Origin of the sequence: Actinophytocola sp. (assembly GCF_035634895.1) — a bacterium.
Taxonomy (GTDB): Bacteria; Actinomycetota; Actinomycetes; order Mycobacteriales; family Pseudonocardiaceae; genus Actinophytocola.
Window position 1 is genome coordinate 1 of the sequence record NZ_DASQCC010000216.1, and the last position, 57671, is coordinate 57671.

Sequence of the window (57671 nt, forward strand, 5' to 3'; positions counted from 1 at the left end):
CGTTCAAACACACCGAGTTGCGGTTTCGTGCACATGCCCGACCAACGTCCGGCACCGGCACCCGGCATCGGCCTGCAGCGGCAGCGGCAGGGGTCCGCAGCGGCCGGCAGAGGGGGCGGCGGTGGGAGCGGCATCCGGCACCGGCCGGACGAGGCAGCGGGAGCAGGAGTGGGAGCGGCGGGAGCGGCAGCGGCAGGGCCCGCAGCGGCCGACAGCGGGAGCGGCAGCGGGAGCCGGCAGCGGCAGCGGCCGGCAGCGGCAGCGGCAGCGGCAGCGGCAGCGGCAGCGGCCGGCAGCCGGAGCAGGGAGCAGGGAGCGGCAGGGCCCGGCCCGCAGCGGCCGGCAGCAGGAGCAGGAGCGGCCGGGGGCGGGGGGCCTTCTCCTGCTCCTGCTGCCGAGCGGCTCGAACGGGTGACGACGGACTAGGCGCATCACGTCGGGTAGCGCCACCGTCACCCGTCGTGTCAGACCTTGGTGGTCACCGTCAAAATGGCCAGGCACATCTCGTCGCTGGTGCCGTCGCCCCAGACCACATAGCGCGGCTTCAACCGCTTGAGCTGTGGCAGCTTCGACCGCAGGGTGGCGTCGTGGGTGCAGGTGACCCGTACCGTATCGCCCGGGTTCAGGCGGACCGGTTGGGGCAGGACCTGTTCCGACTGGTCGTCGAAGTTGTACGCGGGCTGGTCCAGCAGCGTCCGCGCGTTGGGCGTGCCCGGGTTCAGCTCGACCGTCATCGACCGGCCGAGCAGGTGCATGTGCGGCGTGATCGCGTACAGCAGCGCCGGCTGGGGGATCTGGTGGTCGCAGTGCTGCGTGTTCCCGGGTACCGGCTTCCTCCCCTGGTTGCAGTACTGGTTGAGCCCGTCGACCTCGTCCCGCGCGCCGGCGCCGGTCCGCTTCGCCAGGTCCGCGATCGCCGCGTCGCGGTCGCACAGGGGGCCGGACTCCGCCGGCGCGCATGGCAGCTCGATCGGGCCCGGCAGCAACGTCCCCAGCAACGGTGTCGCGTCCGCCGTCCCGGGCAGCAGGCGCAGCCGGATCGACGACCGGTCGGTCGCCCCCGGTTTCCCGTTGGTGGCCAACAGGTTGTAGTGCACCTGAAGCACGATCCGGCTGCCCGGCGTCAACCGGTACCCGGTGCGCTCGCCGATCAGCTTCTCGTCGTGTCCGGGAGCCCACGCGCCGATGTAGCTCGACCGGTCCTCCTCCAGCCCGCTGTCGCCGAAGCACTGCCAGCCGTCGCCTTTCGTGCTGTCGTCCAGGCGCTTGGCCTCGTCGACCTCGTCGGCGGGGATCTCGTAGAAGATCCCGTGGTGCACGATGTCGCGGTTCTGCGGGAGGAACTGAGTGCCGGTCAGGTAGGCGGGCTCCTTGATCTTGGGGTCGATCAGGAAACACCGGTACTCGTCGGTGCCCCCGGCGGGCGGGACCGGCTGGTACGGCCGCGCGAGCCCCACCTCCTCGAACCGCTCCCCGGCCCGCAACGCCGCCGCCTTCGGCGGTGGCCCGGCATGTGGATGCCCGCTGCCCTCGTTGGCGACCGAAGGAGTAATGGTCCCGCAGGCCGCGAGCACGACCAGCGCCGGAAAAGCGACGACGAACTTCCTGATCCCCATGACCATCCCCCTGATATGCCCCGGTTGTCATCGACGCTATCGCTCACGTCGATGACAGGGATCCGGGAAAATCCCTGATATCAGGGTAGGGGGAATAGCCAGGTCAGGCCAGGCGAGCCGGTAGCCGGGTCACGCAGCGGGTTTCGATTATGTCGCTCCAGGTCGGCGTTTCGGCCGCGGTCAGCGTCGGGAAACGGGATTTCAGGCCGGTCAGGGTGATCGCCATTTCCGCGCGGCCCAGGGCCGCGCCGCTGCAGTGGAACATTCCATAACCCATGTTCAGCATGCGGTGGGTGTTGCGGGTCGGGTCGAAACGGTCCGGGTCCGGGAACACCTGTGGGTCGCGGTTCGCCGATGCCAGCAGCATCCGGACGGACGAACCCGCCGGGATCGTCGTGTCGGACATGTCCACGTCGTCCAGGGCTATCCGGGGAATCGGCGTGTACAGCACCACGCCGTCGTGCCGAAGGGTCTCCTCCACGAAGGACTGGACGCGGGGTTCGTCGCCGTCCAGCCAGTCCCGGTACTCGGCATGGTCCAGATAGGACTGCATTCCCCTGTCGATCCCGGCGATCGTGCTCTCGTAGCCGGTCATCCACATGATCCACAGGATCGCGATCAGCAACCGGTCGTCGTCCGGCGCGTAGCTGTCGTGGACCTTGACCAGCCGGGAGATCATGTCGTCCCTCGGCGCCTGCCGGCGTTCCGCCACGCGCTCCCGGAAGTACTCCTCCACCTGATCGCTCGCCTCGTCGGCGGCCAGCATGACCTCCTCGGAGGACGTCACCAGTGCCTGCATCATCAGGGCGATCGTGTCCGCGATCCACGTCTTGTCCTCCGCCGGCACGCCCACCCGCTCGGCGAACACGAACTGTGTCAGCGGCATCGACACCTCGGTGTGCAGGTCCACCACCTCGCCCGCGGCCAGCCGCTCCCCCAGCCCGGCCAGGATGCGGTCCAGGTGCTCCTCGATCCGCGGCCTCAGGTGCCGTACCCGCGCCGCGGTCATGTCGCGTGCCATCACCGACCGCAGCCGGGTGTAGTGCGGCATGTTCTTCGCCGCGAACGCGGCCAGCTGCTTGGTGATCGACGGGTGGTCACGCTTCGACGGCGGCAGGTCCGCCGCCATCGCGTCCTGCTCCGGCACGGTGAACGCCGTCCCGGTGTGCTGCATCGTGTAGAACACGTCGTCGTAGTTGCTGATCAGGTAGAACCCGGCCCGCGTCCGGTGCACCGGGTCGTTCTCCCGCAGCCAGTGCAGGAACGGGTACGGGTTGCCACGATGTTCCGGTCGCGCCAGCTCTTCCAGCGCGTCGACGGCGGCAGTCACGGGATTCTCCTTCTATGCGAACGGGCAGGCGGACCGCGGCGAGTGCGCCAGGAAGTAGGCGACGGGGAAGCCGAACCGCACGCGCCCGTCGGCGTCCGCCGCGGCGGTCGCGTCGGCGACCAGCTCCCGTTCGACGGCCGCCCTGTTCTCCTCGGGCACGAAGTCCCACACGGCACGCATGCCGTGCTGCTGCGTCCAGCGCACGACGCTCTCCGGTGACTCGGCGACCACCGCCACCTCCTCGCGGTGCTCCACCACGTCGACGAACCCCGCCCCCGCCAGCACCTCGGGCATGGCCGACAGGTCCAGCAGGTTGCCCTCGACCAGCCTGGCCAGCATGGGGTTCGCGGCCATCACCTCGGCCGGGATCGCGGCCGCCAGCTTGCCGATGTCGACCGGCCCGGACTGCCACGCGCCCTCCTGGTTGCGGGTGTCGGGGGCGGTGAACGCCAGCGTCCCGCCGGGCTTGAGCAGCTGGACGTAGTTGCCCAACGCCGTGGGCAGGTCCCGCAGCAGGATGATGCTCATGCTCCCGGTGATCGCGTCGAAGTCACCGGGCGCGAACGTCGGGTCCACGCCGTCCATCTGCCGCACGAGGATGTTGTCGCGGCCCGCGGCTGCGGCGGACACGGCCTCGACCATTTCCCGTGACAGGTCGATCGCGTACACCTCCCCCGCCGGCCCGACCGCCTCGGCAAGCGGAAACGTCACGGCGCCACGGCCGCATCCGACGTCGAGCACGCGGGCCCCCGGGGAGATCCCGAGATGTGAGACCAGCCGCTCGGCCAGCGGCTTGAAGAAGACCACGCCTGCCGTGTCGTACTCGCCGGCGACCTTGTCGAAGACGCCGTCGAAAACTCCTTGCTGTGTCATGGAGAACTCCTGGATCGATGGGTCACCACTCGACGGGGATCGTCTTGGGGGAACGCAGCAGGCCGCCCTCCTGCCACTCGAGGTCCTCCCACGGCACGGCCAACCGCAGCGTGGGAAAGCGGTTCACCAGCCCAGCAAGGGCTTCCTGCATCATCACGCGGGCGAGCGGCGCCCCGGTGCAGTAGTGCGCGCCGCCGCCGAAGCCGAGGTGCCGGGCCGCCTCCCGGCGGGTCAGGTCGAGCGTGTCCGGCTCGGCGAACACGCTCGCGTCGCGATGTGCGAGGTGGTGCAGGGGAATCACGCCCTCGCCCGTGCGTATCCGCTGGCCGCCGATCTCGACGTCCTCCTGCGCGATGCGGATCGGCAGGCCGCTGCGGGACAGCCGGGAGAACCGGACCAGCTCCTCGACCGCGGTCCGCACGGCGTCCGGATGCGCCACCAGCCACGTGTAGTGCTTGGGGCGCTTGAGAAGCGCGGTGAAGCAGACCGCCATCTCCTTCAGCGAGGCGTCGTTCGCGGCGACCAGGATCATCAGCAGGTTCTGCACGATCTCGGCGTCGGACAGGCCGGCGTCCCCGTCGCGCACCCGGATCAGGTCGGTGGTGAAGTCCTCGCCCGGCCGCTCACGCTTGAGCTTGACCAGGTCATAGCCGTACTTCTCCAGCTCGGCCGCCGACTCCATGATCTCGACGGCGGTGAACGACGTGGTCCGCTGGATGTGCTCGGCCCACTGCGCGAACCTGTCCCAGTCCTGCTCGGGCGCCCCGTACAGCTGGCAGATCACGGTCACCGGCAACGGCGTCAGGAAGCTCGCCAGCAGGTCGAGCGGCTTGTCGGTGAACCCGTCGAGCAGCTTGCCGACCAGCTGACGGATCGCGGGTCGCTGACGTTCCTGTGCCGCGGGCGACAACGCCTTCACCATCAGCCGCCGGACCCTGGCGTGCTCCGCCCCGTCCAGGCTCGGCAGCATCTCCGGCGCGGCCTGGGCGGGCGTGGTCCTCGGCGCCCGCGGCGCGAAGGCCGCCGGCCGGCTCATGCGTGGGTCGGTGATCACCTGCCGGGCGGTCTCGTAGGTCAGCGCGACCCACGCCTCGGTGCCCTCCTCGGTGACGGCACGCACCAGCGGCGCCTGGTCGCGGAACCCGAGCGCGACGGGATCGTCCTCGTCCGCCTCGCGCAGCACGAACGGGAAGAGCGGCAAGTCGGCCATGTTGTTCCTCCTGTGTTGGACGGGTCGCGCCGCTCCCGGTCACCACTCGACGGGCAGCGCCCGCGGCCCACGCTGCAGGCCACCCTCTTTCCACGGCACCTCGGCGGCGGGCACCGCGAGCCGCAGCCCGGGCAGCCGCTCCGTGAGCTGTGTCAGCGCGGTCGTCAGCTCCAGCCGCGCCAGCGGGGCACCGAGACAGAAGTGCGGCCCCGCGCCGAACGACAGGTGCTTGTTCGCCTCGGGGCGCGTGAGGTCCAGCTCGTTCGGACACGCGAACACGGCCGGGTCGCGGTTGGCGACGTGGTGCAGCACGGCGACGGTCTCACCGGCGCGGATCCACTCACCGCCCAGCTCGACGTCCTCGACCGCGACCCGCACGAGCAATCCCGTCGGCGACAGGAGCAGGTAACGCAGCAGCTCCTCGACCGCCCCCGGGACCAGGCCGGGATCCTCGACCAGCCACACGTACTCGTGCCGGCGCGACAGCAGGAGCAGCAGCGAGTTGGACAGCTGCTTGAGCGTCGTGTCGTGACCGGCGCCCAGCATCAGGAACAGGTTGTTGACCAGCTGGTCCTCGGTGATCCCGCCCACCGCGATCAGCTCGGTGGTGAGGTCGTCGCCGGGCTCGCGGCGCTTCCGCTCGACGAGCTTCGCCATGTACCGCTGGAGGTTGCCGATGCCCTCGGCGATCTCGTCGGGTGTGAAGCCGGTGTCGCCCAACATCCGGTCGGTCCACGCCATGAACTGGTCCCGGTCCGCGTACGGCACGCCGAGCAGCTGGCAGATCACCGTCACCGGCAGGGGCGCGGTGAAGTGCTCGACCAGGTCCAGCGGGGGTCCCTTGCGCTCGACCGCGTCGAGCAGGTCACTGACGAGGCCGGTGATCCAGGGCCGCATCCGCGCCACCATGCGCGGGGTGAACGCCTTGGCGAACAGGCGCCGGGCGTGCGCGTGCTCCTCGCCGTCCATGCTGATCAGCAGGTCCGGCACGGCGTTGCCGACCTTCGGGCCCGCCGGCTCCACCGCCGCCCGCCGGGAGAACCGGGGGTCGGTCACGACCTGGCGTGCGGCGTGGCTGGACAGCGCGACCCAGATCTCGGCGCCGCGGTAGCTGGCCCGCGTGACGGGGGCGTGTTCGGCCAGCTCGACGCCGAGCGTGTCGGTGTCCGGCGCGCTCGACCGCACGAACGGGAACTCCGGCAGCATGCTCGTTCTCCTCACAGGAACAGCGCCGACTCGGCGTTGGTGACCCAGGCCGGCGCGCCGCGTTCGGTGTTGAGTCCCTTCTCGACGAACGCGATGTTGTGGTGCACGCAGACGCCGGAGACCGTCCGGTCGGTGAGCGTCGGCTCGTACTCGCCGTCCCGGACGAGCTGCTGGTGGTTCAGCCCGTCCAGCAGGGTCTTCACGAACCCGACCGTGGTGGCCGGCGAGCCGAGGTCGGTGCTGCTGCCACCCCACCCGGGCCAGTAGGAGGCGCCGATGTCCTCGATCACGTAGCGACCGCCGGGCCGCACGTGCGGGAACAACGCGGCGAACGACGCGATGACATGGTGGTTGAGGTGGCTGCCGTCGTCGATGACGACGTCGAACGGGCCGAGGTCCGCGAGCGAGGCGAGGAACCCGGTGTCGTCCTGGGCGCCGTGGACGGCACGCACCCGTGGGGGCGTGACCAGCGACTTGTCCTTCGAGTCGACGCGCACCAGCTGTCCGCGGCGGAAGTAGTGCGTCCACATGCGCAGCGACTCGCCGCGGTCGCAGCCGATCTCGAGCACGCGGACCGGGCGGTCGCGGAAGCCGCCGAGGTAGCGCTCGTAGATCGCCGTGTAGTAGTGCCGGCCCCACTTGTCCGCGCCGCTGGCGATCGCCAGCTCGGTGAGGTCGGCCGGGTTCTGGGTCGCGGCGTGGCTCGCCGCCCTGGCCGCCGCGATCGCCTGCGCCCGCCGGCGCGCGCCGGTGCCGTCCGGGTCCGCGCCCGGCGGCCCGTCCGAGGCGTTGAGGACGATCTCCCTTGTGGTGTCATGCTTTCCCGGCTCGCCGTACACCGCGCCGAGCAGCTCGGTGAGGTCCTGGCGGATCACCACGTCGGCGCCGTCGTACCAGCCGGGTTCGACGGTCGCGTCCGTCATGACGTACCCGAGCCGGTCCGCGCCGAAGCCGAGGTCCCACTGGACCGGCACCTTCTCCTCCGGCCCGGGCAGCAGCTGGGCCAGCGCGGCCACCTCGGTCAGCACGAGCTCGGCGACCGTGGCGGGGCCGAGGCCGGCGACGGCGGCATGATCCGGCCGCGCCGCGACGGCGAGCACCTCCTCGATCCTGACGGCACCGGGATCTCGGTGACTCGTTCCGGTAGCTCCGCTCATCGGTCGTACCTTTCGTCATCGAGCACGACGGGAAGCACGCTGATGCGGCGGGTCATCCACTCGGACTCCCAGCGCACCTCGGTGGTCCCGCTCAGCCGGGCGTGCGGGAAACGCGGCAGGAACGCGGACAGCGCGACCCTGGCCTCCAGGCGGGCCAGCGGTGCGCCGAGGCAGTAGTGGTGGCCGAGCCCGAAGCTGATGTGGTCGCGGGCCGCGTCCGGGTCGAAGTCGTCCGCGTGTGGACACCGGTTCGCCGCGGCCACGTTGATCTGCACGGGTGCGCCCCTGGGGATGAGGTAGCCGCCGAGGTCGACGTCCTCGGTGGCGAACCGCCAGGTCGCGTGCGGGAACGGCGGGTGCACCCGCAGCGTCTCCTCGATCCACCGGTCGATCTCCGCCTCGGTGCGTGGCCGCCGGTCCGGTGGCCGGCGCAGTGCCTCCAGGATCGCCGCGGCGATGAGACTCGCGGTGGACTCGTAGCCGGCCATGACGAGGCCGACCGTCCAGGTGACGACCTCGTCGAGGGTGATCGACTCGTCCGCGATCAGCCCCGTGATCAGGCCGTCGCGCAACGGGCCGGGGTCGGCGGCCCAGCCGGCGACCGCGCCGGCCAGTGCGCCGACGCCGGCGGTCCGCACGGCCTGGTCGGGTGAGTAGATGATGTCGTCGGTGGCCCGCCGCATCACCGGGTGCAGCTCCGCCGGCAGGCCGAGCATCTCGCAGATGAACCCCAGCGGGAGCGGGTAGGTGTAGTGCTCGACCAGGTTCACCTCGCCGGTCAGCTCGGCCAGCAACGTCTCGGCGAGCGTGACCAGCCGCGCGCCCCACTCCTCGGTGTTGCGGGGCGTGAAGATCCGCGCGTGCAGCCGCCGGATCCGGGCGTGCGCCGGCCCTTCGCTCATCACCATCGTGCGGGCGACGTCCGCGCGGGGCTGGGAGCCGAGCATGACGCCGGGCACCCGCATCCACTCCGGGGTCAGCTCGATGTCCTTGGACAGCCGCCGGTCCGTGAGGGCCGTGCGCACGAGGTCCATGTCGCAGACGGCCCATGCGGTGCCGCCGTAGTAGTCGACCTTGACGACCGGGGCCGTGCGGCCCGCCGCGACGAGGCTGGGCATGCAGTCGACCGGCGCGGGCACGGTCGGGACGTCGACGTGCGGCGCGTCCAGCAGCTCCTCGGCCCTCACCGCCGGACCATGCCCTCGACCAGGTCCGCGGCGTGGCGCGGACCGTCCTGCGCGAGGTACTCCTTCTGCAGCCGGGTGGCGGCGTCGCGGTACCTGGCGTCGTCGAGCACGCCGCCGACCGCGCGCCGGACGCGTTGCGGGGTAACGCCTCTGAGCGCGACTCCCGCACCGGTCCACGTCACGCGCCTGGCCACGTCGGCCTTCTCCTCGGTGGCACCCGCGACCACGAGCGGCACGCCGTGGGCAAGCGCCGCGTTGACGCCGTTGAACCCGCCGTTGGTCACCATCACGTCCACGTGCGGAAGAAGCTGGTGGTACGGCACGAATCCCTCGACGCGGGCGTTCGCCGGCACCGGCGTCTCGAGTGGACGGTTGCCCGTGGTCACCACGACGAGCACCGGCAGGTCCGCGAGCGCTTCGAGGGCCGGTAGGAGCAGGCGGTGTGTGTCGTCGGCGACCGTGCCCTGGGTCACGAGCACGACCTTCCGTCCGCCGTGGAGCTCGGGCCACCAATCGGGCGGGGTGGCGTCCGTGCCGGGTTGGTCCAGCAGGCCGACGAAGTGCGTGCCCGCGAAGAGGTCGGAACGGGGGAACTCGAACGACTCGACGGTGCCCATCAGGTACAGGTCCGGCCTGCGGGCGATGTTCTCCAGCACGCTCGCCGGCAGCCGGGGCAGCCCGGCCGCGGCCCGCACCTCGTCCGCGCGGTGGCGCAGGGCACGCAGGGCGAGGTGGTCGCCCGCCAGGGTCAGCAGGCGGTTGCGCAGGCGGCCGGGCCACGACGCGGACGGCCCGAGCCCGTAGCCGAGCGGCGCGGTGTCCCTGCTGCCGAGCAGGTAGACGGAGTTGCCGACCCACGCCTGCGGGATTCCGGTGTGCTCACTGAGAAAGCAGGCGCCGTAGCACATGTCGTCGGAGACGATGACGTCCGCGGGGAACCGCGCGAGGACGCCACGCAGGTCCGCCAGCTGGTCGACCGCGGTGCCGTAGAAGATGTCCGCCATGCCCGCGCGGAAGCTGGCCAGACCGGTCAGGTTCGCGTGGTCCGGGAACGCCTCCCGCTTGCTCATCCCGCCGAAGTCCCGGGCGGCGCACATGGGTTCGGGGGTCGCACCGGCCGCGCGGATCCTGTCGTGATAGGCCTTGCCCGTGTACCAGCGCACGTCGTGCCCGCGCCGGACGAGCTGCCGCACGACCGGAAGCACCGGGTTGACGTGGCCGTCCGCCGGGGTCGTCGCGACCAGCACTCGTGCTCCTGCCATGCCCGCCACGCTGCCCGCCCACCGCCTCAAGGGAAACGGTGCGCGGGCAACACCGTCAGCCTGGGGGATACGGGACACCGGACGGGGCCACCGGAGCCGTCAAGCGCTACCCACTCTGGGGATGCGCTGTGGGATGTGGGGGCCGGGCCCGAGCAGTTGATGATGAGACATGCGAGTGCCCAAGACGATCACCGTGCTGGGGGCGGGCGCCGCGGGGCTGGTCGCCGCGTACGAGCTGGAGCGGCGCGGGCACCGCGTGGAGGTCATCGAAGCGAGTGACCGGGTCGGCGGGCGCGTGTACACGCACCGCTTCGGCGCCGGCAAGCGGGCGCCGTTCGCCGAGCTCGGCGCGATGCGGGTCCGCACCGACCACACCCGCACCCTGCACTACATCGCCAAGCTGGGCCTGCTGAGCGAGATCCGCGAGTTCCGGACCCTGTTCTCCGACGACAACAACCTGCTGCACACCGGGAATGGCGGGCACGTGCGGGTACGCGAGGCGCCCGACGTCCTGGTGTCGCGGCTCGACGCGATGCTGGGCAGCCATCGCTACCGGCACGGCACCCTGCTGTTCGGCGCCTGGCTGAGCGCCTGCGTCAACGCCATCGCGCCGCGGGAGTTCCGGGACTGGCCCGGCATGAGCACCGAGCTGCTCGACCTGGTCGACCGGATCGACATGGAGCCGTACTCCTACGGGTCCACAGTGGACCTGCACGCGGTCATCGCCGACCACCCGCACCTCCAGCCGATGATCTCCCACGGCCACGACCGTCTCCTCGACGACGTGCTCGGCGAGACGACGGCCGCGCTCGTCCGGCTGCGTGGCGGCATGGACGCGCTGACCGCCGCGCTGGCGGCGCGGGTCCGCGGGCCGATCGCGCTCGGCCACGAGGTGACCGGGCTGTCGGTGCGGGACGACGGCGTGCTCGTCGGGGTGCGCCACGCCGGCAGCACCACCTACCGGCACGCCGACCACGTGCTGTGCACCATCCCGTTCCCGGTCCTGCGGACCATGCACCTGGACGGATTCGACGACGACAAGCTGAGCGTGATCCACGAGACCCGGTACTGGCCGGCGACGAAGATCGCCTTCCACTGCCGCGAGCCGTTCTGGGCCGCGGACGGGATCACCGGCGGCGCCTCGTTCACCGGCGGCCTGACGCGGCAGACCTACTACCCACCCGTGGACGGCGACCCGTCGCTGGGCGCGGTGTTGCTCGTCAGCTACACGATCGGGCCCGACGCCGACGAGATCGACCGGCTCGCGCCGGCGACCCGGTACCAACTCATCCAGCGGGAGGTCGGCCAGATGCATCCGAGGCTGCGGGAGCCGGGCATGATCCTCGGCTCGGCGAGCCAGGCGTGGGGCGACCACCCGTGGAACCGCGGCGCGGCGGCGATCCGCTGGAGCCAGGACGCGGCCACCTGCCAGGAACAGCAGGCCGCGGCGGCCCGGCCGCAGGGCCGGCTGTTCTTCGCCGGCGAGCACTGCTCGTCGAAGCCGGCGTGGATCGAGGGCGCGATCGAGTCGGCCATCGACGCCGTGCACGACATCGAGTGGTACCGGCCGGCGCTGAGCAAGCAGGCACAGTGAGCGTCTTCCACCTGCCCCGCCTGCACTTCACGGGCACGGCGACGACCTGGCGGCCCGTCGGGCCCGGCAACGGCCACTTCGCGATCGACGCGGCGGTGTCCGGTGTGGAGCGCCGGCCCGGCGAGGCCGACGCGACCGATCCCGCGGTGGGCCGGCGCGTGGACATGTGGGGGCACTACAACGAGTACCTGCAGACGACCGCGAACCGCGCCCGCGTCTTCGACCTCGACCCGTCGTCGGACCGGACCACCACACTGATGGTGGGCCAGTTCGGCCTCGGCCGGGGCGACCGCTCGCACGACACGGACTACCTGCTCACCGGTGCCGTGCACGGCTTCTCGCCGCCGCGGTGGCACGACGCCCGCCGGGGCACGGTCGTGCACCAGTTCGTGGTGGCGCGGGAGGACGTGACGTGGCTGGTGGCCGGGTCCGTCGCGGCGGAGATGCTCTCGGACGGCATCGTCGTGCAGTTCGCGCTCCTCACCCCGGCGACGCCGCAGGTTCCCGACGCGCCCCGGCGGTGGGACCTGCGGGGCACGGTCGCGCCGTGGCACCGCGGCGAGTCGCGGACCTACCCGGCCGGCCGGCTGCTGGTGCCGGTGGACGAGGAGTCGTACCCGCTCACGGTCGAGGTGGCGGACGGGCACGTCATGTTCAACCTGCCGCCGCCGCGGGACGCGGAGCTGCGGACCGCCGGAGAGGCACTGCTCCTGGCGTCCACACGCGACGGTCGCATCCTGTCCCGGGAGCGGGAGATCAACCTCCACGTCGACGACGCCTGCGTGTTCCTGGAGCATCCCCGCCATCCCGGCGACCACGAGCACGACGTCGAGGTCGGGTTCCGCGCCTTCGTCCGGGGCAGGCCCGCGCCCGTCGCGAACGTGGCGCTGCGCCACGACCCGGCCGGGATCGTGCACGGTGTGGTCACGTGCCCGGGAGCCGACGGGGCCGGGCGAATCGTCCTGCGGGGCATCCGGGCGGGCACGACCCGGGTCGTGCTCACGGTCGACGGCCACGAGGCCGGCGACCTGTTCGTCCGCGTGCTGCCCGACGACTGGTGGCTGGCGGACCTGCCACCGGAGGAGATCACCTTCGAGCTGGTGCACCGCGAGGTCCTCGCCCCCTACGAGCGGCGCTCCTCGTTCATGCGGCAGGAGGTCTTCAGCCTCGCCGACCGGTGCAAGGTCGATACGTACGCGAAGCTGATCTGGCAGATGTGCGATCCCCGCAACAAGGGCAAGACCTACTACATGCCACCCACCCGGGACCTGACGCTGCCCAAGGCGGGGCTGCTGCTGCGTTACCTGCGGTCACGGCAGCGACCCGAGCACGTGCTCCGCACCGTGCCCGCCGCTCCTGTCCACAGAGGACTCCGGACCCGCGAGGAGCTCGTGTCCGCGCTACGGGACGGCGTCACGCTGGAGCTGGCCGTGATGCTCCAGTACCTGTACGCGGCGTACTCGGTGCCGGCACACGGCGCGGGCCTGGAGTACGTCCGCACGGGCGACTGGACCGCCGAGCAGCTCCGGACCGCCTGTGGCGACGGCGGCGAGACGCTCGACGGCGGGATCCGTGGCGTGCTGGTCAGGATCGCCCGCGAGGAGATGATCCACTTCCTGGCGGTCAACAACATCCTCACGGCCATCGGCGAGCCGTTCCACGTCCCGGACGTGGATTTCGGCACCGTCAACGCGAACCTGCCCGTCCCGCTGGACCTCTGCCTGGAACGACTGAACCCGGCCAGCGTCGAGCGGTTCGCCGAGATCGAGCGGCCGGCGGGCCGGACCGACGTGCTGCTGGGTGACCGGGCGGGGCGGGCCGATCTCGACGAGCACACCTACTCGTCGATCAGCGAGCTGTACCGGGACATCCGGCAGGGCCTGCGGGACATTCCGGACCTGTTCCTGACCGAACGCGGCCGCACCGGCGGCGAGCACCACCTCTTCCTGCGTGCGGCCCTCAACGACCGCCACCCCGACTACCAGGTGCGGGTCGACGACCTCACCAGTGCCCTGTTCGCGATCGACGTCGTCACCGAGCAGGGCGAGGGTGGGGAGCTGGCCGACGGCGACGAGCCAGCCGAGGAGTCGCACTACGAGGCGTTCCGGGGCCTCGCCGCGGTCCTGCGTCATGGCTGGGTGCCGTCCTACCCCACCGTCCGGAACCCGACCGTGCGCCGGGGCGACCGGACCAGGCAGTACGTGCCGGACCCCGACGCGCGGGAGGTCATGCGGCTGTTCAACGAGAGCTACTCGGTGATGCTGCGGCTGATGGTCCAGCACTTCGGCGGCGGGCCGGACACCAGCCTGCGCCGGTCGCGGCTGATGAACACCGCCATCGACGTGATGACCGGTGTCATGCGCCCGCTCGGCGAGCTGCTCGTGACCATGCCGTCGGGACTGCCCGGCCGGACGGCGGGCCCGTCGTTCGAGCTGGACGACCCACCCGCCTTCGTCGCACGGCAGGACGTGGCGGTGCGGCGGATCGCCCAGCGCCTGGCGGCCATGGCCGTCCAGGCCGTGAAATGCCCGCTCGTGCCGGCCGGGGTGGCCGAGCTCTGCACGGTGCTGGCCGACCAGATCCGAGGAGGCTGACATGCACGAGACCGACGTGCTGATCGTGGGCGGCGGCCCGGTGGGTCTGGCGCTGGCGCTGAACCTCACCCATCGGGGCATCGACCACCTGGTGATCGACGAGGGCGACGGCGTGGTCCGGCACCCCAAGGTCAGCACGGTCGGGCCGCGGTCGATGGAGTACTTCCGGCGCTGGGGGGTCGCGGACCGGATCCGCGAGGCGGGCTGGCCACCCGACCACCCGCTGGACATCGCGTGGGTCACCCGGGTCGGCGAGTACGAGCTCCACCGCTTCGAACGCGGCACCACGGCCGACCGTCCCGCCTTCGCGCACACGCCGGAGCCCGACCAGGTCTGCCCGGCCCACCTGCTGAACCCGGTGCTGGCCAAGGCCGTCGGCTCGCTGCGGTACCGGTGCCGGCTCCAGGGCTTCACGCAGGAGCCCGACGGTGTCCGCGCGGAGGTCACCCACGACGGGACGACGACGGCGGTGTCCGCCCGGTTCCTGGTCGCGTGTGACGGCAGCGCCTCCCCCGTCCGCGGGTCGGTCGGCATCGACGCCCCGTCCCTGCACGAGACCAGGGTGTTCCGCAACATCCTGTTCCACGCGCCGGAGCTGGCCGCACGGCTGGGTCACCGGACCGCGCTGGTGTACTTCCTGATGCGGTCGTCGGCGCTGCGCTATCCCATGCGTTCACTCGACGGCCGCGGCCTGTACAACCTGGTCGTGTCGGCCGACACCGACGAGGACGCGCTGTCCCTGGTGCGGGACGCGATCGCGGTCGAGACACCGGTCGAGCTGGTGTCGGACGGGGTGTGGCACCTGACGCAGCGGGTCGCCGACCACTACCGGTCGGGGCGGGTGTTCCTGGCCGGGGACGCGGCGCACACGCTGTCCCCGTCGGGCGGTTTCGGCATGAACACGGGGATCGGCGACGCCGCGGACCTGGGTTGGAAGCTCGCGGCCACACTCGACGGCTGGGCCGGACCGGGTCTGCTGGACACCTACGAGACCGAACGGCGGCCGGTCGCGCTGGACAGCCTGGCCGCCGCCAACACGAACCTGACGCGCACCACGGACCGGACGATCCCGGCCGACCTGTCGCTCGACACGCCGCGGGGCGCCTCGGCGCGGGCGGCGATGGCCGAGCGGCTGGCCAGCGGTGGCGCATGGCGTGAGTTCGACGCGCCGGAGGTCCACTTCGGATTCCACTACCGCTCGCCGATCGTCGTCGCCGACGGTCCGGCCGAGGTCACCCCGGACTGGCGGCCGGGCAGTGACCCGGGCAGCCGTGCCGCGCACGCGTGGGTCCGCCCCGGTCTGTCCACACTGGACCTGTTCGGCCGCGGCCACACGTTGCTGCGGTTCGCGGACGCCGGTCCGCTCGACGGGTTCCGGCGCGCGTTCGCCGACCGGGGCATGCCGCTGGCGGTCGTCCGGTGCGAGGACCCGGAGATCGCCCGGTTGTACCGCTTCGGGTTCGTGCTCGTGCGCCCGGACGGCCACGTGGCGTGGCGCGGGGACGAGCCGCCGGCCCCTGACCTCGCCGATGTCGTCCGAGGGGCCCGGTGATGGAGCCGTTCTCGCCGCGGGACTGGCCGGCGGCGGACATCGCGAACCCGTACCCGGTGTACCGGCGCTACCGGGCGGCGGATCCGGTGCACCAGGCCGAGCCGGGCACGTGGTACGTCTTCGGCTACGACGACGTCGCCGACGTGCTGTCGAGCAAGGCCTTCGGGCGCAACATGCCGGCGCACATTCCGGGGCGGAACGACGCGCTGCGCCGGAGCGTGGAGAACTGGCTGGTCTTCCTGGACCCGCCCCGGCACACCCGCCTGCGCCGCCTGCTGTCCGCCGAGCTCTCCACCCGGGTGGTGGCCGACCTGCGCCCGCGGATCGCCGCCGTGGCGCGCGGCCTGCTGCGTCCGTTGGCCGGGCCGCACGACTTCGTGAAGGAGTTCGCGGCACCGTTGCCGGTGCTGGTGATCTCCGAGTTGCTGGGGGTGCCGGGGAGCCTGCACCCGTGGTTCCGCGAGCGCGCGGAATGGTTGCAGCAGGCCAGTTCCGCCCGCGCGGCCCGGGACGGGTTCACGAAGGCCGAGACCGCCGCCCGCGAGCTGACCGAGTACTTCGCCGGCCAGGCACGGCTCCGCCGCCGTTCGCCGCGGCGAGACCTGGTGTCCCTGCTGGCGAACGCGCCCGGTCTCACCGACGACGAGATCACCGGCACCTGCGTGCACCTGCTGACCGCCGGCCACGAGACCACGACGAACCTGCTCGGCAAGTCGGTACTCGCGCTGGCCGCCCGGCCGGCGCTCGCCGACCGGTTGCGGGCCAGGCCGTCCGCCGCGGTCGACGAGCTGGTCCGGTACGACGCACCGGTGCAGATGGTGACCCGCTGGGCCACCGAGCCACGGGCGCTGGGCGGGCGGCGGATCGACAGCGGCGACAAGGTGGTGCTCGTGCTCGGCTCGGCCAACCGCGACCCCACCAGGTTCCCCGAGCCGGATCGGCTGTACCTGGACCGGGACACCTCGCGGCACTGCGGCTTCGGGCTGGGCATCCACTACTGCCTCGGCGCCCAGCTCGCCAGGGCAGAGGCCGAGATCGCCCTCCCCCTGCTGCTCGACTTCCTGCCCGGCCGCACGGTGGACGGTGTCCACTTCGGACACGACATGGTGTTCCACGGTCCGACGAGGCTGCTGCTCAGTCGTTGGGCTGGATGAGGCGGGCCAGCTCGATCCGTGAGCCGATGTCGAGCTTGCGGAACACCTTGCGCAGGTGGAAGGCGACGGTGTGGGGCGAGATGAACATCCGGGCGGCGACCTGCTTGTTCGTCAGTCCGGTCGCGACCAGTGCGGCGACCGAGCGCTCGGTCTCGGTCAACGCCGCGAGGCCGGTCCCGGACCGGGTTCGGACACGCCAGTGCCGCCTGACGACCCCGAGCTCCCGTAGCCGCCTGCGGACCCGGGCACCGTCCCGCTCCGCCCCGACCGAGTCGTAGCGCGCCGCCGCGACCTCCAGCCGGGACACCGCGGCGTCCCGGTCCCGCCCGGCCAGCATCGCACCCAGGTCCTCGGACGCCGACGCGCTCGCCCACGCGTCCACATGCCGCTCCGCCGCCTCCGCCAACGCGCCGGCGTCACCGTGCAGGACCCCTCGCGCGTGCAGTGCGGACATCACCAGCGACCGGACCTCCCGGCTGTCCCCCGCCAGTCGTTCCACTGTGGACAGCGCCGCCGCGGCCCAGTCACGTTCCCCCATCGCCAACGCGGTGCGCACGATCCACGCGGCGGCGGCGGGCTCCTCGACGAACAGCAGCTCACGCCCGGCGGAGTCGCGGCAGACCGCCTGCAGTACCGGATCCTCGCCGTCCCCGGCGAACTCCAGCTGGGCCTGCGCCCATTCCAGCGTCACCGAACGCCGTCCGGTGATCTCCCGGAACGCCCACGCCGCCAGCGCGTGCTCCGCCACCTTCGCCGCGAGATCGGCCCGTCGCAACGACACCGTGGTCAGCACCGCCAGCGCGGCCGGCAGGTACACGTGCGCGCCCGTCTCCTTGGCGAGCGCCAGCGTCTCGCTCGCCTTGGTCAGCGCGTTCGCCAGCCGGCCGAGGCAGAGGTCGATCCGCGCGCTCAGCAGTGTCGGCAGCACGCTCAGCGCGGGGTCGACGCGTGGACCCACCGCCGCGATCGCCGCACGGGCGCCGTCGACGTCCCGCAGCCCGGTCAGGATCGCCGCCCGGACGAGCAGAGGGTGCCCGAGCCAGGTCACCGGCTCGCGTGCCTCCGCCGACCGCGCCGCCGCGTCGGACAGCCGCAGCGCGGCGGCGATCCGCCCTGCTTGCCAGGCCTGCATCGCACACGACGGCAGGCTGGCCACGTCGGCGTGTCCGCCATGGACGACCGCCGCCATCGCCGCGTCGAGCCCCAGCCTCGCGGAGTCCGGCGTCACCCGGTTCCCTTGCAGGACAAGGGCTGCCGAGAGCCAGTGGCGCAACGCGCGGTCCGCTTCCGGTGGCAGCTCCCGATCGAGGGCGCCGGTGGCCAGCTCCACCGCAGTACACAGGGGCCCGGCCCTGGTGCACGACTCGACCGCGAGCCGCGTCAACGGCAGCCACTCCGCACTGTCGTCGCGGACGAGCTCCAGGCCACGCAGCGACAGGTTCACCGCCGCCCGCGGCGACGGTCCCAGCGCCCGCTCCGCCGCCGTCCGCAGCATCTCCAGCGTCAGCGGGTCCCGCAGCGTCGCGCCGAGCAGGAGGTGCTCGGTCATGTCGGCGACGGGACCGCCGCGCGTGAACAGCAGCCGCGCGGCCTGATGATGCAGGGCACTGCGGATCGGCACCGGAATCCGTTGCAGCACAACCTGCCATGCCGGGTCCCGGCGAAACCGCATCCGCTCCGCCACGGAGTCCAGCAGCTCGGCCGAGACGGCCTCCCGGAACGCGGGCGCCAGCGCCGCCAGCGGCTGCCGCAGCATCTTGGCCACGTCACCCGGGGTGAAGGTCCGGCCGAGCACCGCCGCGACGTCCAGCAGCTGCCGAGCCTGCGCCGACAGCGGGTCGAGTCTTCGCTGGACCAGTGCGGCCAGGCTCTCCGGCACCGCACCGCCGAGCTCACCTGACAGGAACGCGTTGTCGTGCTCCCGGCTGACCAGGCCGTCGCGCACCAGCCCGTCGACCAGTGAGATCAGCTCGCCCGGGTTGCCCTCGGCACACGCGGCGAGCTCGGTCAACGCCTCGTTGGGCGCGGCGCCGAGCAGGTCCTCGACGACCATCGCCACCGCCTCCGCGGACATGCGCCGCAACCGCATGTGCACCATGGCATCCCGGTCCTCGACGTAGCGCACCAGCTGGTCGAGGTGGGCCGTGCACTCACCCGGACGCCGCGCGAGCACACACACCAGCGGCCTCGTGGTCAGCAGTGAGAACACGGTCTCCAGCGTGGGTGCCGTCGGTTCGCTCCACCGGAGGTTGTCGAGGGTGACGAGCAGCGGGGTGCGGGCGAGCCGGCTCTCCAACACCACCCGCAGATCGGACGGGACGACGTCGGTGTCGCGGAGCCTGCGCACCAGGACGTCCGGCCGGAACTCCTCGTCCATCGCCAGCCTGGTCACCCGGAAACCCTGTGCCTGCGCCAGGTTCGCCAGCTCCGCGAGCAACGCGGTCTTGCCGGCGCCCGCCCCGGCCACGATCGACACCGCAACGCCGTGGCCACGCGTGACGGCCGTCCGCAGCAGCTCGGCGAAGCAGGACAGCTCCAGGTCGCGCCCGCGTAGCGGAAGTCGCTTGGCGCCAGACCGAACCGGACGGTGCCGAAACGTCGGGGGAACCTCGGCGCTGTCCACGATCACCGTGAGTACTCCTATGAGGACGCAGAGTCAATACTGGTGGACCGAACGACTCGACTCTCGTGAACGAAGGGGCACGGGCGTGATCACGAGAAAACTCTTGACCAACTCGACGCGCGCAGTAACGTGAGAATCACCGGAAAACCGAACCATTTTCGAACCTGGATCGTAATGGTGGTGCCGTGTTCGCCGTGATCGCAGTCGTGGTCCATACCGCTCGCCGCGAGCTCTTCGAGGAGGCGGCGAGCACCCTGGCCGGCGTCGATCTCAGGTGGGTCGGCTACGACCACGAGGACGACATCCGCCGCCAGGTCGCCGATCTCCTTGCCGAGAGCCACATCGACGGGCTCCTCCTCGGCCCGGTCCCCTACACCGCCTGCCGCGACCTGCTGCCGGCCGACCTGTCGGTGGCGGTGACCAGGTCCTCGGCGCTGGACCTGGCGATGACCCTCTACCGCGCCCTGGCCAAAGGCTGGCCCCCCACACCGGTCAGCATCGACACCTTCGACAACGCCACCGTCGACGAGGTCGCCCGCGCGCTGGACCTCGACCGGGACCGGATCGCCTGCCTTCCGTACTGCCACGAGCAGACCAGTGCGGAGATCGCCGAGTTCCACCTCGACCACCACCGCCGGCACGACAGCTACGTCATCAGCGCACGAAGTGCCGTCGTGGCACGGCTTCACGGGACGGTGCCGCTGCTCAACGGCATGCCCGTGCCCTCGACGATCCGCGTACAGCTGCACGAGCTGGCCCTGCGCATCGAGTCCACCCGGGCGAGTGCCCTGCGGTTCGCGGCCGGCATCTTCCAACTGTCCAAACAGGACGGTCGGACCGATCCCGACCGGGCGCGGGTCGGGATGACGAACCTGTTGGTCAACACCCCGGAGTTCGCCGAGGCCTGGATCGAGAACCGGGACCGGCGCGGCGTCCTCCTGTTCGCCCACAAGGCACTGTTCGAACGCGTCACGCACAGCTGGGTCACCGTGCCCGCCCTCGACGAGGCGGCGAGCACCCTCGGCATCCGGGTCGCCGCGGGGTTCGGCGTCGGGGCGTCGGCACGCAACTGCGTGCTGCTGGCCGAACGCGCCGCCGAACGCGCCGACCGGGAAGCCTCGCCGGCCGGTTACCTCATCGAGGACAGCGGGCTGATCATCGGTCCGATGACGCCGACGCGTATCCCGCTGGAGTTCTCCTACCGGGGTCACCGCGAGGGACTCGAGGACCTCGCGGGCAGCGCCGGCCTGAGCGCGACCACGCTGTCCCGGCTCGCCGCGCTGGAACACAGCCTGGCCGGCAGGCCGATCTCACCGGGCGACCTCGCGGAGTCGCTCGGCATCACCGATCCCAGTGGGCGCCGGCTCATCCGGAAGCTCAGCGCGTGCGGCCTGGTCACCGTCGCGGGCAGCGCGCAGAACCACGCCAAGGGCCGCCCATCGCGGCTCTACCACCTGCACATCGACGACGCCCTCAAGGAACAGACATGAACGCGTTCACCCGCAGGGAAGCGCTCAAACTCGCCGGCCTCGGAGTCTCGGCCTCGTTCCTCGCCGCCTGCGGCGAGGGCGGTGGCGGCAGCGGCGACGGCACGGTCCGGTTCGAGGGCTGGGACTACGAGGCCCAGCTGGTACAGCAGAACCTCGACCGGTTCGCCAGGCTGAACAAGGACATCAGGGTCTCCTACACCCCGATCACCAGCGCCCAGTACGTCCAGAAGGTGGTCGCGGAGTTCACCGGCGACGCCGGCCCCGACGCGCTGTACGTCTACGACGACTCGCTGGCGGGCTGGGTCGAGGCCGGCTACCTGCAACCGCTCGACGGGCTCGCCGGCGTGGCCGACGTCTACGACTCGATCTACCCGTCGAACGCGGAGACCATGACGTACAAGGGAAAGCGCTACGGCCTGCCGTACTACACGGACTCCCAGTGCCTGATCTACAACGCGGAGATCCTCGGCAAGGCGGGCTTCACCACCCCGCCCAAGAGCCTCGACGAGCTGACGCGGCAGGCGCTGAAGATCAAGAACGACGGGCTCCTGGAGTACCCGATCGGGATGACCGCGCAGCTGTCGGACACCTGGTGGGCATGGGTGTGGGGCCTGGTCTTCGCCAGCGGCGGCGAGATGTTCGCCGACGACCACACGCCGGTGCTGAAGTCGAAGGACCCCACGACGAAGAACGTCTTCGCCTGGCTGCGGGACGCCGCCAACAAGTCCAAGGTGCTCGACCCCGCGTCGCTGCAGCTCCTGCCCGTGCCGCTGGACAACGCGATGATGGCCGGCCAGTACGCGTTCACCATCGGTGCGCGCTACGCCCTGCGGACCTACAACGATCCGGCGAAGTCGAAGGTCGCCGGCAGGATGAAGCTCGCGCTCGTCCCCGGTCTCGAGGACGAGTCGAAGGGCACGGTCAGCAACACCCGTATGTACGGCCTGTCCGCGAACACCCAGGTCAAGGACAAGGCGGTCAAGCTGCTGACCTACCTCGGCGGCTACGACCGCGACAAGGTGCCCTACACCGCCAAGTTCTGGTTCATGCAGCGCGGACTCGGATTCACCTTCACCGACCTCGCCAAGGACCCGGACGTCGTCGCGGCCCTGAAGAAGTTCGCGGACCCCGTCGTCTACCAGGAGCTGGCCGAGACCGCACACGCCCGCAACGTGCTGGACGTCCCGTGGTACACCGAGTTCGAGACGGAGATGCACAAGGTGGTCCAGCAGGTGCTGACCGACCAGGCGACCCCGGAGGCGGCCGTCGCGAGCCTCGACAAGACCGCCGGCGACCTCAAGAAGAAGTACTCCTGAGGCATGCCAAGGAAACCGTGGAGCGACAACGTCCGCGCCTACGCGCTCAACGCTCCCGCGATCATCGTCATCTCGCTGCTCGTCGCCTATCCCATCGGCTACTCGTTCTGGGTGAGCCTGCACCGGGACAACCTCAAGCAGCCGCTGGCGAAGCGGTTCATCGGCCTGGACAACTACCTGTCGCTGTTCCATGACGACGCGTTCCTCGCGTCGTTGCGGGTGTCCGCGTTGTTCGTGCTGGTGGTCCTCGCGTTCACCGTGGTGCTCGCGATGACGCTCGCGCTGGTGCTCAACGAGACCTTCCGCGGCCGGGGCCTGCTGCTGAGCCTCGCGCTGCTGCCGTGGGCGATGCCGGGCGTGGTCAACGGCCTCATGTGGCGGACCGTCTTCGACGCGAAGACCGGCGCGCTCAACGGGTTGCTCACGCAGCTCGGTCTCGTCGACGGCTACCAGGCCTGGCTGACCTCCGGGACCGGCGCGTTCTTCTTCACGGCGATGGCACAGGTGTGGAACACGCTCCCGTTCTCGGTGATCATCCTGCTGGCCGGGCTGGCGACGATCCCCTCGGAGCTGTACGACGCCGCCAAGGTCGACCGCGCCGGTGTCCTGCGCCGCTTCGGGCAGGTCACGATGCCGTGGCTGACGCATCCGCTGCTGATCGTGCTGATCCTGGAGACCATGAACGCGTTCCGCGCGTTCGACACGATCTACGTCCTGACCGGCGGTGGTCCCGGCAGCGCGACGACCACGATCGCGCTGCTGGACGTGCGGACCGTGCTCACCTACACCGACTTCGGGCTGGGCAGCGCGTACGCCTGGGTGATCACCCTGATCACGCTGGTGGTCTCGATCGGCTACATCGCTCTGCTCTACCGGAGGGGGAACTTCGAGGTATGACCACCGTTCCCCTGCGGTACCGGGTGCCGTGGAAGAAGATCGTCGTCTACGTGCTCGCCGTGCTGTTCGCGCTCTACCTGGTGCTGCCGTTCTACTGGATCGTGGCGATGAGCTTCATGCCGGAGGCCGACGCCGTCTCCGTCCCTCCACAGTGGATCCCGGAGCACCCGACGCTCGCGAACTACCTCGGCTTCGTCGACCCGAGCGACGCCCAGGCGCTCGTCGGTTCGCGGGCGATCGAGGAGACGCCGTACTCGCTGCTCAACAGCCTGGTCGTGGCGGCGTCCACCGCGCTGCTGAACCTGGTGCTCGCGACCTTCGCGGCGTACTCGTTCTCCCGCATCAGGTTCCGCGGCAGCCAGCTGCTGCTGGTCCTGTACCTGATCACCAGGATGGTGCCCGGCATCGCCATCATCATCCCGTTCTACCTGCTGATGCGAGAGTTCCACCTGCTGGACACCTACCTCGCGCTGATCCTGTCCTACACGACCTTCGCGCTGCCGATCACGATCTGGATCCTCAAGGACTTCTTCCGGTCGGTGCCGAGAGAGCTGGAGGACGCGGCGCGGGTCGACCGCTGCGGGTGGTTCCGCACGATGTGGTCGGTGTTCCTGCCGGTCGCCGCGCCGGGCCTGGTCGCCGCGGCGGTCTTCTCGTTCATGACGGCGTGGAACGAGTTCATGTTCGCGTTGTTCCTGACCAGCACCAGAGCGGCGAAGACGATCCCGGTGGTGGCGGCGAACTTCGCCACCGACTTCAACACGCAGTACACCGTGATGGCCGCGGCCGGCGTGCTCGCTGTGCTGCCGCCGCTGTTGCTGGCGTTGGTCTTCCAGCGCAAGCTCGTGGCCGGCATGGCGGCCGGCTCGGTGAAAGGCTAGGTATGGCAGAGGTACGGCTCGACGGCGTCACGAAGTCCTTCGGCGGCAAGACGGTCGTCGACGACCTGTCCCTGACCGTGCGCGACCGGGAGTTCCTCACGCTGGTCGGCCCGTCCGGCTGCGGGAAGTCGACGACGCTGCGGATGATCTGCGGGCTGGAGCGCGCGAGCGCGGGGCAGATCTACTTCGACGACCAGCCGGTCGGCTGGCTGCCCGCGAACAAGCGGGACGTGTCGATGGTGTTCCAGAGCTACGCGCTCTACCCGCACAAGACCGTCGAGCAGAACATCGGTTTCGCGCTGAAGATGCTGCGGGTGCCCAAGGACGAGATCGCCCGGCAGGTCCGCGAGGCCGCCGGCACGCTCGACATCCTGGACCTGCTCGACCGCAGGCCCAGAGAGCTGTCCGGCGGGCAGCGGCAACGGGTGGCGCTCGGCCGCGCCATCGTCCGGGAGGCCGGCGCCTACCTCCTCGACGAGCCGCTGTCCAACCTGGACGCGCAGCTGCGGGTGCTGATGCGTGCGGAGATCAAGCGCCTGCACGTGGACCTGGCACGGACGTTCATCTACGTGACGCACGATCAGGTCGAGGCGATGACCATGTCCGACCGGATCGCGGTGATGAAGGACGGGGTGGTCCACCAGTGCGCGACGCCGGACGAGATCTACGCCCGCCCCGCGAACCGTTTCGTGGCCTCGTTCATGGGCAGCCCGCCAATGAACTTCCTGACCAGGGAACGGGTCGTGCTCGGTATCCGGCCCGAGAACGTGTCGCTGTCGGTGACGCCACGGGAAGGCCACGAGCCGGGCGAGGTCTTCATCACCGAACCGTTGGGCGCGGACGTCCTGGTGACCGTGCGGCTCGACGGCGACCTGATCAAGGCCCGCGTGGCGGCGCCCTTCCACCTCGGGCACGACAGAACCATCCACATCGGACTGGACCGGACGAAGCTGCACTACTTCTCGGTCGAGGACGGCCGGGCGCTCGAGGAGGGGAAGGCGAGTTGAGGGATCCTGAGGCGGCCACGATCGAGGTGCCGCGACCGGCCGACTTCGACGAGTTCTGGGCCGAGAGCGTGGCGGCGTGCACGGCGCTGCCGTTGCGGCCGTCGTTCGAGTACGCGCCGGGCTTGTCTACGGACACGGTCGCGGTGTACGACGTCCGGTACACGAGCTACCAGGGCGTGCGTGTCGCGGCGTGGTACACGACGCCCCGCGACGGTCCGGCGCCCTACCCGGGGCTGGTGACCATCCCAGGGTACATCTCCGAGCCGGACGTGCCCCGGCGCTGGTCGGAGCTGGGGTACGCCGCGCTCGCGGTGGCACCGCGGGGAAAGCTGCGGTCCAACGCCGTGTTCGACCCCGGCTACCCCGGCCTGCTGACGCACAACATCGTGGACCACCACACCTACGGCTACCGCGGGTTCTACCTCGACGTCGTGCGTGCGGTCGACGTGCTGGCCGGCCGGTCCGAAGTGGACACGAGCCGGATAGGGCTGCAGGGGTCGAGCCAGGGCGGCGGGTTGGGCATCACGACGGCCGCGTTGCGCCCCGAGGCGATCGCCTGCGTGAGTGCCGGTGCGCCGTACCTGTGCGGGATCATGGCGGCGACCCGGCTCACGCGTTCCTATCCCTACGAGGAGATCACCGAGTACCTGCGGGTGCACCCGGACCACGCGCCGCTCGTGGCCGAGACGGTGTCCTACTACGACGGCATCAACTTCGCGCCGAAGGTGCGCGCGCCGGTCATGATCTACCTGGGGCTGGAGGACGACGTGTGCCCGCCGGAGACCGGCTTCGCCGTGCACCGGGCGCTGCCCGGTGAGCACCCGCTGCACACCTATCCCCGCTGTGCGCACCATGCCGGTCTGCCCCGGGTCATGACGGTGGTGGAGGAGTTCCTTGCCGAGCACCTGGCGCCGGAGGTGGGGGCATGAGTTTCGACGACTACTGGGACGCGGTCGACGACGAGCTGGCGCGGCTGCCCGCCCGGCCCGTGCTGGAGCCGGTGCCGTCCCGCACGACCGAGGACTACACGTCCTACGACGTATGGCTGACCAGCGCCGGGCCGTACCGGATCTTCGGCAACCTGAGTGTCCCGACTGGACCGGGTCCGTTCCCCGCGCTGCTGGAGACCCCGCGGTACGGCAGCGTCAACCAGGTTTCCCACCACAACGAGAAGCTCCGGTACGTGGTGTTCGCGGTGACGCACCGGGGGCAGCGCAACGCCGACACACCGTTCGCGGCGGCGTATCCGGGGTTGTTCACGCACGGCATCGAGTCGCCGGAGTCCTATGTGTACCGTGGGATCGTCGCGGACTGCCTGCGTGGCGCGGAGTTCCTGCTCGCGCGGCCCGACACGGACCGGGCGGGCGTCGTCGGCGACGACCTCGCGCTGATCACGGCCGCCCGGCGGACAGGCTTCACGGCACTGCGGGTGGCCGAACCCCTGTTCTACCGGGTGTCCGACCGGCCGCCGGAGGAGCTTGCCGACCACCTGCGGGCGCACCCGTCGGCGCAGGTGTGGGAGACGCTGTCCTACTTCGATCCCGTCCGGCACGCACCCGGGGTCGGCGCCACCACGCTGCTCGCGACCGACGACGGGTCCTGGTACGAGCCGCTCGCCGACGCGCTGCCGGACGCCGAGATCTACCCGCTGACCCACGAGGACGCCGCGGACAACGACGGTCTGGACGCGTGGCTGGCCGGCAGGCTGGGCGTCGAACCGATGAGCCGTTTCGTGCGGTGAGCCCTCCGTTGGACGTGCGGCCGGTCATCAACGCGGCCGCGACGCTGACCACGCTCGGCGGCTCCCTGCTGGCCCCACCGGTGGTGGCGGCGATGGCCGAGGCCGCCGGCCGGTTCGTGCACGTTCCCGAGCTCCAGGCACGGGTCGGCGAGCGGATCGCGACCCTCACCGGCAACGAGGCGGCGTACGTGTCCTCCGGGGCGGCGGCCGGGATCACCCTGGCCGTCGCGGCCTGCATGGCGGGCACCGAGGGCCTGACGGCGTTCCCCGCCCTGGACGGCATCACCCGGACCGAGGTGGTGGTCTTTCGCGGCCAGCGCAACGGCTACGACTACGCGGCCAGGATGACCGGGGCCCGGATCGTGGCGGCCGACTCGGTGCGCGCGGCGCTGGGCCCCCGCACGGCGTGTGTGCTGTGGTTCGCCGGGGCGCACTACGCCGGCGGCGCGCCCCCGGTCGAGGAGATCGTGCCGGTCGCGCGGGAGGCAGGCGTGCCGGTGCTGGTGGACGCGGCGGCGCAGGTCCCGCCGATCTCGTCACTGTGGCACTTCACCCGGGAGGTCGGCGCGGACGCCGCGATCTTCAGCGGCGGCAAGGGGCTGCGGGGGCCGCAGTCGAGCGGCCTGGTGCTCGGCAGCCGGTCGATCGTGGACGGCTGCAGGGCCCACGGCTCGCCCAACCACGCGATCGGGCGGGGAATGAAGGTCGGCAAGGAGGAGCTGGCGGGCCTGCTGGCCGCGGTGGAGTGGTCCCTGGCCCGGGACGAGCCGGCGGTGCTGGCCGCGTACGAGGCGATCGTGGCCGGCTGGGTCGCGGGGCTCACCGGCCTGCCGGGTGTCCGCGCGGAGCGCGGTTATCCCAGCGAGGCTGGCCAACCACACGGCCGGGCCATCGTCACCCTGACCCCGCCGAGCGGCTGGACCCGGGACGAGCTGGTCGAGGCACTGTGGACCAGGAACCCACGAATCGCGGTCGGCGTCCTCGACGACGCGGTCTCGCTGGCGCTCAACCCGCAGACCGTGGAGCCGGGCGAGGACGTCGTCGTGCTCGACGCCCTGCTGAGCCTTCTCCGGAGCCGCCGCCCCGGTTGACCGGGTGGTCAGTGACGAGCGCAGGCGGACAGCTGGTCGGCCAGTCTCGCGACCTCCGTCCGCAGCTCGTCCGGGCGCTCGATCTCGAAGGTACAGCCCAGCCAGGCAAGCACCGCGGCGGCCCAGGCCAGCGTGTTGGCGCGGAGCAGCAGCCGGACACCGCCGTCGGTCTCGGTGAGCGTCGCCACGGTGGCCGGGAGCTTCGCCCGCACGTCGGCGATCGCCATGTGCAGGAGCACGGACACCTCGTGCGGGTAGGGCACGTCGGCGAGCCCGGACAGCACCTGAGCGATCGGGTCGAAGCCGGCCGGCACCTCGAACGTCCCGGGCACCGGTGCCGCGACCGCGACGCGGTCGAGGCGGAAGGTGCGTACGCCACCACGCAGGGAGTCCGCGCCGGTCAGGTACCAGCGAGCCGAGTGGAACACCAGGCCGTACGGCTCGACCCGCCGCTCGGTCGAACCGCCACGCCAGCTCGTGTAGGTGATCAGGACCGGCTGGCGGCGGCGCGCCGCGTCCGCGAGCACCAGCAGCACGCCGGTGCCCGGCGGCTGCGCGGACCACTCCGGCACCGTGAAGCCCGCGGTGGACAGCAGTGCGTCGAGCCGGCGACCGAGCGCGTGCGGCAGTACCCGCCGCACCTTCGCGGACGCGCTGTCCGCCGCCTCGGCCGTCGCCGTGCCAAGGCCCCCGCGGCGGCCGGCGACGAGCCCGAGGACGACCGCCACCGCCTCGTCGTCGGTCAGCATGAGCGGCGGCAGCTTGTAGCCGGGGGCCAGCCGGTAGCCGCCGTACCGGCCGCGCCGCGACTCGATCGGGATGCCCAGGTCGGTGAGGTGCCGCGCGTAGCGCCGCAGTGTCCGTTCGTCGACGCCGAGGCGTGCCGCGAGCGTGCGCACGGTGTGCGTGCCGCCGGTCTGCAGCAGTTCCAGCAGCGCCAGCACACGAGCCGTGGGGCGGGTCACACCGGTGACGATACCGGGCGGGTTCTGCCCGGTATCGGACCTAGCGTCCCGGACATGACGACCTACGTTCTTGTTCCCGGTTTCTGGCTCGGCGGCTGGGCATGGCGACCCGTCGCGGACGCGCTGCGGGCGCGCGGCCACGAGGTGCACGCGTTGAGCCTGACCGGCACCGGCGAGCGGGCACACCTGGCACGACCGGAGGTCGACCTGGACGTGCACGTCACCGACGTGGTGAACCTGCTCCGCTACGAGGGCCTCGGCGACGTGGTGCTGGTCGGCCACAGCTACGCGGGTGCGGTGGTGATCACCGCGGCCGCGGACCGGACCCCGGACCGGGTCGCGAAGCTCGTGTTCGTCGACACCGGACCGCTGCCGGACGGGGTGTCGCAGTCCGAGTTCGACGACCCGGACGAGCGGGCGGCCAAGGCGGCACTGGTCGCCGAGCACGGCGAGGGCTGGCGGCTCCCCCCGCCACCGTGGGCACGGCTCGGCTTCGACGCGGACGTGCTGGCGACGCTCGCCGAACGCTCGGTGCCCCACCCGTGGGCGACCGCGACCACCCCGGTGTCGCTGAGCGGCCGGTGGGAGACGCTGCCCCGGCTGGGCATCCTGTGCACCTTCACCGAGGAGCAGGCCCGCGCCATGGCCGGTGCACCGCTCTTCCGGCACATGGCCGACGAACACTGGGTGTACGAGGAGCTGCCGACCTCGCACTGGCCCATGTTCACCCGCCCGGCCGAGCTCGCGGACATCCTGCACCGCGCCGCGACGTAGCCGGTGACGTGACCCGCCCGGCCGCTACCGGATGCGCATCTTCCGCATCATCCTCAGTCCCGAGAGCATGCGTTCGACATGCTTCGCGTAGTCCTGGCCGGGCCGGGGGCCCATCACCTGCTTCTTGAGCACCGCCAAGTTCTGCACGTCGGTGTACTTCAGCAGCCCCTGGTCGCCGTGCCGGGCGCCGACGCCGGAGTTCTTGACGCCGCCGGACGGCGTGCCCTTCGCGGCGTACGCGGTGGCGAGAATGTCGTTGACGTTGACGTTGCCGGACTCGACCCGCGCGGCCACGGCGCGCGCCGCGTCGAGGTCGCCGCCCCAGACCGAGGCGTTGAGGCCGTAGTCGGTGTCGTTGGCCAGCGCGACGGCCTCATCGACGGTGCGGTAGGAGTGCAGCGCGACGACCGGCCCGAACGTCTCGGTGACGCCGCAGAGCATGTCCTTCGTGACGCCCTCGAGGATCGTCGGCTCGAAGAACGCCGGACCGAGGTCGGGACGGGGCTTTCCGCCGCAGAGGACGGTGGCGCCCTTGGCGACGGCGTCCTCCACGTGGGACCGGACGCGACCCATGTGGTCGACGGACACGAGCGAGCCCATCTCCGGGCCGAAGTCGTAGCTGGCGCGGACGTCGAGTGACTTCGTCGCGGCCACGAACGCGTCCCTGAACTCGTCGTACCTCGACTCCGGCAGGTAGATCCGCTCGATGTGCATGCAGATCTGCCCGGTGTTGCCGAACGCGCCGAAGATCGCGCCCTGCACGGTCTCCGCCATGTCGGCGTCCTCGAGCACGATCATCGGGTTCTTGCCGCCGAGCTCGAGGCAGCAGCCGATGAGGTTCCGCCCGGCCCGCTCGCCGATCACCCGGCCGGTGGCGGTGGAGCCGGTGAACATCACGTAGTCGGCGTTGTCGATGAGCGTGGGGCCGACGTCCGGACCCTCGCCGCACACCACCTGGAACAGGCCCTCCGGCAGGCCGGCCTCCTCCAGCATCCGCACGCCGAGCAGCGGCGAGAGCGCCGTCTTGTTGTCGGGCTTCAGCACGACGGCGTTGCCGGCCATCAGCGCCGGGATGGCGTCGGAGATGCCGGTGGCGAACGGGAAGTTCCACGGCGCGATGATGCCGACCACGCCCTTGGGCCGGCGGATCTCGGTCGACGTGGTCAGCATCGGCACCGGCCCGCCGCGTTTGACCGGCGCGAGCAGCTTGGCGGCCCGCCGGAGGTAGTGGCTCATCACCATCGGCGGGTCGCAGGTCTCCTCGATCGCCATCCGCCGGTTCTTGCCGCTCTCGGCCTGGATGAGGTCGGTGACGGCCGGCGCGTTGTCGACGAACAGCGTGTGTGCCCGCTTGAACACCGCCAGCCGCTGCCGGACCGGGGTGGCGGCCCACCGCCGCTGCGCCGCGCGGGCGGTGGCGAACGCCGCCTCGATGTCGGCCGGCGTCGACTGCGGCAGCTCGACGAGGACCTCTCCCGTGTAGACCTCGGTGAGCGGCCAGGTCGCACCGGCCGACCCCGGCACCCGGGAGACGAGCTGGGCCAGGAACGGGTCGGTCACCGAAGCCGGGCGGGTGAGCGCGACAGGCGTGAGGGTCATGCCGACCTCTCCTTGTCCGACAGGACGAGTTGCGCGCCCATCTCGCCGATCATGATGGCGGGCGCGTTCGTGTTGCCGCCGGTGATCGACGGCATGATCGACGCGTCGCAGACCCGCAGTCCCTCGACGCCGCGGACCCTGAGGTCGGGCCCGACGACCGCGAGCTCGTCGACGCCCATCCGGCAGGTGCCGACCCCGTGGTAGACCGACGTGGCGCGGTTGAGGATGGCGTCGCGCAGCTCCTGGCCCCGCAGTCCCTCGCCGGGATGGGTCTCGGCCTTGATCGACCCCTGGAACGCCGGTGACGCGAAGATCTCCCGCACCATTTCCGAGCCCTCGGCGAGCACCTCGAGGTCGGCGGGGTCGGCCAGGTACTGGAAGTCGATGAGCGGCGCCGCCCGGGGGTCGGCCGACGCGAGCCGCAGCGTGCCGCGGCTCTTCGGGTAGATCAGCGTCGCGAGCACGGTGAGCGAGGTGCGCTTGTCGACCCTGGCCCGGACCGGCAGGTCCTGGTTAGGTGACGCGTACGCCCACGGCAGGAGGTGTAGCTGGAGGTCGGGCACGTCCCGGGCCTGGGAGGTCCTGAGGAACGCGAGCACCTCGAAGACCGAGTTCGCCATGAAGGTGGTGCCCGGCCTGATCAGCTCCCTGACCAGGCCCCTGGCGAAGTACGGCGCCGTGCCCTTGTTCCTGCTGGACGACGCCTGGAACGTCAGCGCGTGGAACATGTGGTCGTGCAGGTTGTCGCCGACCGGCAGGTCCGCGACCACGTCGATGCCGTGCTCCCGCAGGTGCGCGGCGTGGCCCACGCCGGACAGCATGAGCAGCTGCGCGGATCCGACGAACCCCGCCGAGAGGATGACCTCCCTGCCGGCGCGGACGGTCCGCCGGGTGCCGTCGGAGTCGGTGACCTCGACACCGGTGGCGCGGCCGTGCTCGATGACCAGCCGGGTCACCAGCACCTCGGACTGCAGCTCCAGTGCCGGGGACGCGAGGTGGTGGAGGTAGGCACGCGAGGCGCTGTAGCGCAGACCGTCCGCGGCGTTCTGCTGCATCCAGCTGACGCCCTCCTGCGACTCGGCGTTGTAGTCGTCGAGGACCGCGCAGCCGATCGTGTCGGCGGTCGCCTGGATGAACTGCTGCGACCCCTCCTGCGGGATCTTGTTGCGGGTGATCCGGACCGGTCCGCCCGCGCCCCGGAACGCGTTCTCGCCGTCCTCGAAGTCCTCCAGGCGCTTGTACGCGGCGTTCACGCTGTCCGCGTCCCAGCCCACGTTGCCCGCGGCGGCCCACGAGTCGAAGTTGGCGCGGTTGCCGCGCACGTAGACCATGCCGTTCACGGAGCTGGAGCCACCGACCACCTTGCCGCGCGGCACCGGCATCTCCCGGTTGAGGAGGTGCTTCTGCGGCACCGAGTAGTAGCCCCAGTCGACGAGCTTCTTCAGCTGTGGCACCGAGTGCATCGGGCCGATCATCCCGGGCTTCGTGACGAGCAGCTGCTCGTCCGACTTGCCGGCCTCGAGCACGATCACGGTCGCGCCCGCCTCGGCCAGCCGGCCCGCGATCGCGGCCCCCGAACTACCCGACCCGACCACCACGTAGTCGGCCTCGTCGCTCCGCGGCACCCTCTTGGCCATACCCCGCTCCTCGATCCGCCGACCCGGCCATAACTGTAACCTGTTCTAGTTCTGCAGACGAGGTGTACGTGTGCCGGCGGGTCGAAGTCAAGGGAGAGGCGTCGGCGTGCTCCTCAGCCGAACCGCGTGACGAGCCGGTCGAGGGTGGCCTCGATGCCGCGCCGGTTGCGGGCGGGGAACCCCAGCAGCTCGATGGCACGCGGCGACGAGGCGGTCGACCAGTCGAACGTCTCGGTGACCTCGGTGCGGCCGTCGCCGAGGTCGACCAGCCGCCAGCGCCAGCGGTGCCCCGAGAAGTGGCGCCAGGCGATCAGCCGGCCCTCCTCGAACTCGACGACCGTGTTCAGGATCGTGTACGGCAACCCGAGGCGCATCCGCATACCGAAGCGGGCGCCCAGCGACAGCCTGCCCGGCCCTTGACCCAGCGACGCCCGCACGCTGCCGGACCCGTCCAGCTCGGGATGGCGGGCCGGGTCGGCGAGCAGGTCGAAGATCCGGTCGGGCGGCGCGGCGACCGTGCGGCTGCTGGAGATCTGACGGTCGGACATTCGTCCACGGTAGACGGGTCGGCACCCGCATGCCGTCCTGAGCCTACGGGCGGAGGTTCAGGTGGCTCTCGACGTCCGGGACCGAACCGCTCGGCGGACGGTGGCGGTCAGTGTTTCCGCGGTGTAGGGCTTGGTGAGTGAGTGGGCGTCGTCCGGGAGCAGTCCGCCGGCTCCCCATGGCATGTCGACGAACCCCGAGACGTAGACGACGGGCATCTCCGAGTCGAGCGCGTTCGCACTTTCCGCGAGGTCGATGCCTCCCATGTCCGGCATGGCGATGTCGGTAACCAGGCAGTCGAACGTTCGGTTCCGGAGAAGCGCCAGCGCGTCGACGCCACACGTCGCGGTCAGTACCTCGAACCCGGCGGTGGTGAGGAACCGGGTGGCGATGGTCCGCAGTTCCTGGTCGTCATCGACGATGAGCAGTGTTCCTCGCGACTGGCCGGTGTCGCCGGGCGGCGGGTTGTGTCGGACGTGCCCGGCGCTTGGCACGTACACGTGGACGGTCGTTCCCGCACCGGGTGTGGAGGCGATGCTCATCCGGCCGCCGGCATGGTTGACGATGCCGTAGGTCGTGGCCAGACCGAGGCCGCCCCACGGTGTCCCGACCTTGGTGGTGAAGAACGGTTCGATGGCGTGTTCGAGGGAATCGGCCGCCATGCCGCGTCCGTTGTCCACGACCGCGATGTGGACGAACTCCCCGTCCGGCGGCGCGGTGGGGTGATTCCTTGCGCGGGACGCCACGATGGTGATCGCGCCATCGCTCGGCACCGCCTCGACGGCGTTGACCGTCAGGAGTCGCAGTGCTTCCGCGAGCTGGGACGGGTCCATGTGGACGGTGGTCGGCGGTTCGGCGAGCCGTAGTGACAGGGTGAGCGCGGGTTCCTGCTCGACGAACGCTGGCACCGTGGCCCGGATGAGGTCGTTCACGTCGAAGCGGGTCGACGCCGGGAGGTCCTCGTGGTCGTCGTGGTCCTCGTGGTCGACGGGTGGCGGGCGGGACACCCGGCCGGTCATCCCGCGGGGCACGGCACGGCCTTGCCCGACGCCGCCGTGGTTGGCCAGCATGTTGGCCAACGTGTCATCGAACTCGTGGGCGATCCCGGCCGCCATATGAACCAGCCTGGCAAGGCGTTCCGTGACGTGCTGGCGTGCCCCGGCGGCGTGGCGACGGCCTCCGGCACGCTCGCGGTCCTCGTCCGTGCTGTCGTCCGTGCTGTAGTCGATGATCGCCACGGCGCCTGTCGGGCGATTGTCGTCGCCGGCGAGCCAGCGCAGCACCACCTCGACGGTGCGCCGTGACCCGGCCTCGACATCGGTGTGGCAGCGGAAATAACGGCCCTCGCGCTTGTTCTTGTCCGGGTTGCGGGTGGACACGCGAACCTCCGGGATCAGAACCGATTTCAGGTCCATGCCCAGGAGGCCCTCCTGGGACCTGTGGGTGATCTCCGCCAGTCGGCGGTTGGCATACTTCGCCGAACCGGCCGGATCGATGACGGCGATGCCTACGGACGCGAAGTCGGCCATCTCCTGGAACAGTCTCCTGCTGTCATTCATGTGATGGACCTCGCCCTGACGGTCTGCCGTTGATACGTCGGAGGTGTCGTGACCTTCGAAACCTCCCCCTACCAGCAGTCTGTCCCACGATGCCCACAATGGACGGGACTTCACCCGTTCGGGGAATGTGGTTCGACGGTCTCCGGTGACGCCGGTCCGGTTGACGGCCTCAGCTCACCCCATCCGTCGTCGCCTTCGCCTGGTTCCTGCTGTCGTTCCGGCACGGGGCGCTGTACCACGCCCGGTCGTTGCCGAGCCGTGGCGGAAGACGGACCTGACGGCCGGACCTGCGCCGCTCACCCGCCGGCGAGGACCTCCCGGAGCTTGTCCGCGAACTCCTCGGGCTTGCCCGCGTAGCCGAACTCGTCGCCGAGGAAACCGCCGTGGTGGCTCGGGAAGACCGTCGCCCGCTGACCGAGGACCGCCGCGGTCGCCACCGCCGACCGGGCCGTGAAGGCGTTGCCGGTCTCCTCCCCCACCGCGATCACCACGCGGGTCGGGGCCGCGTTCAGCGCCTCCGCGTCCGGCCGGAAGTCCGTCACGGCCCAGGACCGGTCCGACAGCAGGGGGTCGTCGCGCTTGCCGTCGTCCTCGGTGGGCATGCCGAAGGCCGCCGGGTCGGCCGGCGGCAGCGCGAAGTACGCGTCGCTGTACTCCCCCTGCCACTGCGTCATCCCGACGAACGCCGCCATCGCCGCGCCCATCCCCCTGGCGTTGTACGTCTCCGTGACCGCCCCGCGAGCCCGCTCGGCCGCCTCGGCGTCGGGCAGCAAGGGGATGATCGGCGGCTCGTGCGCCACCAGCGTCGTCACGTCGCCGGGGTGTGCCGCCACCAGTGCCAGTGCCGTCACCGCACCGCCGCTGCTCCCGAACATCTCCACCGGTCCCACGCCCAGCGCCTCGATCACCGCGTGCACGTCCTCCGCCTGAACCCGCGGGGTGTTGTCGACCCGCCCGTCCTTGCGCACGCTGCGCCCGAGCCCCCGCGGGTCGTACGTGACCACCGTCCGCTCGGGCAGGTGCGACGCCAGCCTGGCGAACCCACTCGCGTCCATCGGCTGCCCGATCATGAACAGCGGTGGCCTGCCGTCCTCGGCGGGCAGCGGGCCGTACACGTCGTACACGATGTCCGCGCCCTCGGTGCTGAGCGTGTGGGTCTGCCTGTCTCTCGGCGCCATGGCTGGGCCCTCCCGGTCGTGATGTGGGCAGACCCTAACGCCTGCCACCGACATTCGCCGTCGTCCGCCGACGAGCCACCCCGGGTCGCGGCCGAGCGAGGTAGTTACAGTCAATTTATTAATGTATTGTAAGTACCCGTGGATGCGACACCGACGGACGACCCGGCCGAGGTGGCCGCCGCGCTCCGCCTGACCATGAGCCGGATCGTGCGCAAGCTGCGGCTGCGCAAGAGCGCGGTCGGGGACGTGACCCTCTCCGAGGGCTCCGTGCTCGCCCGCCTGGACCGCGACGGTCCGGACTCGCCCACCTCGCTCGCCGCGCTCGACGGCGTGCGTCCCCAGGCCATGGCGACCACCCTCGCCGCACTCGAGGAACGCGGCCTCGTCAGCCGCACGCCCGACCCCGGTGACGGCCGGCGGTCCGTCATGGCCGTGACCGCGGCGGGCCGGCAGGTCGTCGCCGACCGGCGGTCCACGTCCGTGCGCAAGCTCGCCGACGCGCTCGAACGCGATTTCACCCCGGACGAGCGCGCCACCCTGCACGCCGTCCTGCCCCTGCTCGACCGTCTCGCGGAGCGCCTGTGACCGTCACCCGGGACCGCGCCGAACCGGACACCCGCTACAAGTGGATCGCGCTCTCCAACACCACGATGGGTGTGCTGATCGCCGCCGTCGACGGCTCCATCGTGATCATCTCGCTGCCGGCGATCTTCCGTGGCATCGGGCTCGACCCGCTCGCCCCGGGCAACATCGGCTACCTGCTCTGGATGATCCTCGGCTACATCCTCGTCTCGGCCGTGCTCGTCGTCGCCCTCGGCCGGCTCGGGGACATGTTCGGCCGCGTCCGCATGTACAACATGGGCTTCGCGATCTTCGCCGTCTCCTCGCTGCTGCTCTCCGTCGATCCGTTGACCGGCGGGTCCGGCGCGCTCTGGCTCATCGGCTTCCGCGTCGTCCAGGCCGTCGGCGGGTCCATGCTCACCGCCAACTCGGCGGCCATCCTCACCGACGCCTTCCCCACCCACCAGCGCGGCATGGCCCTGGGCGTCAACCAGATCACCGCCCTCGCCGGCCAGTTCCTCGGGCTGCTCGCGGGCGGCCTCCTCGCCACCATCGACTGGCGTGCCGTCTTCTGGGTCAGCGTCCCGATCGGCGTCGTCGGCACCATCTGGTCCTACCGCAGCCTGCGTGAGATCGGCGCCCGCAGACCCGGCCGCATCGACTGGATCGGCAACCTCACCTTCACCGCCGGGGCCGGCGCGCTGCTCGCCGCCATCACCTACGGCATCCAGCCCTACGGCGGCCACTCGACCGGCTGGACCAACCCCGTCGTGCTCGGCGGGATGGGCGCCGGCGTCCTGCTGCTGGTCGCGTTCTGCGTCTCGCAGACCAGGATCGCCGAGCCGATGTTCCACCTCGGCCTGTTCCGGATCCGCGCGTTCGCCGCCGGCAACCTCGCCGCGCTGCTCATCGCGATCGCCCGCGGCGGCATGCAGTTCATGCTGATCATCTGGCTGCAGGGCATCTGGCTGCCACTGCACGGCTACGCCTACGAGGACACCCCGCTCTGGGCCGGCATCTTCATGCTGCCGCTGACCGTCGGCTTCCTCGTCGGCGGCCCCACCTCGGGCTGGCTGTCCGACCGCTTCGGCGCGCGGTTGTTCTCCACCACCGGGTTGCTGCTCGTCGCCGCCGCCTTCGTCGGACTGCTCGTGCTGCCGGTGGACTTCCCGTACCCGGTCTTCGCGGCCCTGCTGCTGCTCAGCGGCCTCGGCCAGGGCATGTTCTCCGCGCCGAACACCTCGGCGATCATGGGCAGCGTCCCGCCGGAACAACGCGGGGTCGCCTCAGGCATGCGGTCCACGTTCCAGAACTCGGGCACCGCGCTGTCCATCGGCGTGTTCTTCTCGCTGATGATCACCGGTCTGGCCGGCTCGCTGCCCGGCGCGCTCGACGGCGGACTGCGGGCGCAGGGCGTGGACGCCGCGGCGGCGAGCCACGTCGCGAGCCTGCCGCCGGTGAGCACGCTGTTCGCGACCTTCCTCGGCGAGAACCCGATCGGGAAGCTCCTCGGTCACGTCCTGGACGGCCTGCCCGCGCACAACGTCGCCGTGCTGACCGGCAACCGGTTCTTCCCCGACCTGGTCGCCGGCCCGTTCCACGACGGGCTGGTCGTCGTCTTCGGCCTGGCCACGGCCATGGCACTCGTGGGCGCGCTCGCCTCGGCGCTGCGCGGCCGCCACCACCGCACCACCCCACCGACGAAGGAACCCGAAGCATGAGCAAGCGAGCGCTCCTGGTGATGGACGTCCAGAAGTCCATTGTGGACAGGATTCCCGGCGACGCCGGCTACCTGCCCCGCCTGCGCGCGGCCATCGACGCCGCCACCGCGGCCGGCATCCCGGTGATCTACGCGGTCATCGGCTTCCGCGCCGGCTACCCGGAGGTCAACCCCCGCAACAAGACCTTCGGCGCGATCCGGGAGCGGGCGGCGGGCGCCGGCGCCGACATGGACGTCCACCCGGACGTCGCGCCGCGGCCCGAGGACGTGGTGGTCACCAAGAAGAGGGTCAGCGCGTTCGCCGGCAGCGACCTCGAAATGGTGCTCCGCGCGGGCGAGGTCGACAGCCTGGTCCTGACCGGTATCGCCACCAGCGGCGTCGTCCTGTCGACCCTGCGCCAGGCCGCCGACCTGGACTTCGCCCTGACCGTCCTGTCCGACGGCTGCTTCGACGCCGACCCCGAGGTGCACCGGGTGCTCACCGAGAAGGTCTTCCCGCGCCAGGCGGACGTCCTCACCGTCGACGAGTGGGTGCGCACCGTCCGCGGTTGACTACTGGCGGCATGCGCACGGACACTCCAGGTCGCTGATCCTCGACGACGAGACAGGGGCCGCCATGCCGATCGACAAGCGCATCATCGCGACACTGGTCGCCGCGGCCGCGGCGTTCGCGGGTGGGGCCACGGCCTCGTCCGCGGACGTCGCGGCCGGCCGGCACGGTTCGTGGTTCACCTCCTGGTCGCAGTCCCAGCAGCAGCTTTCCGGCCGGGTGCTGGACAACCAGTCCGTCCGGATGATCACGCACCTCAGCCAGGGCGGTCACGCGCTGCGGATCCGCATCCAGAACACCTTCGGCACCAGCCCGCTGACCGTCGACGCCGCCACGGTCGCCCCCAGCGACGGCGGCCCGGCACTCACCGGCCCGGCCCACGCCGTCACGTTCCACGGTCGCGGGAACGTCGTCGTGCCGGCGAAAGGCGACGTGTGGAGCGACCCGGTGCGCCTGAGCACCGAGCCGCAGGACGACGTGGCCGTGTCCATGTTCCTCGCCGGCCGGGCCGCGCCCGGCGAGCACGGCAGCGCCTTCCGGAACAACTACCTCAGCCCCGCCGGCTCCGGTGACCACACCACCGACGCCGCCGGCACCGCCTACACCGCGACCACCGGCGCCACGTACCTGGTCAGCGCGGTCGACGTCGAGAGCTCCCGGCTCAGGGGCACGGTCGTCGCGTTCGGCAGCTCCGTGGTCGACGGCACCGGCAGCACCAACTGCGGCCCCGGCTGCACCGAGTTGGGCACCAACCGCCGCTGGACCGACGAGCTCGCCCGGCGCGTCGTCACCGAACTCCCCGCCGGCCGGCAGATCGCCATCGCCAACGCGGGTATCGGCGGCACCACCAGCTCCGCCGCCTGTCCGTCGATTCCCGGCCAGTTCGCCGGCCTCGACGCGCTCGCCCGGCTCGACCGCGACGTGCTCGCGCTGCACGGTGTGACCGCGGTGCTCTACTACTACGGCACCAACGACCTCGCCGACGCGTGCGGCGCCGACCAGATCCTGGCCAGCTACCGGGCGGTCTTCGCCCGGCTGCGCCACGCGGGCATCAAGGTGTACGTCACGCCGATCACCCCGCGGCCCGGCTACAGCGACCAGAACAACCTCGACCGGTACGCCGTCGGCACCTTCGTCAGGCGGGACAACGACTGCGGGGGCGCCTGCGACGGGACCATGGACTTCGACCAGGTGCTCAAGGACCCCATCCGCCCCAACGCCATCCTGCCCGCCTACGACATCGGCGACGGCATCCACTCGAACATCGCCGGCCAGCGGGCCCTCGCCGACTACGTGTCACTGCGGATGATCACGAGCCGGTAGGACTCGGCGCGCGGGCGGCGTGGCCTCGCCGTTCAGTCGACGGGGCCACGCGCCGTCAGCATCACCCGGAGGACGTGCTCGACGGCGGAGGGAAAGGCGGCGCCGCGGAGCTCACCGCGGGTCGCGAGGTTGCGGGACGCGAAGTCCAGCATGTGGTCGGTGCCCATGCGGCGGACGACGAGGGCGGCGATCTCCTCGAGGTCGAGGCCGGGATGGTCGAGGCGCGTGAGCGCGAACTCGACGACCAGCTCCTCGTCGGTCATTGACTCCCTCGGTCGTACTCGCCGGCCGGACGGGCCGCGCACTGTGACGATTGTCCCTCATCCAGGGCTGCTTCGGCGAGCACCGCTCTTTTCGTGCTGGCCCGCAGGCGCGGCGCGTGTGGCGGAAATGCGTTGCGAACCGCGCGCGATTCGGCAATTGCGCGACGCCCAACGATTATCGATACCGTTCCCGCCATTCCCGAACCCGGACGCCCCAGGCGAACCAGCTCCATCGGCGCACGTCAACACCGATCTTCCACCAACGGAAAGAAACGGTGCCAGTCCCATGAGGACCGCACCCGCGCAACAACTCGATCAAGATCGCGTCGAACATCACCATGTCTCGTGACACTACGATTTTACGTGCTAGAAACGACACCCACGGCTGACGGCACGGGGGCTGAGCACGAGCGGTGGCAAGGAACGTGGACAAAGGTAGGACGAGCTGGCGGCCATGGTCGCTGCGCGAGCTCACCGGCGCGCTCGCCGCCGGCACGACGACTCCGGCCGAGGCGCTCGACCGGGCGTGGGCCCGGATCGCCGACACGGAACGGGAACTACGCGCGTGGGTCCAGCCCTACCTGCGGGATCCCGAGCCCGTCACGGGCCCGCTCGGCGGCGTGCCGCTCGGGGTGAAGGACATCATCGACATGGTCGGCCTGCGGACCAGGTGCGGCTCGGCACTGCGGGCGGACGCCGAGCCCGCCACGGTAGACGCGCCGATCCTGACCGCGTGGCGACGGGCCGGCGCGACGCCGATCGGCAAGACCGTGACCGCCGAGTTCGCCTGCTTCGCCCCCGGCCCCACCCACAACCCCGCCGCGCCCGGCCACACCCCCGGCGGCTCCTCCAGCGGCTCGGCGGCCGCGGTCGCCGCCGGGCACGTGCCCCTGGCGCTCGGCACGCAGACCGCCGGTTCGGTGACGCGGCCGGCGTCGTTCTGCGGCGTCGCGTCGCTGGTCATGACCCACGCCCGGTTCTCGATGGACGGGGTCAGCGGCGTCAGCCCGAGCCTGGACAGCCACGGCGTGTACGCCGCGACGGTCGACGACCTCGCGCTGGCGTGGTCGGCACTGATGGACGAGCCGGACGCCGGCCTGGCCGAGCCGCGCCCGCCCCGACTGCTCGTGTGGACCGGCGCCGCGGGTCCGGAGATGGCCGGCGCGCTGGCGTCCGCACGCGACCGGCTGATCGCGGCCGGCGCCGTGGTCGACGACTTCCCCGCCGACAAGCTGGTCACCGAGCTGACGATCGCGCATCCGGTCGTGATGGAGTACGAGGCCGCCCGCGAGCGGTCCCACGAGCTGGCCGCCGGGTCCGCGCTGAGCGCACAGCTCGCGCGGATGCTGCGGGCGGGCGCGGCGATCCCCGACGGGGCGTACCACGCCGCCCGGCAGACCATCGCCGAGGCGGGCCGGGAGGTGGTCGAGCTGATGGAGCCCTACGACGCCGTGCTGGGACCGGCCGCGCCGGGCCCGGCGCCCGCCGGGCTGTCGTCCACCGGTGATCCGGTCATGAGCCGGCCGTGGCAGACACTGGGCCTGCCGGCCGTGACCGTGCCCGGCGCCCGCGGGCCGGCGGGGCTCCCCCTCGGCCTACAGCTGGTGGGACGCACGTGGCGCGAGGCCGACCTGCTCGCCACCGGCTGCTGGGTCGAGACCGCGCTGTCCGCCCCGTGACGGGCGGTGCCGCCCGATCAGGCCCCGGGGCACCTCGCCCGCCGGTTCCGGACTTTGGTGGGCCGACGCCGAGCGAGTAGGGATGCGTCGTCCGGCGGGCCGAGGAGGAACCTCTGCTGCTCGGCGTGCCCTGTTCGATGAACGTCGCGCCTTCAGCTTCGCGATTCGTCCACCTCCCCACTGGCGCGGGGTTCTCCCGTGGCACGTGGGAGGGCTCGGTCAGCCGCGGCGTGGCCTCGGCCGGGGCGAGGACTGGAAACGCTCCCGGCGAACCGTCGCCCGGCGACCCTTGATGCTGCTCCCCCGCAGTGCGGCGATCACCTCGTCCGCGGCCGACTCCGGGACCTCCACCAGCGAGAACCGGTCGGCGATCTCGATCGCGCCGATGTCGCGGCCGGTCAGCCGGGACTCGCCCGCGATCGCGCCCACCAGGTCCTGTGGCCGGATGCCCGCCGCGCGGCCGGTGCCGACGAACAGCCGGGTCATGCCCTCGCGAACGGGCTTGGCGCCACCGCGCTTTCCGCGGCCGGGGCGTTGCTCCGCCTCCGGGACGGCCTCGGGGATGTCCTCGACGTCGTCGTCGGCGGCACCGTTCGCCTCGTGGGCCAGCTTGACCGCGGCGAGCGCCACCTCCATCACGTCGAACTCCTCCGCGAGAGGCTCGACCACGGCCCGGAAGCGCTCCAGGTCACCGGCCAGCAGGCTCTCCCGCAGCGCGGCCCTGGTCAGCTCCAGCCGGCGGGACCGCAGGTCGGCGACGGTCGGCAGCGACTCGACGGGGATCCGCCGGCCGGTCACCCGCTCGATCGTCTTGATCATCCGGTGCTCACGCGGCTCGGCCAGCGTGATCGCGACGCCCTCCCGCCCCGCGCGGCCGACCCGGCCGACGCGGTGCACGTACGTCTCCGGCGCGCTCGGCACGTCGTAGTTGACGACGTGTGTCAGGTGCTCGATGTCCAGCCCGCGGGCCGCGAGGTCGGTCGCGACGACGAGGTCGAGCGTGCCCGCCCGCAGCCGGCCGACCACGCGGTCGCGGTGCTGCTGGTCGAGGCCCCCGTGCAGGCCCTCGGCGCGGTAGCCACGCCCGTTCAACGTCTCGGTGAGCTGGTCGACGGCCTCGCGGGTGCGGCAGAAGACGACCGCCGCCACCGGCGCCTCGACGTCCAGCACCCGGCCGAGCGCGGCCGGCTTGTGCCCGCGTGGCACCACGTAGGCGTTCTGCCGCACCAGCGCGACGTCGTCGTCCGTGGACTCCGAGCGGCCCAGCTCGATCCGGGCGGGCTCACGGAGGTGGCGGCGGACCATGCCGTTGATCCGCGCCGGCATGGTCGCGGAGAACAGCAGGGTCTGCCGGCCCTCCGGGGTGTCGTTGAGGATCGCCTCGATGTCCTCGGCGAAGCCCATGTCGAGCATCTCGTCGGCCTCGTCGAGCACGACCATCTCCAGCGAGCTCAGCCGGAGCGTGCCGCGGGCGATGTGGTCGATGGCGCGGCCCGGGGTCGCGACCACGACGTCGACGCCGCGGCCGAGCGACCGCAGCTGCTGCCCGATCGGCTGGCCGCCGTACACGGGGACGACCCGCGCGCCGAGGTCGTGGCCGTAGCGGTGCATGGCCTCGGAGACCTGGACGGCCAGCTCCCGGGTGGGCACGAGCACCAGCGCGAAGGGCTCGACCTCCGTGCGGGGCCAGGTGATCCGCTGGAGGATCGGGAGCGCGAAGGCGGCCGTCTTGCCCGTGCCCGTCGCGGCCTGACCGACGAGGTCACTGCCGGTGAGCACGGGCGGGATCGCGAGGCGCTGGATGGGGGTCGGCTCTTCGTAGCCGAGGCGGGAGAGCGCCTGGATGAGCTCGGGCCGCAGGTTCAGCTCGGCGAAGTCCTGGCTTGTGGTCATGATCAGCCTCCTCGGGCATCTATGTCCGAGGCAACGCCAACCGGAACGACCAGTAACCCATGATAGCGGCGGCCGTCGAGAACCGATCACGCGTGTGCGCCGTTCCGTGGTGGACACCGCAGTCTCGAGAAAGCTGGTCATGACGACAGAACCGCACGCCGAGCCCGAGCCGGGACGGCGTTCCCCGTGGCCGTGGATGATCGCCGGCGCCGTGGTGGTGATCGCGGCCGTGGTGGTCACCCTGGTGATCACGGCCACCGGCGCCGCCGACGAGAACACCGCCGGGAAGCCCCGAGCCGAACACGCCGGCTACGACCTGAGCACCCCGGAGGCGGCCGCGAAGTCACTCGTTGCGGCAGCGAAGACCGGATCGGGTGACACGCTGTTGGGGTTGGCATGCATCGGACGGCCGGCCTGCGCCGAAGTGCACGCGGCGGGACTGAGCCAGTCCGATCTCAGCATCGCCCAGAACACGATCCGCGACGGCGTCTTCGAACTGGCCGAACACCTGAAGCAGGCCAGATTCGCCAAGGCGGTCAACGGCGACGCACCAGGCACGAAGGACGTCCCGTACCGCACCCCCGAGATGAAGGGCGACGCGTACCTGACCCTCACCTTCGTCAAGTCAGGCCCCGACTGGCTCTACTACAACCCCACGCCCTAACCCCTCGCGAGTCCCGCACCCAAACACCGCGAGTCCCGCGTTCAAACACATCGAGTCCCGCGTTCAGACACAGCGAGTCCCGCAGACACGGCGAGTCCCGCGTTCAGACACAGCGAGTCGCGTTTTCGTGCAGATGGTCGGTGCCGCCTGGCAGGTCGTGATCCGCGTGGTCGGCATGATCCGCACGATCGGCGTGGTCGGCATGGTCCGTGCGATCGGCGTGGTCGGCGTGGTCGGCAGGGTCCGTGCGATCGGCGTGGTCGGCGTGGTCGGCATGATCCGCGTGGTCCGCGTGGTCCGCGTGGTCGGCGTGGTCCGCGTGGTCGAGCTTCGCGTGGATGGCGGCCACCTGCTCGGCGGGGCCGACCTGGGCAAGCAGCTCGGCCGCGCGGCGCCACGCGTCGCGGGCCTCGGGCAGGGCGCCGGCCGCCGCGGCCACGTCGCCGAGGTGATCGAGGGTCATGCCCTCCTCCGGAAGGTTGCCCGTCTCCCGGTACGCCTCGGCCGCGTGCCCGTAACACGTCCTCGCCTGTTCGTGGTCGCCCAGCTGGTGGTAGGCGTGGCCCAGGGTGTCCAACGTGTCCGCCGCGCCCTCCCGGTCGCCCAGCACCAGCTGTAGGTCCAGCGCCTCGCGGCAGTACCCGACCGCCGCCGCGTACTCACCCTGCTGGCTCAGGCACCAACCGACGCTGTTCAGCGCCTTCGCCTGTCCGGCCGGGTGGTCCGCGGCCCGGTACCCGTCCAGCGCCAGCAGTGAATGCCGCAACGCCGCCGAGTTCTGGTCGAACTGGTCGTACACCTCGGCCAGGTTGAGATGGGTGTGTCCCTGCCCGACCTGGTCGCCGAGCGCCGCGTACCGGTCCAGCGCCTGCCGCAGCTGCGCCAGCGCGGCCTCCTCGCGCCCGACCCTCAGGTACACCCGCGCCAGGCCCCGGTGCGCGTATGCCTGCTCGCCCCGGTCCCCACCACGCCGGGCCGCCCGCAACGCCGCCTCCGCCGCGGTCACCCACTCCTCCCAGTACCCGGCGCGGTACAGGTACGCCGACAACGCCCGCGCCAGCCCCTGCACGTGCGTGTCGAAGCCGAGATCCCCGGTGACGGCGGCCAGCAACACCCGGTGCTCGGCCGCGAACCAGGCCAGCGCGCCCTCGACCTCCGCGATCTCCACGATCTCCACGGGTTCCGCGCCGGCCGGCGCGGGCAGCTCGAGCTCCGCCCGGTACGGGTCCAGCAGGTGGGCGGCCCGGTCGGCCGTCCGCAGGTAGTGGTCGAGCACCCGGTGCGTGGCCGCCCGCACGTCCCCGGGGCTGTCCGCCGCCAACTCCCCCGCGTACGCCCGGAGCAGGTCGTGGCAGGTGAACCGGCCGGGGCGGTGCTCGGTCAGCAGGCTGGCGTCCGCGAGGACACGCAACAGCCTGCGCGCCTCACCCACGGGCACCCCGGCGAGACCGGCCGCCGCAGCGACGCCGATGTCCGGTCCCGGATGGCCGCCCAGCAACCGGAACAGCCGCGCGGCCGCGGCGTCGAGACCGCGGTAGGACCAGGAGAACACCGTCCACGGTAGGTCCAGCTCCCCGGCCAGGTCCGCCAGGGAGAAGCCGGGCTGGAGTGCCGCCCGCGCGGCCACGACCGCGAGGGCCAGGGGCAGCCCCGCGCAGACGGCGACGATCCGGTCCACCGCACGGGGTTCCGCGAGCACACGGTCCGGGCCGACACGGTCCGCGAGCATCGTGCGTGCCTCGCTCGGCGTGAGCAGGGCCAGCGGCACCGGACGGGCACCGTCGGCCGCGACCAGGCCGGCGAGCCGGTCGCGGCTGGTGACCAGTGCCAGGCAGCCGGGCGAGCCGGGGAGCAGCGGCCGGACCTGCTCGGCGTCGCGTGCGTTGTCCAGCAGCACCAGCATCCGCTTACCCGCCAGCAGGCTGCGGTACAGGCCGGTCAGCCCGTCGGCGGTGGCCGGGATCTCCTTCGGTGGCACGGCGAACGCCTCCAGGAACCCACGCACCGCCTCGGCGGGCGTCAGGGGCGCGTCGGGACCGTAGCCACGCAGGTTGACATACAGCTGCCCGTCGGGGAACCGGTCCGCCGCCCGGCACGCCCAGTGCACGGCGAGTGTCGTCTTGCCGACGCCGGCGGTCCCGCCGACCACCGAGACGGCACCGCGCTCGGCGAGCTGGTCCAGGGCCGCCAGCTCGGCCTCGCGGCCGGCGAAGTGCTTGGGCGCCGCCGGTAGCTGTCGTGGCCGCACGCGCCGGTCGAGCTCGGCCCGCGCGGACGCGGCCAGCCGGCCGGCGGCCTGCGCGCCGTCCACCGCGCGCAGCATCGCGAGATGACGCTCGGTCCACCGGTTGAGGTCGACCATGTCCGCCGGCAGCGGCGGCTCGGCGTGCGTTGCGCAGGCGGTCACGAACGACGCGACGAACTCCCACTCCGGCAAGGATCTCGCGTTGAGCTTGTCGCTGATCGTGCTGCGGGGCAACGGATGCGGCAGCTCGGCGGTCAGCACGACCAGCCGGTTCAGCGACGGTTCCCCTGCCCGTGCACGCAACCGCTTCAGCTCGCCGACGAAACGGGTCACCGCGGTGCGTCCGGCATCGGTCATGCCCCCGGAACCTTCCTGTCGTTCGGACATCCCGGACAGGGCGCCCAACCTACCGCTGGCACGCTGCGAAAACCGCTCACGGTCGGAAACCGGTGTCCGGAGTTTCGCCGTACGGCCCGGGCGCACAGCATGATCGTCGCCGCACACCGTCGAAGGAGGTACGGCATGAAGGCGACCAGGCTGCTGTGGGAGGCGCTGGTGGTCGAGGTGCTCACCGCACCAGCTGGCACGCTCCGGGCGGTCGTGCCGGCGGACGGCTCCGCGTACCGGATGCGCGTGGCGGCGACGGCGCCGGGCTCGGCGAGCGGCGGGTCGAGCGTGACCGCGTGGGCGATCTGCGGGGCGGACGCCACCTGCCTGGCGGTTGCCGGCCTGACGACGTACCGCGTGGGGCACCGCGTCAGCGGTAGTAGCTGAGTCGCCGAGGGGAGAGCGGGGCGTTCCGGGGTGCGGGCCCGGAACGCCCTTTTTTCGTGACCAGTTCACTCCAGGGCAGCCCCTTGCCTGGGACAACGATCCGTGCGATGCTCCAGATCGCGAACAGCTTGTTCGCATAACGAACTCGACACGGAGTCGTGATCATGTTCCAGCAGCTGTTGAGGTCGGCCGGACCGCCAGTGGTCGGGACGTTCGTGAAGATCCCCTCGTTGGAGATCGCGGAGATCATCGGGGCGGCGGGGTTCGACTTCGTCGTGATCGACACCGAGCACGCGCTCCTGTCGGTGCGTGACGTGTACTCGCTGGTCGTTCTCTACTCCCGGATGGGCGTCGCATCCCTGGTCCGGGTCACCGACCACGGGTACGGCGACGGCCAGCGCTACCTCGACGCGGGCGCCGCCGGCATCCTCGTCCCCCACATCTCCAACGCCGCCCAGGCCGAGGCCACCATGCGGCAGTTCCTCTTCCCGCCCGCCGGCACCCGGGGCATGGGCTTCGCGGCGCGGGCCGGGGTGTGGGGCGGCCTCGACGGCGGCACGGCGGAGTACGTCCGCGGCGGCCAGGAGGAGGTCGCGCGCGTCGCGATGATCGAGGAGCGCGAGGCGGTCGAGGACATCGAGGCGATCCTCGCCGCCCAGGGCGTGGACGCGGTGTTCGTCGGCCCCGGCGACCTCTCGCTCAGCCTCGGCGTGCCCGGCTGCTCGCCGCAGGTGCACGACGCGGTGACCACGGCGATCAAGGCGGCGGTCCGGGCCGGCGTCCCGGTCGGGACGGTCGTCGCCGGGGCGGAGCAGATCCGCCTGCGTGCCGAGCAGGGCTGCCGGTTCATCCTGGTGGGCAACGACACCGGGATGATCTCCGGCGCCGCACGCCGCACGCTCGCCCAGGCACGTGAGGCCGTCGGCCGATGATCGACAAGATTCGTTCGCACACCGCGGAACCGCTGGCCGAGGTCCACAGTGGAGCGTCGATCGCCATCGGCGGGTTCGGTCAGGTCGGGGTGCCGGTCGACCTGATCGACGCGCTGTGCGAGCAGGACGTACGCGAGCTGCACATCATCGCCAACAACGGCGGACGCGGCCTGCCGGGCGAGCGCGGGATCGGCAGGCTGCTCAAGGAGAACCGGGTCCGCCGGTTCTCCTGCTCCTTCCCGATCAACCCGACGTTCTTCGAGCGGTACTTCAACGGCGAGGTCGAGATCGAGCTGGTGCCGCAGGGCACGCTGGCCGAACGGCTCCGCGCGGGCGGCTCGGGCCTCGGCGGCTTCTTCACGCCGACCGCCGCCGGGACCATGCTCGCCGACGGCGGGTTCGTGACGCGGCACGGCGATCCCGAGGAAACCCTGTCAACGAAGGAAAGCCGCGTGATCAACGGACGCACCTACGTCTTCGAGGAACCCCTCCGCCCGGACTTCGCCCTCGTGAAGGCGCATCGGGCCGACCGCTACGGCAACCTCCGCTTCCGGCTCGGCGCCCGCAACTTCAACCCGCTGGCCGCCATGGCCGCCCGGACCACCATCGTGCAGGCCGACCACATCGGTCCCCTCGAACCGGACGACATCCACCTGCCCGGCCCCTTCGTCGACCACGTGGTGGCGACCGCACTGGAGCCGGCCCGGTGACCACGACGCAGAGAGGCCTCAGCAGGGCCGCGCTCGCCCGGCGCGTGGCCGACGACCTCGAGGACGGCTGGTGTGTCAACGTCGGCATCGGCGCGCCCTTGCTGCTGCCGGCACAACCGACGCCCGGCAAGGAGATCGTCTACCACTGCGAGCACGGCCTCGCCGGCGTCGGGCCGGCGCCGACCGGCGACCCGGACCCGGACGTCACCGACGCCGGCAAGAACCCCGTCACGCTGCTCGACGGCGCCGCCTCCTTCGACTCGTCGCTGTCCTTCGCGATCGCCCGTGGCGGCCGGCTGGACCTGTGCGTGCTCGGCGCGCTGCAGGTCGGCGAGAACGGCGACCTGGCGAACTGGCTGGTCCCCGGCGGCGACCCCGGGGTGGGCGGCGCCATGGATCTCGTGGTGGGCGCCCGCCGCGTCTGGGTCATGATGAACCACCTCGACAAGCACGGGAACCCCAAGCTGCGCAAGCAGTGCACGTTCCCGCTCACCGGACCGGGCGTGGTCGACCGCATCTACACCGACCTCGCCGTGTTCGACTTCGCCGACGGCGACCTGATCCTGCGCGAATGCGCCCCGGGCATCACCCCGGCGGACGTCGCGGCACTGACCGAAGCCGGCTACACCGTAGGAGTACCAGTATGACCGTGCGAATAGCGGGTGCGTACGAGCATCCGCTGCGCAGGATCCCCGACCGGACCGTGCCGCAGGTGATCGCGGAGGTCGCCTACGGCGCACTCGCGGACGCCGGACTCGGACCGGCGGACGTCGACGGCTTCTTCTGTTCCGAGGTACCGGGTCTTGGCTCGGTCGCCATGTCCGACCACCTGGGACTCGGCGGTCTGTCGTACGTGGACGTCACCGAGGGCGGCGGCGCGTCCTACCCGATGCACGTCGGACACGCCGCGGCCGCGGTGGCGGCCGGCAAGTGCCGGGTCGCGCTGGTGGCGATGGCCGGGCTTCCGTTGTCCGGCCAGGGAACCACCGGCGGCGCCCGCGGCCCGGAGCATCCCTACGAGGCAGGCTACGGGATCACGACACCGGCCGGGTACGCCCTGGCCGCGCGACGGCACATGCACGAGTACGGCACCACCGCCGAACAGCTCGCGGAGATCAAGGTCGCGGCCGCGCACCACGCGCAGTACAACCCGAACGCCAAGCTGCGTGACCCCGTCACCGTCGAGGACGTCGTCAACTCGCCGATGATCTCCGACCCGCTGCACCGCCTGGACTGCTGCATCACCACCGACGGCGGCGGCGCGCTGGTCATCGTCGCCGAGGACGTCGCCCGCACGCTTCCCCGCCGCACGGTCAAGGTGCTGGGACACGGGGAGACCATCAAGCACAGCGAGATCGGCCGGCTCGACCTCACCCACACCGGCGCCGCCGTCTCCGGCCCGCGCGCGTTCGCCGAGGCGGGCCTCACCCCCAAGGACGTCGACTACGTGTCCATCTACGACTCCTTCACCATCACCGTGCTGATGTCGTTGGAGGACCTGGGTTTCTGCGAGAAGGGCAAGGGCGGCGCGTTCGTCACCGGCGGCACCCTGCGTGCGGACGGCGAGCTGCCGTTCAACACCGACGGCGGCGGGCTGTGCAACAACCACCCGGACTCCCGCGGCGGCATGATCCGCACCATCGAGGCAGTCCGCCAGCTGCGCGACGAGGCGGCGCCGGAGGTACAGGTGCCCGGCTGCCGGATCGGGCTGGTCCAGGGCCACGGCGGCAACCTCGGCTTCCGCACCGCCGCGGCCACCCTGCTGCTCGGGGCGGAGGACGCATGACCGACCTGGTACTCGCGAGGCTCCAGGACGGGCTCGCCGACAACAGGCTGGAGCTGCCGCGCTGCGCCGACTGCGGCACGCTCGTCTGGTACCCGCGCGCCCGCTGCCCGCACTGCATGTCCGGAAACCTTGTGTGGGAGGAACTCTCCGGCACCGGAACCGTCTACTCCTACACGGTCAACCACCGCGGCCAGGGTGAGTACGCCGGACACGACCCGTTCGTCATCGCCTACGTCGAGCTCGCCGAGGGCCCGCGCGTTCTGTCCCATGTGGACAGTGCCGACGTGCGCGTCGGCGACCCGGTCCGGCTCCGCGGTGGCCTGAGCCAGGAGGGACACGTGCGCCTGACGTTCGAGAAGGAGGAACCCCGGTGACCTACGCGAAGGACGACCTGCGCTCCGCACTGTCCACTAAGGACTCGAAGCCCGTCGACAGCGCGATAGCCGCGCCGCGGTTCCTCGACTTCTCCATCACCGCGCCCGACGTGGTCACCGCGGCCGGCAGCCGGCAGTGGATCATCCGGGGCCAGAACTTCGTGCTCATCTACACCGAGCCCCGGCCCGGAGACATGATCTGGTCGGCGGAGCTGGCGTCCGAGCAGGTGGTGCTGCTGATCGACGGGCACAGCGGGCTACGGGGCGAAGGAGAGCACACCGGGCCGGCCCTGGTCGTCATCCCGCCCGGCGAGAGCGAGTTCGCCAGCACGGGCGACGGCCCGATCGTCCAGCTGATCCAGTCCGACGAGGTGGAGTGGGCGAAGCGGGCGGCCAACGCCGAGGACTACGCCGAGCCGCACCCGCGGGTCGCGCCGCTCGAACCGTGGCCGGAGCCGGTCGACGGGTACCGCTGGCGCGCCTACTCGATGGCCGACGTGCCCGACGACCCCAAGCGGTTCGGCCGCATCTTCCGGACCCGCGCCTTCATGGTGAACTTCCTCAAGCCCGGCAACGGTCCGCGCGACCCGCACCGGATGTCCCCGCACACCCACGACGACTTCGAGCAGTGCAGCCTGGTGGTGGCCGGCACGTACGTCCACCACATCCAGACGCCGTGGGGCCGGGACGCCACGGCGTGGCGCCCGGAGGACCACGCCCGCGTCGGCAGTCCCTCGGTGGCCATCATCCCGCCGCCCACCGTGCACACCTCGCAGGCCATCGGGTCCGGGGTGAACCACCTGATCGACATCTTCGCCGGTCCGCGCCACGACTTCTCCGCCCAGCCCGGGTGGGTGCTCAACGCGGACACCTATCCGCCACCACGCGACTGACCCCCGCCTTCAGTGCCGAAGGGACGTCCCATGTCCGCCAACGCCGACCTCCGCAGCGAGGTCCACGACAGCTCCCCCGACGACGACTTACGCGCCCGCCGCCGGCGGGCGATCTCCAGTGCCTGGGCCGGCTTCGCCATCGACTCGTTCTCCATCTACGTGGCGTCGACGTCGCTGCTGCCCGCGATGATCTACTTCCAGGCCGACCTCTCCCCCGCCCAGCTGTCCGTGTTCGTCGGCATGACCTTCGCCGCGACGCTGATCGGCCGGCCGATCGGCGCCCTGCTGTTCGGCCACTTCGCCGACCGGATCGGCCGCCGCAAGGTCGGTTCGGTCACCATCTACGGGTTCGGCACGATCTCCCTGTTCATCGCGATGCTGCCCGGCGCGGAGCAGGTCGGCGCCGGGGTCGCCACCGGGCTGCTGATCGGACTGCGGTTCATCGAGGGCATCTTCCTCGGCGGCGAGTACACGGCGGCGACGCCGATGGCCCTGGAGTACGCACCCCGGGGGCGGCGCGGGTTCACCGGCGCGCTCATCCAGTGCTCGGCGAGCGGCGGCCCGTTCGTGGTGGCGGTGCTGACCACGGTGGTCCTGCTGTTCGCCCCGAAGGAGGGCCTGCACTCCCCGTACGTCCAGTGGGGCTGGCGGATCCCGTTCGTCGTCGGCGCCGTCCTCGCCTACCTGGTCGCCTGGTTCCTGCGGCGGCGGGTGGAGGACTCTGACGTGTTCAAGGAGACGGCACGGAGCAACTCTCCCCTGCGGGACATGCTTCGCGGCGCCTCGGGCCGCGCGTTCGTCCAGTCCTACCTCATCATGACCGGCGTCTTCTTCGCGGTGAACATGCTCGGCAGCGTGATGCCGCAGCTGTTGTTGTCCAACAAGGGTTACACGGCGTCCGACCTCGCCCACACGCAGCTCATCAACGCGTGGCCGGGCATGGCGACCTACCTGTTCTACGGGTGGCTGTCCGACCGGATCGGCCGCAAGCCCGCGCTCTACATCGCGGCGACCACCACCGTGATCGGGGCGCCGATCACGTTCACCCTGCTGGGCAGCGGCACCGTGCACGGCTGGTTGCACCTGACGATCCTGGCCTCGCTGTGCAACGTGTTCGTCGTCGGCTCGCTGGGGGTGCTCCCGGCGTACATCAACGAGCGCTTCGCCACCGCGGTCCGGTCCTCGGGCTGGGGCGTGGCCTACAGCACGGCCGTCATCGTCCCGGCGTTCTTCTCCTACTACCAGCTGTGGCTGTCCCATCTCGTGCCCTTCGCCTACACCGCGGGCATCCTGTGCGCGTTCGGCGGCCTGCTCGTCCTGGCGGCCGTGCGGTCGGGCCCGGAGACCCGCGGGGTGGACCTGCACGCGGTGGGCGAGACGGCGTGACGTCATGAAGGCAAGGTATGCGCTCCGACGCGAAGGCGGCCGTCGCGATCTTCGTTCTGCAGACCGCGGGCAGTGGGGTGGCCGTCTACGGCATCCCGATCTCCATCGCCGCGTTCCTGCGCTCGGGCACGGTGGCACCGGCGGTGCTGTCACTGGCGAGCACCGGGTTCTTCGTGGTGGGTGCGTTGACGGGGCCGGTGTTCGGCCGGTTCGGTCAGCGCAGCCCGAACGTGGTGATGCTGTGCGCGGTGCTGGGTGGTACGGCGGCCATCACCGCGATGGCCGTCCATCCCGGCGGGGTGGTCGTCATCTGCGCGTTCGCGACGCTGGGCGCGATCTTCAACGGCGGGCTGGTCGTCGTCGGCACCACGGTGCTGGTGCGGGTCTTCGAGGGCCGGCCCAGCGCGGGCATGGCGCTGGCGACCTCCGGGTCGTCGGCAGGCGGCATCCTCGTCTCGCCGGTGCTCGCCATGCTGCTGACCACGAGCGCGGCCCTGTCCCCGTCGTTTCTCGTGGTCGCCGTGGGGTTCCTGCTGACCAGCTGCGCCGCGCTGGCACTCGGGTGGCGGGTCGCCGCCCGTCCGGCGCCGGCCGTCACGGCCGCGGCGCCGGCCCGGCTGTCCGCGCACTGGCCGCTGGTCGTCGCGTTCAGTCTCGTCAGTGCCTCACAGCTGGGCGCGATGGCGTACATCGTGGCGACCGGGATGGACCGCGACTTCGCCGGCGCGCGCCTGGCGGTCGCGGTCGCGACGGTGGCGGCCGTCGCGTCGCGGTGGCTCGGCAGCGCCGGCATCCGGCGGCTCGGCCTGCACCGGTGGACGATCACCAGCTTCTGCGCCCAGGCCGTCGGGGTGGCCCTGGTCGGCGTCGCGCCGGCCGGGTGGGTGCTGTTCGCCGGAGCGCTCCTCATCGGACAGAGCCTGGGCAACACGATCCTGATCCGCTCCCAGGTGATCGTGGCGCTGTTCGGCATCGACGACTTCACCGGCAAGTTCGCGCGGTTCCAGACGTGGACCAGCCTCGGCTCGGCGGCCGGACCGCTGGTGCTCGGCCAGCTCTACTCGATCTCGGGCGACTACCCGCTCGCCTACCTGACGTTGTTCGCGCTCAACGTGGTCGCCGTCCCGTTCCTTCGCCCCTGGTCGCGCTCCGGGAGGATCGATGAGCTCCAGCACGCCGGCCGTGCCGTCCTACGATGAGCTACGTCGCCGCACGGACGCCCCGCCGGGATCGTCCTGGCACCTGTTCGGCCCGGACGACCAGCTCGGCACGCTGAACTTCCTCACGCCGGAGACCGCCCGTGCCGGCGCGGCACTGGTCCGGCACGGTCGGATTTTCAACCTCGACTACCCGCTGAACACCTTCGTGCCGAGCCTGGCCGGCACCCGCCCGCCGACCGAGCACCACATCTTCGCCAACAACCCCAACCACCGCGACGACTGGGTCGACTCGTTCTACCTCCAGTCGACGTCCCAGGTGGACGGACTCCGCCACATCCGCCATCCACGGCACGGTTTCTACGGCGGGGTCGCGGACGACGACATCGACGTCGACACACCCGCGCTGGGCATCCAGCTGCTCGCCGAGAAGGGCATCGTGGGTCGGGGGATCCTGCTCGACGCAGTCCGCTACTTCGACAGCGTCGGCGAACCGCTGGCACCCGACGCCCCGCGCGGGATCACTCCGGCCGAGCTGGACGGTATGGCCGAGCACTTCGGCGTCGAGGTGCGGTCCGGCGACATCCTGTTGCTGCGCACCGGTTTCGCGGAGTACTGGCTGCGCGCCACCCCGGAGCGGCGCGCGGCACGCACCGGCGGACCGGGGCTGCGCCAGTCCGAGGAGACGCTGGCGTGGCTGTGGGACCACCAGGTTTCCCTTGTCGCGGCGGACAACGGCGGCCTGGAGCGGTGGCCGGTCGATCCGGGCTCCGGCTGGGTGGACCCGGACGAGCCGCCGCCACCACGCGGTCCGTCCCACAACGGGATGATGCACCGCCCGCTCATCGCGCTGCTCGGCATGATCATCGGTGAGCTGTGGAAGCTCGACGAGCTGGCCGAGGACTGCGCGGCCGACGGTGTCTACGAGTTCCTGCTCACCGCCAAGCCGCTGAACCTGAGGGGAGGCGTCGGCTCACCGCCGAACGCGCTCGCCGTCAAGTAGCCAGTACCGAGAGGGACGAACCATGACACAGACCATGAGTGAGCTGTGGGACCCGACGCTCGACGCGGACCGGCGCCGGCCGGACCCGGAGGTGGACGACCTGCTCACCGGCGCCGTCGACCTGCACACCCACCCCGGCCCGAGCCCGTTCCCGCGCAGGATGTCCATCCTGGACGCGGCTGCCGACGCCGCCACGGTGGGGTTCCGCGCACTCGTGGCGAAGTCGCACCACCACAGCATGCAGACCGACATCCTGGCGCTGGAGCAGGCCGGCCTCGCCGACATCCCGGTCAAGGTCTACGGCGGCGTCGCGCTCAACAACACGGTCGGCGGGCTCAACCCGTACGCGGTCGAGCTGGCACTGCGGATGGGCGGCCGGGTGGTGTGGTTCCCGACGATCGCCTCGCGGGCGCACCTCGACTTCCACGCGCACAACCACAGCGGGTTCCCCGTCGCCGGGATCCCCCTGCGGGACAACGAGCCGATCACCGTGCTGGACGACGGCCGGCTCTCCGCCGCGACCCACGACGTCCTCGACGTGATCGCCGCGGAGAACGCGATCCTGAACTGCGGGCACCTGCCGGCGGCGGAGATCGACGTGCTGGTCCCTGGCGCGGTGGAGGCGGGCATCACGCGGATCGTGGTGAGCCATCCCGACTTCGTCCTCGGGGCGACGCCGGAGCACATCGAGCGGTGGTGCCGCCAGGGCGTACACGTGGAACACTGCCTCGCGATGCTGGTCGGCCGGGAGCCGAAACCCGAGCCGTTCAAGCGGATCGCCGAGTACTACCGCGCGGCGGGTGCCAGTAGGACGATCTTCTCGTCCGACCTCGGCCAGAAGAACAACCCGCTGCCGGTCACGGCGTACCGCCGGATGGTGCGGGTGCTGCTGGACGACGGCGTCGCCCCGGCCGACATCAGGGCGATGACGGGTGGAAACGCGGCTCAGCTGCTGGGCTGCGTATAGTCCCACCACCAGCGCAGGCGGCAGGGGTGGACGAGTGAGCGTGACGAGCGGGGGCGGCACCGGCGACATCCAGGCGGTGCACCGCGTCGCGGAGATCCTGAGGCTCTTCACGCTCATGAGCCCGCGGCTGACCGTCGCGGAGGCGGCCGCCCGGGTGGGACTGAATCGGACGACGCTGCACCGCTACTTCACGTCGATGGTGCTGGACGAGATCCTGGAACGCGCCCCGGACGACGCGACGGTGTACGTGCCCGGCAGGTTGATGCTCCAGCTGGGCGCGGTGGCGCAGGGGCAGCGGCGGGTGCTGGACCTGGCGCCGCGGCACATGGACGCGCTGTCCGTCGACACCGGACTGACGGTGGTGCTGTCGCTGTGGGGAGCGTCGGGGCCGGTGGTGTCGCTGGTGTCGGAGGCGGGGACGCACCCGATCCTGATCACGGTCCGGATCGGGTCGACGCTGGGGCCGGACTCGGCGCAGACCAGGCTGTTCGTGGCGCTGTCCGGCGACAAGGAGCGGTTCGAGCGCTACCTGTCCCGCATCGGGGAGGACGAACGGGCGAAGCTGGATCGTCACCTGCCGCGCTGCCGGTCCCGAGGACTGACCCGGATCCGCATCCCGGCGGTCGACGGCGTGGTCCTGGCCGCGGCCGTCTTCGACGAACACGACGTGGCCGCGACGGTGGCACTGGTGGGCACCACGTCGTCGTTGCCCAAGGAGGCCACCGACATGGAGTCGGCCCTCCTCCGCACCG

50 protein-coding genes (1 of these 50 running past the window's edge) are annotated in these 57671 nt (G+C 71.4%); 32 read left to right on the plus strand and 18 right to left on the minus strand.

The window, feature by feature from the left end:
- The first annotated feature begins 121 nt into the window (after positions 1–121).
- Positions 122–415 (plus strand): hypothetical protein, encoded by a 294-nt coding sequence (locus VET29_RS33040; protein WP_324928066.1) that lies wholly within the window; start codon positions 122–124, stop codon positions 413–415.
- A gap of 49 nt (positions 416–464) precedes the next feature.
- Here the strand turns inward: VET29_RS33040 and VET29_RS33045 are convergent, their stop codons facing one another.
- The 8 genes from VET29_RS33045 to VET29_RS33080 all read right to left on the minus strand — a co-directional run bounded on the left by VET29_RS33045 (position 465) and on the right by VET29_RS33080 (position 9841).
- A complete protein-coding gene (locus VET29_RS33045; RefSeq protein WP_324928069.1) occupies positions 465–1616 on the minus strand; it encodes a hypothetical protein in 1152 nt (383 codons plus the stop codon).
- Between the two features lie 103 nt (positions 1617–1719).
- The gene (locus tag VET29_RS33050) at positions 1720–2946 is read right to left on the minus strand and encodes a cytochrome P450 (protein ID WP_324928073.1); all 1227 of its coding nucleotides are present in this window, start codon (positions 2944–2946) and stop codon (positions 1720–1722) included.
- A 12-nt stretch (positions 2947–2958) separates the two neighbouring features.
- Positions 2959–3819 (minus strand): class I SAM-dependent methyltransferase, encoded by an 861-nt coding sequence (locus VET29_RS33055; protein WP_324928076.1) that lies wholly within the window; start codon positions 3817–3819, stop codon positions 2959–2961.
- Positions 3820–3841: 22 nt separating this feature from the next.
- The gene (locus tag VET29_RS33060) at positions 3842–5029 is read right to left on the minus strand and encodes a cytochrome P450 (protein WP_324928078.1); all 1188 of its coding nucleotides are present in this window, start codon (positions 5027–5029) and stop codon (positions 3842–3844) included.
- A gap of 39 nt (positions 5030–5068) precedes the next feature.
- Entirely contained in the window at positions 5069–6235 is a 1167-nt protein-coding gene (locus VET29_RS33065; RefSeq protein ID WP_324928081.1) for a cytochrome P450, read from the minus strand.
- Between the two features lie 11 nt (positions 6236–6246).
- Complete coding sequence (locus VET29_RS33070) at positions 6247–7392, minus strand: class I SAM-dependent methyltransferase (protein ID WP_324928084.1); 1146 nt, start codon at positions 7390–7392, stop codon at positions 6247–6249.
- Positions 7389–8579 carry a cytochrome P450 gene (locus VET29_RS33075; RefSeq protein ID WP_324928087.1) on the minus strand — a complete coding sequence of 397 codons (1191 nt, stop codon included), beginning with the start codon at positions 8577–8579 and terminating at the stop codon, positions 7389–7391. Before VET29_RS33075 ends, VET29_RS33070 begins: the two co-directional genes overlap by 4 nt.
- Positions 8576–9841, minus strand: a complete 1266-nt coding sequence (locus VET29_RS33080) for a glycosyltransferase (RefSeq protein ID WP_324928091.1) — start codon at positions 9839–9841, stop codon at positions 8576–8578. Before VET29_RS33080 ends, VET29_RS33075 begins: the two co-directional genes overlap by 4 nt.
- A gap of 169 nt (positions 9842–10010) precedes the next feature.
- On the opposite strand from VET29_RS33080, the gene VET29_RS33085 reads away from it, so the two are divergent.
- From VET29_RS33085 to VET29_RS33100, 4 genes are read left to right on the plus strand one after another with little or no spacing between them, the layout of a single operon-like run.
- Positions 10011–11435 carry an NAD(P)/FAD-dependent oxidoreductase gene (locus tag VET29_RS33085; RefSeq protein ID WP_324928093.1) on the plus strand — a complete coding sequence of 475 codons (1425 nt, stop codon included), beginning with the start codon at positions 10011–10013 and terminating at the stop codon, positions 11433–11435.
- Positions 11432–14029: a ferritin-like domain-containing protein gene (locus VET29_RS33090; RefSeq protein ID WP_324928095.1), complete on the plus strand. Its 2598-nt coding sequence runs from the start codon at positions 11432–11434 to the stop codon at positions 14027–14029. Before VET29_RS33085 ends, VET29_RS33090 begins: the two co-directional genes overlap by 4 nt.
- 1 nt (position 14030) lies before the next feature.
- Positions 14031–15581: an FAD-dependent monooxygenase gene (locus VET29_RS33095; RefSeq protein WP_324928097.1), complete on the plus strand. Its 1551-nt coding sequence runs from the start codon at positions 14031–14033 to the stop codon at positions 15579–15581.
- Positions 15581–16735 carry a cytochrome P450 gene (locus tag VET29_RS33100; RefSeq protein WP_324928099.1) on the plus strand — a complete coding sequence of 385 codons (1155 nt, stop codon included), beginning with the start codon at positions 15581–15583 and terminating at the stop codon, positions 16733–16735. The genes VET29_RS33095 and VET29_RS33100 overlap by 1 nt, the downstream gene beginning before the upstream one ends.
- Here the strand turns inward: VET29_RS33100 and VET29_RS33105 are convergent.
- On the minus strand, positions 16716–19364 hold the full coding sequence (locus VET29_RS33105; protein ID WP_324928102.1) for a helix-turn-helix transcriptional regulator: 2649 nt from the start codon (positions 19362–19364) through the stop codon (positions 16716–16718). The two genes, VET29_RS33100 and VET29_RS33105, sit on opposite strands and share 20 nt — an antisense overlap.
- A 188-nt stretch (positions 19365–19552) precedes the next feature.
- On the opposite strand from VET29_RS33105, the gene VET29_RS33110 reads away from it, so the two are divergent.
- From VET29_RS33110 to VET29_RS33145, 8 genes are read left to right on the plus strand one after another with little or no spacing between them, the layout of a single operon-like run.
- The gene (locus tag VET29_RS33110; protein ID WP_324928104.1) at positions 19553–20848 is read left to right on the plus strand and encodes a hypothetical protein; all 1296 of its coding nucleotides are present in this window, start codon (positions 19553–19555) and stop codon (positions 20846–20848) included.
- Entirely contained in the window at positions 20845–22164 is a 1320-nt protein-coding gene (locus VET29_RS33115; RefSeq protein ID WP_324928106.1) for an extracellular solute-binding protein, read from the plus strand. Before VET29_RS33110 ends, VET29_RS33115 begins: the two co-directional genes overlap by 4 nt.
- A 3-nt stretch (positions 22165–22167) precedes the next feature.
- Positions 22168–23061: a sugar ABC transporter permease gene (locus tag VET29_RS33120; protein WP_324928108.1), complete on the plus strand. Its 894-nt coding sequence runs from the start codon at positions 22168–22170 to the stop codon at positions 23059–23061.
- A complete protein-coding gene (locus tag VET29_RS33125; protein WP_324928111.1) occupies positions 23058–23942 on the plus strand; it encodes a carbohydrate ABC transporter permease in 885 nt (294 codons plus the stop codon). The genes VET29_RS33120 and VET29_RS33125 overlap by 4 nt, the downstream gene beginning before the upstream one ends.
- Before the next feature lie 2 nt (positions 23943–23944).
- Positions 23945–24949, plus strand: a complete 1005-nt coding sequence (locus VET29_RS33130) for an ABC transporter ATP-binding protein (RefSeq protein WP_324928113.1) — start codon at positions 23945–23947, stop codon at positions 24947–24949.
- A complete protein-coding gene (locus VET29_RS33135) occupies positions 24946–25878 on the plus strand; it encodes an acetylxylan esterase (protein ID WP_324928115.1) in 933 nt (310 codons plus the stop codon). The genes VET29_RS33130 and VET29_RS33135 overlap by 4 nt, the downstream gene beginning before the upstream one ends.
- Positions 25875–26690 (plus strand): acetylxylan esterase, encoded by an 816-nt coding sequence (locus VET29_RS33140; protein ID WP_324928117.1) that lies wholly within the window; start codon positions 25875–25877, stop codon positions 26688–26690. The genes VET29_RS33135 and VET29_RS33140 overlap by 4 nt, the downstream gene beginning before the upstream one ends.
- The gene (locus tag VET29_RS33145) at positions 26687–27781 is read left to right on the plus strand and encodes an aminotransferase class V-fold PLP-dependent enzyme (protein WP_324928119.1); all 1095 of its coding nucleotides are present in this window, start codon (positions 26687–26689) and stop codon (positions 27779–27781) included. Before VET29_RS33140 ends, VET29_RS33145 begins: the two co-directional genes overlap by 4 nt.
- A gap of 8 nt (positions 27782–27789) precedes the next feature.
- Here the strand turns inward: VET29_RS33145 and VET29_RS33150 are convergent, their stop codons facing one another.
- Positions 27790–28746, minus strand: a complete 957-nt coding sequence (locus tag VET29_RS33150) for a YafY family protein (RefSeq protein WP_324928121.1) — start codon at positions 28744–28746, stop codon at positions 27790–27792.
- A 54-nt stretch (positions 28747–28800) separates the two neighbouring features.
- On the opposite strand from VET29_RS33150, the gene VET29_RS33155 reads away from it, so the two are divergent.
- Complete coding sequence (locus tag VET29_RS33155) at positions 28801–29520, plus strand: alpha/beta fold hydrolase (protein ID WP_324928123.1); 720 nt, start codon at positions 28801–28803, stop codon at positions 29518–29520.
- Positions 29521–29544: 24 nt separating this feature from the next.
- Here VET29_RS33155 and VET29_RS33160 read toward each other — a convergent pair whose 3' ends face one another.
- The 5 genes from VET29_RS33160 to VET29_RS33180 all read right to left on the minus strand — a co-directional run bounded on the left by VET29_RS33160 (position 29545) and on the right by VET29_RS33180 (position 36039).
- Positions 29545–31119, minus strand: a complete 1575-nt coding sequence (locus VET29_RS33160; RefSeq protein WP_324928124.1) for a succinic semialdehyde dehydrogenase — start codon at positions 31117–31119, stop codon at positions 29545–29547.
- On the minus strand, positions 31116–32756 hold the full coding sequence (locus VET29_RS33165) for a GMC family oxidoreductase (protein WP_324928126.1): 1641 nt from the start codon (positions 32754–32756) through the stop codon (positions 31116–31118). The genes VET29_RS33160 and VET29_RS33165 overlap by 4 nt, the downstream gene beginning before the upstream one ends.
- A 113-nt stretch (positions 32757–32869) precedes the next feature.
- A complete protein-coding gene (locus VET29_RS33170) occupies positions 32870–33304 on the minus strand; it encodes an SRPBCC family protein (protein WP_324928128.1) in 435 nt (144 codons plus the stop codon).
- 57 nt (positions 33305–33361) lie between these two features.
- A complete protein-coding gene (locus VET29_RS33175; protein ID WP_324928130.1) occupies positions 33362–34861 on the minus strand; it encodes a response regulator in 1500 nt (499 codons plus the stop codon).
- A 296-nt stretch (positions 34862–35157) separates the two neighbouring features.
- Entirely contained in the window at positions 35158–36039 is an 882-nt protein-coding gene (locus tag VET29_RS33180; protein ID WP_324928132.1) for an alpha/beta hydrolase, read from the minus strand.
- A gap of 138 nt (positions 36040–36177) precedes the next feature.
- Between VET29_RS33180 and VET29_RS33185 the strand changes: the two genes are divergently transcribed.
- From VET29_RS33185 to VET29_RS33200, 4 genes are all read left to right on the plus strand, one after another.
- Positions 36178–36624 carry a MarR family winged helix-turn-helix transcriptional regulator gene (locus VET29_RS33185; protein ID WP_324928134.1) on the plus strand — a complete coding sequence of 149 codons (447 nt, stop codon included), beginning with the start codon at positions 36178–36180 and terminating at the stop codon, positions 36622–36624.
- A 65-nt stretch (positions 36625–36689) separates the two neighbouring features.
- Positions 36690–38321, plus strand: coding sequence for an MFS transporter (locus VET29_RS33190; protein WP_324928225.1), 1632 nt, complete (start codon positions 36690–36692; stop codon positions 38319–38321).
- Positions 38318–38872 carry a cysteine hydrolase gene (locus VET29_RS33195; protein ID WP_324928136.1) on the plus strand — a complete coding sequence of 185 codons (555 nt, stop codon included), beginning with the start codon at positions 38318–38320 and terminating at the stop codon, positions 38870–38872. Before VET29_RS33190 ends, VET29_RS33195 begins: the two co-directional genes overlap by 4 nt.
- 64 nt (positions 38873–38936) lie before the next feature.
- Entirely contained in the window at positions 38937–40193 is a 1257-nt protein-coding gene (locus VET29_RS33200) for a GDSL-type esterase/lipase family protein (RefSeq protein ID WP_324928138.1), read from the plus strand.
- Positions 40194–40225: 32 nt separating this feature from the next.
- On the opposite strand, the gene VET29_RS33205 is transcribed toward VET29_RS33200, so the two are convergent.
- Positions 40226–40456 carry a hypothetical protein gene (locus VET29_RS33205; RefSeq protein WP_324928140.1) on the minus strand — a complete coding sequence of 77 codons (231 nt, stop codon included), beginning with the start codon at positions 40454–40456 and terminating at the stop codon, positions 40226–40228.
- Positions 40457–40869: 413 nt separating this feature from the next.
- Between VET29_RS33205 and VET29_RS33210 the strand changes: the two genes are divergently transcribed.
- Positions 40870–42135, plus strand: coding sequence for an amidase (locus VET29_RS33210; RefSeq protein WP_324928142.1), 1266 nt, complete (start codon positions 40870–40872; stop codon positions 42133–42135).
- Between the two features lie 219 nt (positions 42136–42354).
- Here VET29_RS33210 and VET29_RS33215 read toward each other — a convergent pair whose 3' ends face one another.
- Positions 42355–44028, minus strand: a complete 1674-nt coding sequence (locus VET29_RS33215; protein WP_324928144.1) for a DEAD/DEAH box helicase — start codon at positions 44026–44028, stop codon at positions 42355–42357.
- Between the two features lie 139 nt (positions 44029–44167).
- On the opposite strand from VET29_RS33215, the gene VET29_RS33220 reads away from it, so the two are divergent.
- The gene (locus VET29_RS33220; protein WP_324928146.1) at positions 44168–44692 is read left to right on the plus strand and encodes a hypothetical protein; all 525 of its coding nucleotides are present in this window, start codon (positions 44168–44170) and stop codon (positions 44690–44692) included.
- A 103-nt stretch (positions 44693–44795) separates the two neighbouring features.
- On the opposite strand, the gene VET29_RS33225 is transcribed toward VET29_RS33220, so the two are convergent.
- Positions 44796–47294, minus strand: coding sequence for an ATP-binding protein (locus tag VET29_RS33225; protein ID WP_324928148.1), 2499 nt, complete (start codon positions 47292–47294; stop codon positions 44796–44798).
- A 165-nt stretch (positions 47295–47459) separates the two neighbouring features.
- Between VET29_RS33225 and VET29_RS33230 the strand changes: the two genes are divergently transcribed.
- The 12 genes from VET29_RS33230 to VET29_RS33285 form a co-directional block, all read left to right on the plus strand.
- Positions 47460–47711: a hypothetical protein gene (locus tag VET29_RS33230; RefSeq protein WP_324928150.1), complete on the plus strand. Its 252-nt coding sequence runs from the start codon at positions 47460–47462 to the stop codon at positions 47709–47711.
- A gap of 164 nt (positions 47712–47875) precedes the next feature.
- A complete protein-coding gene (locus VET29_RS33235) occupies positions 47876–48643 on the plus strand; it encodes an HpcH/HpaI aldolase family protein (RefSeq protein ID WP_324928152.1) in 768 nt (255 codons plus the stop codon).
- Complete coding sequence (locus VET29_RS33240) at positions 48640–49353, plus strand: 3-oxoacid CoA-transferase subunit A (RefSeq protein ID WP_324928154.1); 714 nt, start codon at positions 48640–48642, stop codon at positions 49351–49353. The genes VET29_RS33235 and VET29_RS33240 overlap by 4 nt, the downstream gene beginning before the upstream one ends.
- Positions 49350–50000 carry a 3-oxoacid CoA-transferase subunit B gene (locus VET29_RS33245; RefSeq protein WP_324928157.1) on the plus strand — a complete coding sequence of 217 codons (651 nt, stop codon included), beginning with the start codon at positions 49350–49352 and terminating at the stop codon, positions 49998–50000. Before VET29_RS33240 ends, VET29_RS33245 begins: the two co-directional genes overlap by 4 nt.
- Positions 49997–51139, plus strand: a complete 1143-nt coding sequence (locus tag VET29_RS33250) for a thiolase domain-containing protein (protein WP_324928159.1) — start codon at positions 49997–49999, stop codon at positions 51137–51139. The genes VET29_RS33245 and VET29_RS33250 overlap by 4 nt, the downstream gene beginning before the upstream one ends.
- Positions 51136–51513 (plus strand): Zn-ribbon domain-containing OB-fold protein, encoded by a 378-nt coding sequence (locus VET29_RS33255; RefSeq protein ID WP_324928161.1) that lies wholly within the window; start codon positions 51136–51138, stop codon positions 51511–51513. Before VET29_RS33250 ends, VET29_RS33255 begins: the two co-directional genes overlap by 4 nt.
- Positions 51510–52406 carry a hypothetical protein gene (locus VET29_RS33260; protein ID WP_324928163.1) on the plus strand — a complete coding sequence of 299 codons (897 nt, stop codon included), beginning with the start codon at positions 51510–51512 and terminating at the stop codon, positions 52404–52406. Before VET29_RS33255 ends, VET29_RS33260 begins: the two co-directional genes overlap by 4 nt.
- 30 nt (positions 52407–52436) lie before the next feature.
- On the plus strand, positions 52437–53792 hold the full coding sequence (locus VET29_RS33265; protein WP_324928165.1) for an MFS transporter: 1356 nt from the start codon (positions 52437–52439) through the stop codon (positions 53790–53792).
- A gap of 17 nt (positions 53793–53809) precedes the next feature.
- Complete coding sequence (locus VET29_RS33270; protein WP_324928167.1) at positions 53810–54991, plus strand: MFS transporter; 1182 nt, start codon at positions 53810–53812, stop codon at positions 54989–54991.
- Positions 54954–55952: a cyclase family protein gene (locus VET29_RS33275; protein WP_324928169.1), complete on the plus strand. Its 999-nt coding sequence runs from the start codon at positions 54954–54956 to the stop codon at positions 55950–55952. Before VET29_RS33270 ends, VET29_RS33275 begins: the two co-directional genes overlap by 38 nt.
- Before the next feature lie 22 nt (positions 55953–55974).
- Positions 55975–56919, plus strand: a complete 945-nt coding sequence (locus VET29_RS33280) for a DUF6282 family protein (RefSeq protein ID WP_324928171.1) — start codon at positions 55975–55977, stop codon at positions 56917–56919.
- 34 nt (positions 56920–56953) lie between these two features.
- Positions 56954–57671: the 5' portion of an IclR family transcriptional regulator gene (locus VET29_RS33285; protein ID WP_324928173.1), read on the plus strand. It continues 65 nt past the right edge of the window; only the first 718 of its 783 coding nucleotides appear in the window; it begins with the start codon at positions 56954–56956; its stop codon lies beyond the right edge, outside the window.

Coding starts and splice junctions, on each gene's coding strand:
- VET29_RS33265 (WP_324928165.1), top strand. CDS start 52,437: ATGTCCGCCAACGCCGACCTCCGCAGCGAGGTCCACGACAGCTCCCCC.
- VET29_RS33140 (WP_324928117.1), top strand. CDS start 25,875: ATGAGTTTCGACGACTACTGGGACGCGGTCGACGACGAGCTGGCGCGG.
- VET29_RS33270 (WP_324928167.1), top strand. CDS start 53,810: ATGCGCTCCGACGCGAAGGCGGCCGTCGCGATCTTCGTTCTGCAGACC.
- VET29_RS33240 (WP_324928154.1), top strand. CDS start 48,640: ATGATCGACAAGATTCGTTCGCACACCGCGGAACCGCTGGCCGAGGTC.
- VET29_RS33100 (WP_324928099.1), top strand. CDS start 15,581: ATGGAGCCGTTCTCGCCGCGGGACTGGCCGGCGGCGGACATCGCGAAC.
- VET29_RS33085 (WP_324928093.1), top strand. CDS start 10,011: ATGCGAGTGCCCAAGACGATCACCGTGCTGGGGGCGGGCGCCGCGGGG.
- VET29_RS33130 (WP_324928113.1), top strand. CDS start 23,945: ATGGCAGAGGTACGGCTCGACGGCGTCACGAAGTCCTTCGGCGGCAAG.
- VET29_RS33235 (WP_324928152.1), top strand. CDS start 47,876: ATGTTCCAGCAGCTGTTGAGGTCGGCCGGACCGCCAGTGGTCGGGACG.
- VET29_RS33115 (WP_324928106.1), top strand. CDS start 20,845: ATGAACGCGTTCACCCGCAGGGAAGCGCTCAAACTCGCCGGCCTCGGA.
- VET29_RS33275 (WP_324928169.1), top strand. CDS start 54,954: ATGAGCTCCAGCACGCCGGCCGTGCCGTCCTACGATGAGCTACGTCGC.
- VET29_RS33225 (WP_324928148.1), bottom strand. CDS start 47,294: ATGACCGATGCCGGACGCACCGCGGTGACCCGTTTCGTCGGCGAGCTG.
- VET29_RS33125 (WP_324928111.1), top strand. CDS start 23,058: ATGACCACCGTTCCCCTGCGGTACCGGGTGCCGTGGAAGAAGATCGTC.
- VET29_RS33165 (WP_324928126.1), bottom strand. CDS start 32,756: ATGGCCAAGAGGGTGCCGCGGAGCGACGAGGCCGACTACGTGGTGGTC.
- VET29_RS33080 (WP_324928091.1), bottom strand. CDS start 9,841: ATGGCAGGAGCACGAGTGCTGGTCGCGACGACCCCGGCGGACGGCCAC.
- VET29_RS33250 (WP_324928159.1), top strand. CDS start 49,997: ATGACCGTGCGAATAGCGGGTGCGTACGAGCATCCGCTGCGCAGGATC.
- VET29_RS33215 (WP_324928144.1), bottom strand. CDS start 44,028: ATGACCACAAGCCAGGACTTCGCCGAGCTGAACCTGCGGCCCGAGCTC.
- VET29_RS33160 (WP_324928124.1), bottom strand. CDS start 31,119: ATGACCCTCACGCCTGTCGCGCTCACCCGCCCGGCTTCGGTGACCGAC.
- VET29_RS33170 (WP_324928128.1), bottom strand. CDS start 33,304: ATGTCCGACCGTCAGATCTCCAGCAGCCGCACGGTCGCCGCGCCGCCC.
- VET29_RS33065 (WP_324928081.1), bottom strand. CDS start 6,235: ATGCTGCCGGAGTTCCCGTTCGTGCGGTCGAGCGCGCCGGACACCGAC.
- VET29_RS33155 (WP_324928123.1), top strand. CDS start 28,801: ATGACGACCTACGTTCTTGTTCCCGGTTTCTGGCTCGGCGGCTGGGCA.
- VET29_RS33060 (WP_324928078.1), bottom strand. CDS start 5,029: ATGGCCGACTTGCCGCTCTTCCCGTTCGTGCTGCGCGAGGCGGACGAG.
- VET29_RS33280 (WP_324928171.1), top strand. CDS start 55,975: ATGACACAGACCATGAGTGAGCTGTGGGACCCGACGCTCGACGCGGAC.
- VET29_RS33095 (WP_324928097.1), top strand. CDS start 14,031: ATGCACGAGACCGACGTGCTGATCGTGGGCGGCGGCCCGGTGGGTCTG.
- VET29_RS33230 (WP_324928150.1), top strand. CDS start 47,460: ATGAAGGCGACCAGGCTGCTGTGGGAGGCGCTGGTGGTCGAGGTGCTC.
- VET29_RS33055 (WP_324928076.1), bottom strand. CDS start 3,819: ATGACACAGCAAGGAGTTTTCGACGGCGTCTTCGACAAGGTCGCCGGC.
- VET29_RS33195 (WP_324928136.1), top strand. CDS start 38,318: ATGAGCAAGCGAGCGCTCCTGGTGATGGACGTCCAGAAGTCCATTGTG.
- VET29_RS33190 (WP_324928225.1), top strand. CDS start 36,690: ATGGGTGTGCTGATCGCCGCCGTCGACGGCTCCATCGTGATCATCTCG.
- VET29_RS33045 (WP_324928069.1), bottom strand. CDS start 1,616: ATGGGGATCAGGAAGTTCGTCGTCGCTTTTCCGGCGCTGGTCGTGCTC.
- VET29_RS33205 (WP_324928140.1), bottom strand. CDS start 40,456: ATGACCGACGAGGAGCTGGTCGTCGAGTTCGCGCTCACGCGCCTCGAC.
- VET29_RS33200 (WP_324928138.1), top strand. CDS start 38,937: ATGCCGATCGACAAGCGCATCATCGCGACACTGGTCGCCGCGGCCGCG.
- VET29_RS33220 (WP_324928146.1), top strand. CDS start 44,168: ATGACGACAGAACCGCACGCCGAGCCCGAGCCGGGACGGCGTTCCCCG.
- VET29_RS33180 (WP_324928132.1), bottom strand. CDS start 36,039: ATGGCGCCGAGAGACAGGCAGACCCACACGCTCAGCACCGAGGGCGCG.
- VET29_RS33070 (WP_324928084.1), bottom strand. CDS start 7,392: ATGAGCGGAGCTACCGGAACGAGTCACCGAGATCCCGGTGCCGTCAGG.
- VET29_RS33175 (WP_324928130.1), bottom strand. CDS start 34,861: ATGAATGACAGCAGGAGACTGTTCCAGGAGATGGCCGACTTCGCGTCC.
- VET29_RS33255 (WP_324928161.1), top strand. CDS start 51,136: ATGACCGACCTGGTACTCGCGAGGCTCCAGGACGGGCTCGCCGACAAC.
- VET29_RS33120 (WP_324928108.1), top strand. CDS start 22,168: ATGCCAAGGAAACCGTGGAGCGACAACGTCCGCGCCTACGCGCTCAAC.